This is a genomic window from Sphingobium salicis subsp. salicis, assembly GCF_049472635.1.
Taxonomy (GTDB): Bacteria; Pseudomonadota; Alphaproteobacteria; order Sphingomonadales; family Sphingomonadaceae; genus Sphingobium; species Sphingobium yanoikuyae_A.
Map to the genome: position 1 here is coordinate 3,972,501 of NZ_JAYRCS010000001.1, position 55,273 is coordinate 4,027,773.

Here is a 55,273-nt window from a genome sequence, read left to right on the forward strand (position 1 = left end):
AAAAGCCCTCTAGGCGGGGCATTTGATTCGGTCAACCGCGAAATTCCGCCCTTTTTGAATTTCCCCTCCGAATGTTGAGAATGCGGCCTCTCCCGATCGCGTGAAAAGCCCGGTCTTTCGGGCATTTCGGAGATTTCACGCGCTTGTAATAAAAATGCGTTTCCGGAACCGGATTGGGCGCCGGGTCCCACGCCTCTCCATCCGAATCCCGATCCTGCTGCGGCAAGAATCGGGAATCAGGGGAGAATCGGTGCGAGAATCAGGCCAGCGGCTCGCCTTCCCACAATTCGGTATCGATCTGCGCCTGCGCATCGCGCGGGTAACGCGGCCCCGACACCGCCCTGAAATCGAACAAGCTGTCGACGCGGTCGAGCAGCGGACGCGGCAGATCGAGCCTGGCCGCCGCCAGATCCTCGTCGAGATGGGCCATGTTGGTCGTGCCGGGAATCGGCACGATGAAATCACGACGGGACAGCAGCCAGGCCAGGCAGAGCTGCGCCATGGTGCAGCCCGCTTCGTCGGCGAGCCCGTTGAGCTTCGTTGCCAACACCAGATTATGGGCAAGGTGGGGTGGCTGGAAACGCGGCATGGCGCCGCGAATATCCCCTTCGGGCACGCCTTGTGGGCCGACCCCGCCGGCGAGCAGGCCGCGACCGACCGGCGAAAAGGCGACGAAGCCGATGCCGAGTTCCGCGCAGGCGTCGAGCACGGCGACCTCCGGGTTGCGACTCCAGGGCGAATATTCGGTCTGCACCGCGGTGATCGGATGGACCGCATGGGCGCGGCGAATCGTCGCCGCCGACATTTCCGACAGGCCGATCGCGCCGATCTTGCCATCCTCCACGCCGCGCACCAGCGCGCCGACCGATTCCTCGATCGGCACCTGCGGGTCCAGGCGATGGAGATAATAGAGATCGATATGGTCGGTCCTGAGCCGGCGCAGCGAATCCTCCAGCACGCGGGTGATCGCCTGGGGTGAGCCGTCGAGGCCGCGCTTGCCGTCAATCTCCGCCAGCACGCATTTGCTGGCGAGGGTGAAATCGGCCCGGCGGTCCATGATGGTGCGGCCCAACAATTCCTCATTGGCGCCGAAGCCATAGAGGGCGGCGGTATCGAAGAAGGTCACGCCGGCATCGAGCGCATGGCGCAGCAGCCGTTCGGCCTCGTCCGCAGATGGGCGCGGCAGATAGGCGTGGGAGAGGTTCATGCAGCCAAGGCCGATGGCGGAAACGGTGAGTGCGCCCAGGCGGCGGGTGGGAAGAGCGGTCGTCATGGGGTGGGAAACATCCTGTCGGTTGGGGCCGTGCATGGCGCAAGAGATAGGTCCGCCTCTCCGCTCTGTCATGCCCTTGGTCATGCCTTCACCCAGCAGGACGAAAGAAGATGGGGTTTACCCGGCTTAATAAAGCCAATCTTGCCCGGCGGGCGCAGCGGGGTCATTCCGACGGCACATTATAGACCCTTATGCCGCCCTGCGGCGCGAGCGAGCCCATGACCCGGAACCTTACCCATCTTCAGCGCCTTGAGGCGGAGAGCATACATATATTGCGGGAGGTAGTGTCGGAGGCGGATCGGCCTGTGATGCTGTACTCGGTGGGCAAGGACAGCGCGGTGATGCTGCATCTGGCCAAGAAGGCCTTCTATCCCTCGCCGCCGCCCTTCCCGCTGCTCCATGTCGACACCACCTGGAAGTTCCGGGCGATGTACGACCTGCGCGACAAGGCCGCGCGCGACGCGGGCATGGAACTGCTGGTCCATCATAATCCCGAGGCGCAGGCGCGCGGCATCAACCCGTTCGACCATGGCGCGCTCCATACCGACATGTGGAAGACGGAAGGGTTGAAGCAGGCGCTCGACAAGTTCGGCTTCGACGCGGCATTCGGCGGCGCGCGCCGCGACGAGGAGAAGAGCCGCGCCAAGGAGCGCATCTTCTCCTTCCGCACCGCCTCGCACGGCTGGGACCCCAAGAACCAGCGGCCGGAACTCTGGAACCTCTATAATGCCCGCAAGGCCAAGGGCGAGAGCATCCGCGTCTTCCCGATCAGCAACTGGACCGAGCTCGACATCTGGCAATATATCCAGCTCGAGGGCATCGAGATCGTGCCGCTCTATTTCGCCGCCCCCCGCCCCACCGTCGAGCGCGACGGCATGCTGCTGATGGTCGATGATGACCGCTTCCCGCTCGCGCCCGGCGAAGTGCCGGTCGAGCGATCGATCCGCTTCCGCACGCTGGGCTGCTATCCGCTCACCGGCGCGGTCGAGAGCGAGGCCAGCACCCTGTCGGAGGTGATCCAGGAGATGCTGCTCACCACCACATCCGAGCGCCAGGGTCGCGCCATCGACAAGGATGCCGGCGGCGCCGGCATGGAGAAGAAGAAGCAGGAGGGTTACTTCTGATGTCCGACGTGATCACACAGGACCCCGTCTACCAGACCGATGCGCTGATCGCGCAGGACATCGACGCCTATCTCGACGTCCATCAGCACAAGACCATGCTGCGCTTCATCACCTGCGGCTCGGTCGACGATGGCAAGTCCACCCTGATCGGGCGGCTGCTCTATGATTCGAAGATGATCTTCGAGGATCAGCTCGAGGCGCTGCAGGCGGACAGCAAGCGCGTCGGCACGCAAGGCGGCGAGATCGACTTCGCCCTGCTGGTCGATGGCCTCGCCGCCGAGCGCGAACAGGGCATCACCATCGACGTCGCCTATCGCTTCTTCGCCACCGAGAAGCGCAAGTTCATCGTCGCCGATACGCCCGGCCATGAACAATATACCCGCAACATGGTCACCGGTGCCTCCACCGCCGACCTGGCCGTCATCCTGATCGACGCGCGCAAGGGCATTCTCACCCAGACGCGGCGCCATAGCTACCTCGCCCATCTGATCGGCATCCGCAACATCGTGCTCGCCGTCAACAAGATGGATCTGGTCGGTTACGACCAGGCCGTGTTCGACAAGATCGTCGCCGATTATGCCGCGTTCGCGCAGAGCATCGGCATCAGCGCCTTCACGCCGATCCCCATCTCCGGCTTCAAGGGCGACAATATCACCGCCCGGTCCGACAACACCCCCTGGTATCAGGGGCCAACGCTCATGGCCCATCTCGAAAGCGTCGAGGTCGATGCCACCACTGCGGCGGCCAAGCCGTTCCGCATGCCGGTCCAGTGGGTCAATCGCCCGAACCTCGACTTTCGCGGCTTTGCCGGCCTGATCGCCAGCGGATCGGTCAAGCCGGGTGACGCCGTGCGCGTGCTGCCCTCGGGCAAGACATCGGCCATCTCGCGTATCGTGACGCTCGATGGCGATCTCGACGAAGCGATCGCCGGCCAGTCGGTCACGCTCTGCTTTGCCGACGAGATCGACTGTTCGCGCGGCGACGTCATCGCCGTGGCCGACAATCCGCCCGAGGTCTCCAGCCAGTTCGAGGCGACCATCGTGTGGATGGATGACGAGGCGATGCTGCCGGGCCGGCCCTATTGGCTCAAGATCGGCACGCAGAGCGTCTCGGCCACCGTCCAGGCGCCCAAATATGTCGTCAACGTCAACACGATGGAGCATCTGGCCGCCAAGACGCTGGACTTGAATGCCATTGGCGTTGCCGAACTGGCGACCGACAAGCCGATCACGTTCGAGCCCTATGCCGATAACCGGACCTTGGGCGGCTTCATTCTGATCGACAAGATCAGCAACCGCACCGTGGCGGCGGGCATGCTCCACTTCTCGCTGCGCCGCGCCCAGAATGTCCATTGGCAGGCGACCGACATCGGCCGCGAGGCCCATGCTCAGCTCAAGAACCAGCTTCCCCGCATCCTCTGGTTCACCGGCCTCTCGGGCTCGGGCAAGTCGACCATCGCCAATGAGGTGGAAAAGCGGCTCGCGCTGATGAACCGCCACACCTTCCTCTTGGATGGCGACAATATCCGCCATGGCCTCAACAAGGATCTGGGCTTTACCGAGGCCGACCGGATCGAGAATATCCGCCGCGTCGGCGAGGTCGCCAAGCTGATGGCGGATGCGGGGCTGATCGTGCTGACCGCCTTCATCTCCCCCTTCCGCGCCGAGCGCGAGATGGTGCGCGAGATGCTGCCCGACGGCGAGTTCATCGAGATCTTCGTCGACACGCCGCTGGAGGTCGCCGAGGCGCGCGACGTCAAGGGCCTCTACAAGAAGGCCCGCTCGGGTGCCCTCAAGAACTTCACCGGCATCGACAGTCCCTATGAGGCGCCCACCAGCCCCGAGATACGGGTCAACACCGTCGAGATGACGCCGGAAGAGGCCGCCGAGCATATCATCCGCAAGATCATGCCGCTCAAATGAGCAACGCAGCCATGACCGACGCGGACCTGGCCGCCCATCTCGCCGAAACCGCCGGCCGCCTGCTGCTGGAGGTCCGCGCCTCGGGCCTGTTCAGCGCCAAGGCGCTCGGCAAGGCCGGCGACCAGACCGCCAACCAGTTCCTCGTCCATGCGCTGCGGGAGCAGCGGGCACAAGATGGGCTGCTCTCCGAGGAGATGGCCTGTGATGGGGCCAGACTTACCCACAGCCGCGTGTGGATCGTCGATCCGGTCGACGGCACCCGCGAATATGGCGAGGCGCGCGCCGACTGGGCCGTCCATGTCGGCCTCGCCATCGACGGCGTGCCGACCATCGGTGCGGTTGCGCTGCCGGGGCATGAGGATGGCATCGTCCTGCGCACCGACCAGCCGCGCGCCATCCCGCCCGCGCCCGAAAAGCTCCGCATGGTCGTCTCCCGCACCCGCCCCGCCCCCCAGGCGGTCGCGGTCGCCGAAGCACTCGGCGCCGAACTGGTGCCCATGGGCTCCGCTGGCGCCAAGGCCATGGCGGTGATCCTGGGACAGGCCGACATCTATCTCCATGCCGGCGGCCAATATGAATGGGACAGCTGCGCGCCCGCCGCCGTCGCACTCGCCCACGGCCTCCACGCCTCCCGCATCGACGGATCGCCGCTCATCTACAACCAAGAAGACACATATATGCCTGACCTCCTCATCTGTCGGCATGAACATGCCCAGATGGTGCTGGGGGCACTGAAGGGCTAGGGGCGATCGACATTCAGATGATGACGTGACGAAAATGGTGGTTTTCCGTGACCCGGAGCGCAGCGTACTTAAAGTACGTGAGCACCGGAAGCGCGGAGAACCGCCATTTGCAGGCCGTCAGGGTTGAATGTCGATTGCCCCTAGGCGCGGGTCGCCAGTCCGGTGCCGACATCGGCGCCCGCCCAGGCGCGCCAACGATCGCCGTCGGGATCGACCGCCACCCGGTCCGCCAGGTCGAAGATCTTCACCGCCGGTCGATCGACATGATAGGCCGGCCAGTCCGGCTCAGGCGCACCATGGCGGACGAAATGGGCGATATGATCGGTCATCCGCCGACCGAGCGCAGCCCGGCGCCCGCGCATCGGCCCGCCCCGCGCAAAGGCGGCGCGCAGGCCGCGCATCGGCCAGGTCAGGGTCAGATCGAGGCCATGGGCGGCGCCGGCGATCGGATGGCGATAGTCGAAGCGATAGAACCAGGTCGGCGCCTGCCCCGACTGGCGATCCGCGAAATGGCGCGTCGGCATCAGGAAGGTGAGATCGGTGGCGAGCGCGCGGCGCCCCGCCTTGTCGCGCGGATAGGTAGCGAGGATGCGCGCGGCATGATCGGCCGGCAATTGCGCATGGAGCAAGGCTTCGAGCGCGGGCCAGCCGGTCGGCAGGATATCGCCGGGCATCAGTTCGAACAGGCGGATTTCCTCACGCGTGGCGCCGGCGAGCAACGGCACCGGCGCGGCCGGCTCGGCCACCGCATCCGCCAGCGAGGCGGGCAGCAGGTCGCCGTCGAACCAGGGGGCGGCAGGAATAGTGCCGGGATTGGCGGCACCGGCCGCGCCCTGCGCCTCGAACAGGCGGATGAGGTCCATGCCGCGCAGCGCGGCGAGATCGGGGTTGCCGAGCGCCACCATATAATCGCGCGCCACCTGTTCGCTGCGGTCGCGGCCATGGATCAGGCTGACGGCCCCGCTCTGCATGATCGCCCCGGCAAAGAGGCCGCGGGCAGCCGGGGCATGGAGCAGCAGCGAGACCGACATGGAGCCGGCCGACTGGCCGCCGACCGTCACCCGCGCCGGATCGCCGCCGAAGGCCGCGACATTGTCGCGCACCCAGGCGAGCGCCGCGATCTGGTCGCGCAGGCCGAGATTGGAAGGGATGCCCGGCACGACCACGCCGAAATTGACGAAGCCCAGCACGCCCAGCCGATAGTTGATGGTGACGACGATGATGTCACCGTCGCGTGCCAGTTCGCTGCCGTCATAGCTATGGCCGCCACCCGCGACGAAGGCGCCGCCGTGAATCCAGACATAGACCGGCAGCGGGCCGGTCGCGTCGTCGGGCACATGGATGTTGAGCGACAGGCAATCCTCGGCAAAGTCGGGCATCGACAGCCGTGCCCGTTTCGCCTGATTGCCATACATTTGCGGACATTGTGGACCGGGACGCGCAGCATCGCGCACATCATTCCACGCGACCGGCGCCTCCGGGGCAGCAAAGCGGTCGGCCCGTGCATAGGGAATGCCGCGCCAGCATCGCACGCCGTTGGCCCGGATGCCGCGGACCGGCCCGGCCGTCGTCGTCACCGTCAATCCGTCCATGCCGCCCCTCCCGTCTTGCGGCGAAGATGCTAGGCGGCGCCGGATGAGGCGCCAACGCACGGGGCGCAGATAGCGGCGGGGCGATGCCCCTGCCCGATCAGGGCTGCATCGACGGGGTGACGACCAGCCGGTCGAGAATTTCCGCCATGCGATCGAGCGGATAATCGGGTTCCTGCTGCAGCCACCAGGCGAGAATCTCGACCGTGGCGCTGACCGCGAAGACGATGCGCAGTTCATCGGGCAGCCAGCCGGCATCATGCGGCCTCTGCTGCGCCAGCTGGCGCGCCTGATCGGTAAATTCCTGCTTGAGCATGGTCGCCGCGCCGCCGGTCAGGAAGGCCGACCAGAGCGCGCGCCGTTCGGCGACATAAGCGAACAGGGTCATGCAGGACTGGCGGGCATCGTCGGCGAACAGGATCGGCAGCGCGCGCTGCAGCAGATCGGCGATCTGTCCCGCCGCCAGATCGTGCAGCAGCGCATCCTTGGACGGATAATGGCGGAAGAAGGTGGCGTAGCCGACCTCCGCCTCGCGCGCGACCTCGCGGATCGTCACCTGATCATAGGGGCGGGTTTCCAGCAGGTGGAGCATCGCGTCGAGCAGCTGGCGGCGGGAGCGCAGCTGGCGCGCGTCGGTCGGCAGATTATCCATCGGGGCCATGGCTTAGGGCCTTCGCACCCGCCTGAACAGAGGGGAGGATCGCCCGGCCGATGATCCGTCCCCGCCCCATTGCCCGGCGCCCCTGCCCGACTAGGGTCCGGCCCGACAGGAGAGGAAGCACGCCATGGACAACCGGATCGAGACGCTGATCGCCAGGGAAGAGATCAGGGAACTGGCCCAGCTCTATTCACGCGGGGTCGACCGGCAGGATTTCGCGCTGATCCGATCGCTCTATACCGACGACGCGACCGACAGCCATGGCGCCTATTATGACGGGCCGATCGACGGCTATGTCGCCTTTCTCGAAGCGTCGCTGCCGCACATGCATATCGGCAATCATTTCGTCTGCAACCATCTGGTCAGTGTCGATGGCGATACCGGCGAAGGCGAGGTTTATGCCATTGCCTGGCACCTGATCCCCGACGGCAAGGGCGGGCTGCTGCACGATATCCAGGGGGTGCGCTATATCGACAGCTATCGCCGCGTCGATGGCCAGTGGCGCTTTGCCAAGCGGGTGGTGAGCTTCGACATGAAGCTGCTGCAACCCGCCGCCGACCATGGCGACACGCCGGTGCCGGTGAATGATCCCAGCTATGCGCTGCGGGCGCCGCTGTTTGCGCGCGGGGCCGGTCGGTAACGGCTTCGCCGCAGCGATGTCGCCGCCGCTTCCTTGACAGTCAAATCAACAATCCTGTTGATGATAGCCAAGAAGAGCGGCGCGACAGGCGCCCGCTGGAGCGGATGATGGCCTTTTCGACGATCGACCTGACCGCGCGCATCGGCACCGAGATCCGGACCGACGCGGCAACCCTGGTGTCGGGCAAGCATGCCCACACGATCCTGGCGCTGTTGCAGCAGCGCGGCGTACTGATCGTGCGCGGGCTGCACATGAGTCGCGAAGATCAGCTGGCCTTTTCCCACACGCTGGGTCGGGTCCAGCCGCAGGGCGAAGGCGGCATCTTCAAAGTCACGATCGACCCGAAGGAAAATCCGGGCGCCGAATATATCAAGGGCGCCTTCTTCTGGCATATCGACGGAGCGAGCGACGACGTACCCAATTTCGCCGCGACGCTGAACGCCAAGTCACTGTCCAGGACCGGCGGCAGCACCTATTTCGCCAACACCTATGCCGCCTGGGACGATTTGCTCGACGAAGAGAAGGCCGCCTATGACGGGTTGCGCGTGGTCCACAGCTTCGAGACGTCGCAGCGCTATGTGAACCCCGAACCCACCGTGGCGGAACTGAATTTCTGGCAGATGCGCACGCCCAAGGTCCATCCCTTGGTCTGGACCCATGAAACCGGCCGCAAGTCGCTGGTGCTGGGGTCGACCGCTGACCATATCGAAGGGATGGATCCGGCGCAGGGCCGCGTGCTGCTGTCCAGGCTGCGCGAATGGGCGATCCAGCCGCAATTCGTCTATCGCCATGACTGGACGGAGGGCGACCTGCTGATCTGGGACAATAGCGGCACGATGCACCGGGTCGATCCCTATCCGCTGGAAGAGAATCGCATGATGCACCGCACGACGATCGAGGCGATCGAGCAACTGGTCGGCGCCTGAAAGCGACACCGAAATTGACATATAGGAAGGAATTGCGATGACGAGGTCTCTCAACGGCCGCACGGCCGTGGTCACGGGTGCGGGTTCGGGCATTGGCCGCGCGATCGCGCTGCGCCTGGCCGAAGATACGGCGAAGATCGCGGTGTGGGACATTAATGGCGAGGGCGCAGCCGAGACCGTCAGGCTGATCGAGGCGGCCGGTGGCACTGCCATCGCCATCACCGCCGACTGTTCGGACAAGGCGGCGATCCATGCGGCGGCGGAAGAGACACGCGCCAAGCTGGGGCCGATCGCCATCCTGGTGAACAATGCCGGCATCGCCCCCTTCACCCCGTTCATGGACATTGACGACGACCTGTTCGACAAGGTGATCCACATCAACCTGCGCGGCCCCTATCTGCTGACCAAGGAAGTGCTGCCCGACATGCTGGCCGCCGGCTGGGGTCGGGTGATCAACATCACCTCCTCCTCGGTCCAGTCGGGCTCCTTCGCCCAGGGCCATTATGTCTCGTCCAAGGGTGGCCTGATGGGCATGACCAAGGCGCTGGCGCTGGAATTCGCGCCGAGCGGCGTGACCTTCAACATGGTGCCGCCCGGCTTCATCGATACGCCGATGCTGCGCGCCGCGCCGATCGACGCCGACGCCTTTGCCCAGACGCTGCCGATGAAGCGGATCGGCAAGCCCGAGGATATCGCCGCCGCCTGCGCCTATCTGGCGTCGGAAGAGGCCAGCTACATCACCGGCCAGACAATCAGCACCAATGGCGGCCGCTATATGGGGTCGCATTAACAGGGCCGCATCTGGCGATGAGAGCCGGGACGCTTGCATGGGCGGCCCGGCCATTTATGCTCCAGCCATGGTCCAGAAACGTCGCGTCGGCGCCGAAAGCTCCGAAACCCGCGCCCGGATCGTGGAGGCCACCGAACAGGTGATCCGCGACGAAGGCTATGCCGCCGCCAGTTCGCGCCGGGTGGCGCTGCGCGCCGAACTGCCGCCCTCGCTGGTCCATTATTATTTCCCGACCACCGACGACCTGCTGCTGGCGGTGTTCCGCCGCGGCGCCGAACAGAGCGACGCGATGATCGAGGCGGCGCTGACCAGCGCCGATCCGGTGCGGGCACTGTGGCGCTTCTTCTCCGACCCCAGCCGCAACGCGCTGGCGATGGAATTTGTCGCCATGGCCAATCACCGCAAGGCGATCCGCGCCGAGATCGCCCGCCACAGCGAAGCGATGCGAGATCGCCAGGCGCAGTTGATGGAGCAGTTGCTGGGCGATCGACTCGCCGATCACAAGGTGACGGCGGCGGGCCTCAGCCTGTTGCTGGCCGCCGTCGGCCGCACCCTGGTGATGGAAGCCGACATGGGGGTCGCGAGCGGGCATGGTGACGCGCGCGCTTCGGTCGAGGCGCTATTGGACGAATTGCTGCCGCCCGAAAAATGAGAGGCATTGACTTTTCCATGCAAGCATGTTGAACATGTGTTCAAACGCGCAGGGATGCATAGGAGAGCAAGGCATGTCCGCCACCACCATTACCCGTTTCGTGCATGAAGATATCAAGCCGAGCATCGGCAGCCGCATCCTCAACAGCAAGGAGGAGCTGCTGGCCGGCGAGCTGGCGCCGCAGATTCGCGAGTTGCTGGAGCAGCGCGGCGTGCTGGTCTTCCCGAAGATCGACTTCACCGACGAGGAACAGATCGCCTTCACCAAGACGCTGGGCGCCTTTGCCCCCGAGCATCGCGGTGGCGAGGAAATCCACAAGATCACCCTCGACGTGAAGGAAAATCCGCAGAGCGCCGAATATCTCAAGGGCTCGCTCTACTGGCATATCGACGGCACGATGAACGATGTGCCGATCCTCGCCTCCTTGCTGTCGTGCAAGGTGCCCGCGACCTGGGGCGGCAATACCGGCTTCTGCAACACCTATGCCGCCTATGAGGCGCTGACCGACGAGCAGAAGGCGGAGTATGAGAAGCTGCGCGTGATCCACTCGGTCTGGGCGACGGTCTTCTATTATGAGCCCGAGCCCAGCCTCGCCAAGCTGAAGGGCATGCGCCAGGTCGGCGAGAATGAGCTGCCCCTGGTGTGGAACCACAAGTCGGGCCGCAAGTCGCTGGTGCTGGGCTGCACCGCCCAGCGGGTCAAGGATCTCGATCCCTATGACAGCGCCGAAATCCTGGTCGGGCTGCGCGAATGGGCGACCCGCGAGGAATTCAGCTACAGCCATGAATGGAGCGTCGGTGACCTGGTCATCTGGGACAATACCGGCACCATGCACCGGGCCGAGAAATATGATCCCGACTGCAACCGCATGATGCACCGCACCAAGCTGCAGGGCGAAGAACCCTTCGAATAAGGATCGGCCCCACGGCCTTTCCACGCCCGCCGCCCAACCGGGTTGGCGGGCGTTTTGCCCTGCCCTCGGAGCATCGTCATGAGCACCCCGCTGACCTTCGGCTATCTCTATGATTTCCGGAACCCGCCCCAATGGGAACGGCGCCCGGCCGATCTCTATGCCGAGATACTGGACTTCGTCGCCTGGAGCGAGACGGCGGGCTTTGCCGGTGCCTGGGTGCCCGAACATCATGGCGCGCAGGATGGTTACATGCCCGCGCCCAATGTCGCGCTGGCGGCGATCGCGGCGCGCACCAGCCGGATCAGGCTGGGATCGGCGATCGCGCTCGCCCCGCTCTATCATCCGGTCCGCTTTGCCGAGGAATGCGCGGTGCTGGATATCCTGTCCGACGGCCGGCTGGAGATGGCACTGGCGATCGGCTATCGCCGCCGCGAGACCCAGGCCTATGGCGTCGATTTCGGCAAGCGCGGCGCGCGCTTCGACGAGTTTCTGGAAATCGTCCAGCGGTTATGGGCGGGCGAGACGGTCGATTTTACCGGGCAATATTACAGCATCGCCGGCGCAACCCTGCGCCCGGCCGCGCCGCGCGGCCGCATCCCCCTCTATATTGGCGGCTTTGCCGAAAAGGCGCTGGCGCGGGTGGCCAGATATGCCGACGGCTATTTCGGCAATGAGGAGGTGTGCGGCCTCTATGCCGACAAGCTGCGCGCCGAGGGGAAAGACCCGGCCGCCGCGCGAATCCGCATCCAGAGCCTGTTCACCCTGGTCGCCGAAGACCCCGAGGCGGCGATGGCGGAGATGGCCCCCTATTTCCACCATGTGAACGAGACTTACGGCGCATGGCTGGCCGAGGATCAGGCGTCCGGCATCGACAAGGTGGCGCTGAAACCCATGTCGCTCGACGCCTTCAAGCGCAGCGGCATCCTGCAGATCCTGGCCCCCGACGCGGCGATCGACCATTTCCGCGCGATGCAGCAACGCATCAATGTCGAGCATATCATGATGATGCTGCCGCCCGGCCTGCCGCCGGCAAAATTCCAACCCTATGCCCAGTTGTTCGCCGACAGGGTGATGCCCGCTTTCTGAAGGGCGGCGTCAGTTCCCCTGCAAGGCGCGGCGCAGCGCCGCGAGGCGCATCGCCTGGAGCGCCTGCATCTGCGGCGTATCGGCGCCGGCCAGGCCGAAGCCATGATAGGCGCCGGGCGTGACATGGAGTTCGACTGCGATGCCGAGCGTCATAAGCCGGCGGGCGAAGTCGATATCCTCCTCCAGAAACAGGTCGAGCGCGCCGACGCTGATGAAGGCGGGCGGCAGGCCGGACAGGTCGGGGCAGCGGGCCGGCACGGCGTCGGTCGGGACATGATCGGTTCCCGCTTCCTGCCCGAGCAGCGCGCCCCAGCCATAGCGGTTCTGCGCCGGGGTCCAGACGAACCGGCCGGTGACGGGGTGGAGCGGTGCGCTGCTGCCGGTGCGATCGTCCAGCATCGGCGCGTCGAGCAGCATGAAGCAGATCGGATAGGCGCCAAGGTCGCGGGCATGGATCGCCAGCGCCACGGCATGGCCGCCGCCCGCGCTCTCACCGCCGACCGCGATGCGGGTCGGATCGATGCCCAGCGCGTCGGCCTGTTCATGCAGCCAGCCGAGCGCGGCGTAGCAATCGTCGCGCGCACCGGGGAACGGGGTTTCGGGCGCCAGCCGATAATCGACCGACAGGACGACACAGCCCAGCTGCGCCGCCCACGCCCGGTTGGACAGATCGCTCATATCGGCCATGCCGAGCACGAAGCCGCCGCCATGGATATGGAGATAGGCCGACCGCCGCGCATCGCCTTCCCCCTCAGCCGGGCGATAGAGCAGGCAGCGCACATCGGGCGATCCGGGCGCGCCGGGCAGGAAGACTTCTTCCCGCTGCACGGCGGCCAGCGCTTCGGGCATCGGTTCGGCCGGGCGGGTGGCGAAGGGCTGGCGGAAGGCGGCGATCGTCTGATCGCTGAGGTCGAGCGGCGGGAAGAGGTCGAGCGCCGCGCGCAATTCGGGGGCCACCAGTTGCCGCGCCTCGTCCATCGTCCCGTTTCCTCTATTGAGCGTCGCGCGGCCGGTCATAGGCGGCGCCATCGAAATGGTCGAGCGGCACCAGGGGTTCGGCGGTGAAGTCGATCACCCGGCCGACGCGGATCGCATGGACCGCATTTTCCGGCTGGAAGGTGAAGCAGTTGGGCGGCACGCGGGTCGCGGTCGATTGCCGCTCCATCGGTATCAGCCGGCCATTGGCGAGGATCGTGCCCCATTGCAGCAGCCGGGCCGCCTCGCGCCGGGGTTCTTCCAGCGCATCGATCCACGGCCGCAGCTTCATCAGCGACTGGCCGGCAATGTCGGCTGGCGCGGTCATGACATGGCTGCGATGGGCGACCTGCAGCAGCGGTACGCCGTCGCGGCGGATTTCCGCCACGGCCTCGCCCTCTATCGGGTCGCAGGCCAATATCTCGTAGCGGGTCGGCGCTGCGTCACCAGCGTGCGCCGCAGCCAGCACGGCCAAGTCGTGCAAATGGGTGCAGTTCGCCTTCTTCTCGCCGCGCGCGGCCGCCTCAGCCAGCACGACACCGGTGAAGGTCGCCTGCAGCACCGTCGGCGCGCCCGGACAGGTGGTCCAGGGCACCCGCTCCATGATCGCGTCGACGCCGCTGATGCGCGCGCCGTCATGGTGCAGGATGACGGCCATGCTGTGATAATCATCCTCGACCGCGGCGGTCACCCGGCCCGGCAGCGGCGTCACCAGAAAGCGACGGCGAAAGCCGGGCAGCATGTCCAGCATGCCGCTGTCCATCGCGATCAGTCCTTCGCCAGCAGCAGCGCCGCCGCCATGGGGCCGCCACCCGATGTCGCCACAGCCACCTTCGGGTCGCCGGCGATCTGCCGTTCGCCGCCCTCGCCGCGCAACTGCACCACCGATTCATAGGCGAATCCAAAGCCGTGCAGCCGTCCCCAGCCAAGCTGGCCGCCGCCGGTGTTCATCGGCAGTTCGCCGTCGAGCGCGATGCGCTTGCCCTCTTCGAGGAACTGGCCGCCCTCGCCAACATCGCAGAAGCCCAGCCCTTCGAGCCAGGTGATCGGCTGGAAGGCGAAGCCGTCATAAAATTGGACGGTATCGACATCCTTGGCGGTGTAGTCCGTGTTCTTCCACAGGTCGCGCCCGGTCGGATAGGCGCTCGCCCATTCGGCCTGGTCCCAGCTGTAGCGTTCGACCGATCCGGCGCTGGCGGCGATGCGGATCGGGGTCGTCTTCACCTCGTCCAGCGCATCGCCCGCCGACACGATCAGCACGGTCGAGGCATCGGTGAAACGATCGCAATCATAGAGGCAGAAAGGCGAACTGATCATCCGCGCCGCCATATACTCGTCCATGGTCAGCGGCTTCCTGACGATCGCGCGCGGATTGCGCGCGGCATTGGCATGATCGTTCAGCGCCACCTGGGCGAGCTGTTCGCGGGTCAGGCCATAGCGCTTCATGTGGCGCATCGCGAAGTGCGCGGTCCAGTTGGCGGCCGAGAAGGCGCCGAAGGGCGAGACCCATTGCGAATTGCCCGACACATCCTTGCGCCGTTCCATCGGCGGAAATTCGTCGGGGCGGGCCAGCGCCGCCGCTTCATAGACGGTGCGGAAGCACAGGACATGGCGGGCAAGGCCGGCCTTCACCGCCATTGCCGCCTCGGCGATCGCGCCCAGCTGCGCCGTCGCCTCCGCCGCGCCGATATGCCAGCGGGTGTTGAGCCCCAATATCTCGATCACATCGTCGGCACTGACCGGCGAGAAGCCGAGAAAGGTCGACATCTTGCCGGGATAGGTGGCGACGCCATCGATCTGGTCGAGCGTCAGGCCGGCATCGGCGATCGCCTCGCGCACGGCGTCCAGCGTCAGGCCCAGCGGCGACCGGGTCAGCCGCACGCCAACCTCCGACATGCCGATGCCGGTGATATAGGCTTCGCGCGCCATGCTCATGCGACCTTCTCGAACAGGGGGAACCAGATGCCGTCCTGCTCCTCGAAGGTGACGCGGACGCGGTCATCCATGTCGACGGCATCGACCGGGCAATTGACGATATTGGTGGTCAGATAGACGCCCGGCACGTCGTCGAGCCGGACACGGGCGATGACGAAGGGCACCTCCATATCCTTGGCCCAGGCCTGATAGTTGATCGTATAGGTATCGACCGTGCCGGTGCCGGCGACCGCATGGGGGCCGACATTTTCCGACTGGCAATGGCGGCAGATCTCGCGCGGCGGATGGGTGAACTGGCCGCAATCGTCGCAGCGGGTGATGTTGAGCTTCCCCTCCGCCCCGCCGGTCCAGAAGGCGCGATTTTCCCGATCGAGGCGCGGGCGCGAACGTTGCCAGACCATCAGACGTCCCAGACCAGGTTCAGGCTTTCGATGCCGATCACATGGCCGCCATGGAAGACCGTGGGCTTGGCCGGATCGAGCCGGAATTCGGGGAGACGCGCCAGCATCTCCTCATAGAGAACCTGCAATTCGACGCGCGCCAGGTGGGAGCCCAGGCAGCGATGCGGGCCGACGCCGAAGGCGATGTGAACATTGTTCTCGCGATCAAGATCATAGCTGTCGGGCTGCGGGAATTCCTTCGCATCCAGATCGGCTGCGGGCAGGAACAGCTTGAGCATATCGCCGGGCATCAGCTTGGCCCCGGCCAGTTCGGCGGGCTTCTTGATGACCCGCATCGGGACTGTGAAGGTATAGCGGCGCAGCATTTCCTCGGCCGCCTCGGCCACCAGCTTGGGCTCGGCCCGCAACTTGGCCTGCAATGGCAGATCGAGCGCCAGGCCGCGCATGGCCAGGCCCATGCCGTTCATCACCGTGTCGAGGCCGGCGATGAACAGCAGCACACCATAATTCTCCATGTCGGCAAGCGTGCTCGGCTGGCCGTCCACCTCCAGCTTCCACAGCATGGAGATGATGTCGTCCTTCGGATTATCCCTGCGCTCCAGCACGGTATCGCGCATCGCTGCGGCAATGCGTTGCAAGCGGCGCATGGAGCCTTCGCGATCGGTATCGATCGCCTCCATATGCTCCTTCACGATCTGGCGATATTCCGGCAGCCGTTCGAGCGGCAGGCCCAGCATCTTGAGAAAGACCTGCACCGGCAGCGGCTCGGCCACCGTGCTCATGAATTCGCATTGGCCCTCGGCCTTGATCGCGTCGATCAGCTCACCCGCCAGTTCGCGGATGCTGTCCTTCAGGGCCGCGATCGTCTTGGGCGAGAAGACCTTCTGCAGCGGCTGGCGATATTTGGTATGCTCGGGCGGATCGAGCGTGATCGGGATCGGCTGCGGAATATGCGGCGCGCCCGGCGGCAGCGAGGCGAGCAGCGCCTTCATCTTGTCGGCCGGCACGAATTCGCTGGAATAGGTCTCAGTGTCGCGCGACGCCTCATAATTGGCGGCATGGGTCAGCGCGACCCAGCCGCCGCCATTGCGCGGCGTCCAGAAGACCGGCGGCGCCGTCTTCAACAGGTCGAGGATGCGCGCATGCGGATCAGCCAGCAGGCCCGGATCGGCATGGACATCGAAATCATAGACGAGCGCGTCGGGCACATGGGCCGGCTGTGGCGCGGCGGGGCTCAAGGTGGCGTGGGCCATGATTCTCTCCGTCTTCCCTGCTGGGGCGGGCGCGTGCAGGACGCGTCCCTTCTTGTCGGACCCGTTTTGCCCGGCGGCCCGGCAAAGGCAAAGGGGCTGGGTGCGGTGATGCCAGATAACGCACCGACGATCCGCGCCGCGGCTCCGTATCGCGATGGCGATTGTGCCCGGCGCCACGTTGATCGGGGCCGTAATCTCCTTTCTAAGGAAGGTCAGAATAGCCGGAGAGGGCAGATGAGAATCCGCATCGAAAAGTCAGGCTGCGTGGGCAATGCCCGCTGCGCCGCCGTGTCCGAGGACATGTATCCGCTGGATGAGGACGGCTATATCGCGACCGAGGGTTTCGATGTGGCAGATGGCCAGCAGCAGACCGCCAAGCGCGGCGCGCGCGCCTGCCCCGAACGCATCATCGTCGTCGAGGAAGATGATGGCAGCATCAGCTGGCCGCCCAAGGCCAAGGCATAATCAGAGAATCCGGGAGAGCGAGATGAGCGACATTTTGGGCTATAAGGGCAAGCGCGTGATCGTGAGCGGCTGCTTCTCCGGCATGGGGGAGGCGACCGCCAAGCTGCTGCTGGAGCTGGGCGCCGAGGTTCATGGCCTCGACTTCAGGGACAGCAGCCTGCCGCTCGCCTCCTTCACCAATGTCGACCTGCGCGATCCCGCCTCGATCGAGGCGGCGGTCGCCGGCATCGGCGGCAAGGTGGATGCGCTGTTCAACTGCGCCGGCCTGCCCCAGTCTTTCCCGCCGCTCGACGTCATGAAGGTGAACTTCATCGGCCTGCGCCACCTGACCGAACAGGTGCTGCCGCTGATGGGACCGGGCGGCGCGATCGCCAGCATCGCCTCCACCGGCGGCCTGGGCTGGAGCCGCCGCATCCCGACCAACATGGAATTCGTCACCACCAAGGGCTATGACGCCGCCGTCGCCTGGTGCGAGGCGCATCTCGAGGACGTGGTCAAGGAAGGCTACAGCTTCTCCAAGGAGAATGTGATCGTCTGGACCCAGTTTATGGGCGCGCATCTCATCAAGAAGGGCATCCGCATCAACTGCACCCTGCCCTCGCCCACCCAGACGCCAATGATGGCGACGTTCGAGGCCGCGTCCGGCAAGGATGTGGTCGCCGCCGCCGCCGAACCGATGGGCCGTTACTCGACCCCGGCCGAACAGGCGGGCGGCATCGTCCTGCTGAACAGCGATCTGGCCGGCATCGTCAATGGCGTGGTCTTCCCGGTCGATGGCGGCTTCATGGGCGGCGTCGCCACCGGCCAGGTGGACCTCAGCGTCATGATGCGGCGTTCGGCGCCCGCCGAGGCCTGACCCCCATGAATTTCGACCTGACCGACGATCAGGAGATGATGCGCGACATGTTCGCGCGCTTCCTGGACGAACATAGCAGCATGGCGCAGGTCCGCGCCGCCGCGCCGACCGGCTTCGACCCCGCTTTGTGGCAGGGGCTGGCGGAGCTGGGCGCGCTGTCGATCCGCGTGCCCGAAGAGGCCGGCGGGCTGGGCCTCGGCCTGTTCGACGCGACCATCCTGATGGAGGAAGCGGGCCGGACGCTGGCATCGGGGCCGCTGGCCGAAGCGCTGGTGGCGGCGCGCTTGCTGGCCCAGCTGGGCGGCGAGGCGACGGCCGACCTGCTCGGCCGGGTGCTGGCGGGCGATGCGGTCGCCAGCTTCGCCTTCGAGGATGTCGCGGACACGCCCGTCCAGTGGATCGGCGGTGGCCTGGTGGCCGAAGCCGTGCTGGCCCGGTCGGGCGAAGACATCATCCTCGTCACCGTGCCCGCAGAGGCACGCAAGGCGGAGGATAATCTTGCCTCCACCCCGATCGCGCAGATCGACCTGTCGGCGCATCCGCGCACGGTGCTGGCATCGGGTGCCGAGGCGCTGGCGACCTTCGCCGCCGGGATCGAGGAATGGAAGCTGCTGATCGCCGCCGGGCTGGCCGGCATCGGTCGCGAGGCATTGAAGCTTGCCGCTGCCTATGCCTGCGAGCGCAAGCAGTTCGACCAATATATCGGCCAGTTCCAGGCCATTTCCCATCCGCTGGCCGACATATTGTGCGAAATCGACGGCGGCAAGTTCCTGGTGTGGAAGGCGATCCGCGATCTGGCCGACGGCGCGCCCGAAGCCGGCGGTGCCATCTCGATCGCCGCCTGGTGGAATGCGCAGAGCGCGGCCAAGGCAGTGGCGCAATCGCTCCACACCTTCGGCGGCTATGGCCTCACCACCGAATATGACATCTTTCTCTATAATCTGCGCGCCAAGGCCTGGCCGCTGATCGGCGGCGATCCGCAACGCTGGCTCGACGAGGCCGGCCGCCGGCTCTACGCCGCTGAAGCCGCCGCCCTGCCCGACGCCGGGCCGATGCCGGTCGATTTCGACCTGGGCGAAGCCGCGCAGACGATCAAGGACGAGATCGACGCCTTCTTCGCCGCCAATGTGACGCCGGATATGCGGGCAACCTTCCACTATAGTTGGGAGGGCTATAACCCCGAACTCAACCGCAAGCTGGCGGCGCAGAATCTCCTCTATCTCGGCCTGCCCAAAGATGTCGGCGGTCGTGGCCTGTCCGCCTATGAGAAGACGGCGGCGATGGATGCGTTCGAGGAGCAGGGATATAACAACCCTGCCGCCAATGTGACGCAGATGGTGTCGCTCATCATCCACCGCTTCGGCACCGAGGAGCTGAAGCAGGCGGTGCTGCCGGAAATCATGCGCGGCGAGGTGATCTGCTCGCTCGGCTATTCCGAACCCGGATCGGGCTCCGACGTGTTCGCCGCGCAATGCCGCGCGACGCAGGAGGGCGATGGCAGCTGGCGGATCGACGGCACCAAGATGTTCACGTCGGGCGCCAACCTGTCCACCTATGTGCTGATGCTCTGCCGCACCAATCCGGATGTGGCCAAGCATAAGGGGCTCACCATGTTCATCGTGCCGCTGAAGGCCGATGGCGTCACGGTGCAGCCGGTCCACACCTTCCAGGACGAGCGCACCAACATCACCTTCTATGATGGAGTGCGCATCCCCGACAGCTGGCGGCTGGGCGAGATCGACGGCGGCGTGCGCACCATGAGCGCCAGCCTGGAGCTGGAACATGGCGGCGGCTTTGCCAAATATCAGCGCAAGATGCTGCAGGCCGGCGAAGCGCTTTGTCGCGAACTTATCCACAGGGGCAAGCCGCTGATCGAGGATGGTGGCGCGCAGGCGCGGCTGGCCCGCACCGCCGCCAATCTGTGGGCGTCGGAGCTGATCACCTATCGCGCCCAATGGGTGATGTCGGAAAAGAAGCCGAACCATGCCTATGGTCCGATGGCCAAGATGTTCAGTTCGGAGAAGTTCCTGAGCGACGCGCGCGACCTGCTCGATCTCACCGCCCCGGCCTCGCTGTCCAAGCGCAAAGGGCCGGCGGAGGAGATCAACATGTTCTATCGCCACGCCCAGGGATCGACCATCTATGGCGGCACCAGCGAGGTGCATCGCAGCATGATCGCGGAAAAGGGCCTGGGCCTGCCGCGCACCCGCGCCTGAGGAAGATCGCATGACGGACGACGCCCCCCATCTGCTGACGCAGGAACAGGATGGCATCCTCATCGCCACGCTGAACCGGCCGGACAAGCTCAATGCGCTATCGGCGGAGACGATGGCGCTGTTCGAGGCGGCGCTGATCCGCTTTCGCGACACGCCGGACCTGAAGGTGATGCTGATCCGATCGACCGGCCGCTATTTCTGTTCCGGCGCGGACATGAAGAGCGGCGGGTCGCCCAGGGAATATCCCCGCACGCCCAGCGGCATCCGCGAAAACCACCGGCTCCAGCTCAACGGGATGCAGCGCATCTATGACGAGATGGAGCATGTGGAAAAGCCGATCGTCTGCGCCATCCACGCCACCTGCGTCGGCGGGGGGCTGGAAATGGCGCTGTCCTGCGACTTCCGCCTGGCGGCCAAGTCGGCCGCCTTCTCCTTCCCCGAAGGACTGTTTGGCGTGCTGCCGGCCTCCAACGGGGTCAGCCGCCTGACCCGCATCTGCGGTCCGCACTGGGCGCGCTGGCTGATCATGGGCAACCAGAAGGCCGATGCCGACCGTGCGCTCATCATGGGCCTGGTGCATGACGTGATGCCCGACGAGGGCTTCGAGGACGTGGCGCTCGCCTTCTGCCGTCACCTCACCAAGCAGAATGGCGAGCAGATGGGTGCCGCCAAGATCGCGATCGAGCTGGCCGCCGAAGTCGGCCCGTCCATGGGGCGCCATGTCGAACGCATGGCCAACAGCGCACTGATGCTGAACCCGGCCTATCTGGAGGGGATGGAACGCTATCTGAAGGGCATTGGCGGCAAGAAGGATTGAGCGCCTTCATCTGTCCACACACTTATCCACAGCTTTTCCCACAGATAGGCGTGGGAAAAGCTGTGGATAACTTCTGTCGATAAGCCTGTGGATAAGTCGAACGCGCGCCGCTCTCAGGCGCGCGCGTCGCGCAGCATCGCGCGATAGTCGCGGATGCCCAGTTCCATCAGCCGCGCCTCGGCCCGCAGCAAATGGGTGCGCGCCAGCGGATGGGGCGAATGGAGGATATTCTGCAGCGCCATGTCGGTGGTGACGGTGACGACACGCTCCAGCCCGGTCATCAGCGCAGTGCCCATGCTGAACACCGGCGATCCGGCCTCTTCGCTGCCGCCATCCATCTGGTCGACCAGCAGCCGCATAACCGGCTGGGCGGCATGGACGCGATGCAGCATCATCCGCTCATTCTGGCGATCGGCCATATTGTTGCGCAGGTGGAGCAGGCGCGAGTGCTTGACCCAGAAGCCATGATAGGCGGTGACGAAGGCCAGCGCCTTCTCGCCCAGTTCCTCCTCGCTCCATCGGGTCCGCAGCAGGCCGACATAGTCGGCCTCGGCCGTGGCCATCACCGGCTCCAGCACGGCGAGCAGCAATTCGGTGAGGTCGGAGAAATAATTATAGAGCGACGTCATGCCGAGCGAGGCCTGGCGCGCGACCGCGCTCAGCGAGATTTCGACATCCACCGGCCCGGCCAGCAATTCATTGGTCGCCGCCAGGATGCGCTCGCGCGTGTCGCGCCCCTTGCGACCCAGGCGCTGGCCATTGAGATTATGGCTCAGCGCCTTGGTGGCCCGTCCCCGGCCCTTGGGTTCCGACGGCCCGTCCGCCGCAATCGATGCCTTTGCCGTCAAAACCCGTCCTATCCATGCCCCGTCGCGCGCCTCAGGCGGCGCGCCAGGCGATCAGCTTGGTTTCCAGGAACTCCTCGATCCCTTCGAGGCCCCATTCGCGGCCTACACCACTGGCCTTGTAGCCACCGAAAGGCAAGTCGCCGGCGATGCACATGCCGCCATTGACGCTGATCGATCCGCTGCGGATCTGCTTGGCGACATTGATCGCCCGGTCAAGATTGCCCGAACTGACGCCGCCCGACAGGCCATAGCTGCTTTCATTGGCGATGCGCACGGCATCGGCATCATCCTCGAACGGGATGACCACTAGCACCGGTCCGAAAATCTCTTCCTGGGCGATGCGCATGTCGTTGGTGACGTCGACGAAGCAGGTCGGCTCGATGAAATAACCGCCGCCCTTGTCCGGCCGCGCCTTGCCGCCGGCCAGCAGGGTCGCGCCCTCGGCCTGGCCGATATCGACATAGGACAGCACCCGCTCCATCTGCCGCTTGGAAATGACCGGCCCCATGATGTGCTGGGGATTGTCGAAATCGCCCCAATTGTCGCCGAAGCTGGCATAGGCATGCTTGAGGATCGCCTTCGCCTCCTCATAGCGGCTGCGCGGCACCAGCAGGCGCGAATGGACGGCACAGCCCTGGCCGGCATGGAAGACCAGCATGGTCTGGGCGACGTCCATCGCGAAATTGGCGGAATCGTCGAGCACGATCTTCGCCGACTTGCCGCCCAGTTCCAGGAAGACGCGCTTCAGCGTGGCGGCGCCCTGTTCCATGATGCGCTTGCCAACGCCCGTCGATCCGGTGAAGGAGACAAGGTCGACACGCGGATCGGTGACCAGCATCTCGCCGGCCAGTGCCGGGTCGCTGCCGAACACGACATTGATGACGCCGGCGGGGAAACCCGCCTCCGCCGCCAGTTCGCCGAAGATCGCGCCCATGCCCGGCGTGTTGGGTGCGGGCTTCAGGATCACGGTGCAGCCCGCCAGCAGCGCGGCCACGACCTTGCCGACATTCACATAGAGCGGCACGTTCCAGGGCGTGATCGCCGCAACCACGCCGACCGGCTCATAGACCGCCTTGCGCAGGCTTTCGAAGCCATAGCCGGTGCGGCCGCCATAATCCTTTTCCCATTTGAGCTGGGGAAAGACGGCGAGATAATCGTCCCAGCCGTCGAGTGCCATGTCGACATGGGCACGGCTGACCGCGCCCATGGCGGCGCCGGCCTCATGCCGGGCCAGATCCGACAGCCGTTCCTTGTTCGCCTGGAACAGGTCGCGCAGCTTCGTCACCAGCGCGACGCGCAGGTCGACATTGGTCGACCAGTCGGTGGTGTCGAAGGCGCGGCGGGCAGCGACGATCGCGGCCTCGACATCGGCGGGTGAGGCATCGGCGGCGGTGCCGACCGGCTCGCCGGTCCAGGGGCCGATCACGTCAAAGGTCTTGCCGCCTTCGGCACCGCGCAGCACGCCGTCGATATAGAGCTTGGCTTCGGGAAGAGTGGCCATGATCGCCTTCCTGTGGATAACTTCTGTGGATGTTGTGGATAAGTCGCCCGGTCAGCGCTTGCGCGCGCTCAGGGCGACCGATCCGATGTGCAGGTCCGCCGGCATGTCGAGCACGGCGCGGAAGACGTCGGTGACCGAATTATAATGGCTGATGCCGCGCTCGCGCAGGTTGAGGCCGACCTTGGCATTTTCCTGGGCGAAGCGGATCGCGACATCCATCGGCCAGCTGCTGCCGGTCTTGGTCTCGTCCATCATCATGCCAGCCTGGACCACGGTGACGCGCACGCCCTCGGGCTCCAGTTCGCGCGCCCACATGTCCGACATCAGTTCCAACCCCGCCTTGCCGCCGGCATAAAGCCACAGCATCGGCATTTTCAGCGGCACGGATTCGCTGGTGACATTGATGATATGGCCGCCCCCGCGCAGCAGCGGCAGCGCCTCCCGCGCGCAATGGATCGGGCCGGCGACATTGGTGGCGAGCGATGCTGCGATCTGCTCGTCGCGCACTTCGGCCAGGGTGAAGGGTTCGTAGATCGCGGCATTGTTGATCAGCACGTCGATCCTGGAATGACGCTGCGCGATCGTGGCAAAGGCGGCGCGGACGGAATCGGGATTGCCGACATCGCATGCCAACGCGAAATGGGGTTCGCCCAGTTCCTGCGCGACCGCCTCGACCTTCGACAGGGTGCGGCCCAGCAGGATGACGGTTTCGCCATCGCGCGCGAACCGCCGCGCCAATGCGCGTCCCAGCCCGTCGCCCGCACCGGTAATGACGATGACCTTGCTCACCTCTCGCTCCACCTGTTCTTGTGCTGTTGGCATTTACTTGCGCATGTCGTCCGCGGCGCGGCAAGATGGCGCCGCATCGCGCGCGCGATAGTTGGGAAATTCAGCCCGCCGGCCGCGCGAAATCGGCCGGATAGACGGACAGGTCGCCATCATAGGCGATGCCGCCGGGCCAGAAGCGGGCGCCGCTGACCCTGGCGAAATAATGGACCGTGCGGGCGAAGGAGCCGGCCGAGGAGCGCGGCTGGAAGGCGACGCCGCTGGGGCTGACGCCGCGCGCGCGGGCGCTGAAATCCTTGACCGTGAACAGCAGGTCGTCGGTCTGCTGGGCGCAGAAGACCAGGTCGCTGCCGGGGCAATAGCGCCGTGGCTCGACCTGCAGCGGCGACAGGCGGCCGCGCTTCATAGCCACCTTGCCCGGCACGCGGGTCACTTCGGGGCCATGGACCGTGTCATACCAGTGATGATATTCCGCCTCCCGCCCGGCGACGAAATTGGCGAGGATGATCGAGACCCCGGAAAAGGGCTGGTCGGGCTGGTGATTGGGGCTGGCGACCCAGTCCGAATACATCGCATAGCTGTGGATGCGCTCGCTCTCGTCGCTGTCGTCGATCAGCCCCGCGTCGCGCACATCGGCCAGCAGCGGCGCGAGCGCGGGCAGGTCGATCTCCGGCGCGGCATAGTCGAACTCATAGACCGACAGGAAGCGCCAGGGCTGGGGAATGTCGGGCATGATCTGCTGCGGCGTGACTTCATAGCGATCGGCCGACCGAAAGCCGCGCAGCCGGGCCAGATCCTGCTGATGCGCGCCGTCGAACCAGCGGGCATAATCCTCCGCCCGGCCGGCCGCGACATTGTGCAGATGGATGGTGGTGTACAGGCTCATTCCTCGTCCCCGGCTGCCCGGCCGGCTGGTCCCGACCCTGTGTGCGGCGGCAATCCAGCATGGATGCCCCGCACATGCCAGAGCCGCCGGCCAATGATCGCCGGGGCATTGAGAGGCGGGCGCGAATTGACCCTGTCGGCAGCGCTCCCCATCCTGGCGCGGCAATCATGCCGGAAGGACGCGTGATGACCGACCCCGTAGCCGCGCCCCGCTTCGCCCTGTTCCGCGCGAAGGACGCGACCGATTTCGAGGAAAGCGGCCTGATGGCGACGGTGCCGCCGACGCCGATCGAGATGGCAGGATCGATCGCCGCGGTCGAGGCCGGCATGCTGGAAGGCACGCGAGTGAAGCTGCTCTTTTCCATGCCGGGCCTCAGCCTCACCCATGCCTGGTTCCGCAGCGGCTTCCCGCTGCCCCGCCACAGCCATGATGTCGACTGCCTCTATTTCATCCTCGCCGGATCATTGCGCATCGGCACGGAGGAACTGGGCGCGGGCGACGGCTTCTTCGTCGGCGCCAACGTCCCCTACACCTATGTGCCCGGCGACCAGGGCGTCGAGGTGCTGGAATTTCGCGGTTCCGACAGCTTCGACATCAAAATGCTCGCCAACAACCGCGCCTATTGGGACCGGGCGGTGGCGCAGGTCACGGCGCAGCGCGCCCATTGGACAGGCGAGACGCCGCCGTCGGGCCTGTCCTTCGGACCCGAAGCCGGCGGCGGATAGCGGCGATCAGCCCCGGCCGTTTGCCGCCTCATGCGCGGCCAGGCGTCGCCCGGTCACCAGCGTCTGGCCGACGAACAGGATGATCAGGATCACCCCGACCGTGCCGACGAAGATGTCGAAGCCGGACCAGCGCCCGAACAGGCCGGGCTTGTCGCCCAGCACCATCATCATCACCGTCAGCGCGATCAGCATCAGCCGCAATTCGGTCGGGCCGGCCGACAGATAGGAGAGCTTGAACTCCCCCAGCACGCGGGCGGAGAGATAGGCGTGGATCGACAGCAGCAGATAGCCGGCGAGCGCCACCAGGGCGACATCCATGGTGACATAGGGGCTGAGGCCGATGCCGGCGAGGATCAGCAAGGTCACCAGTCCATCGCAGCTATGGTCGATGAAATAGCCATAGGAGGGCCGTTCGATCCGGCGGTAGCGCGCCAGGCTGCCATCCATGGAATCGCCGAACCACTGGATGACATAGCCCAGGATCGCGAGCAGCAGCCAGGATGCACCGACATTGCTGGCGGTATAACCGATGAAGGTCATCAGCGCGCCGATCAGCCCCAGCAGGGTCAAAAGGTCCGGCGTGACCTGTCGCGGCATATGCGCGCACAGCCAGGTGAGAAGCTGGCGTTCGGAGCGTGCCAGGAAATTTTGCTGGATGCGGTCCAGCGTCGTGGCCGCATCATGTCTTTGATCTGTCATGATCCCTTATCGAGGAGATATGTGGCGCGGACAAGGCAACGTCCCCCACGCATGACGACAGGGTGCCCGCCTTCCCGTTCAGGCCGGTGGCGCCTTCATGTCGATCGCCAGTCGGGTGAGGCGGGATCGGGCGATCCGCCATTGGCCCTCTTCCCGGCGATATTGTTCATGATAATGGCCATGGCCGATCAGGCTGCGGCCATCGGGCCAGACCAGATGGTCCTGCATCGCCCAGATGGCGGTCGCGTCATCGCCGTCTATGGCGATTTCGGGCGAATGGACATGGTGGACGGTGCGCGCCGCGTCGATCGAGCCGCGGACGCTGGCGATCGCGACATCGCGCCCCTCCAGCAACGGCCCGCCCGATCCGGTCGCGTCGAGCCGGAAGTCAGGCGTGAACAGCGCGGCGAATCCATCCCAATCCTTGGTATCGAGCAGGCGGCAATAGCGCGCCTTCACATTGGCGATGGCCAGCCAGTCGGCGAAATCGGGCGCGGCCATCAGAAACGGAAACCGCGCATCTGGTTGCCGCCGTCGCACAATATCACCTGATTGTTGATGAAGCTGCCCTCGTCGGAGGCGAGGAACAGGCCGAGATTGGCGATATCCTCGGCCGTGCCCTGGCGCTTGACCGACTGCATGCCCTTCAGCCGTTCCCAATTGTCGGCAGCGACGCCGTCCTGCGCCGCCTCGGTCGCCATCAGGCCCGGCGCGATGCCGACGCAGCGTATCTCGTCCTGGCCGAACTGCATCGCCATCGCATGGGTGAAGATGTTGAGCGCGGCCTTGGTGATGCCATAGGCGGTGGCCGGGTTATAGCTGGCCATCGACGACTTGTTGATGATGACGCCCTTCGCCTTCGCCAATGCCGGCCGCAATGCTTCGGCCAGCAGCAGCGGGCCGATGGTGTTGACCGCGAAATAATGCTGCCACTTGGCCTGGCCCAGGCCGAAGAAGCCGCGCGCAATCTCGCCCAGATGCAGGCCGGCATTGTTGATCAGCACGTCGAGCCGGTCATGGGCGACCAGCACATCGGCGGCGAAGGCCTGGATATCGGCTTCATCGCTCATGTCGACGCGATGGACGGTGGCAGTCGCGCCAAGCTGTTCGACCAGCGCCTTGCTCTCGGCCAGCCCCGCTTCGTTGATGTCGGCCAGGATCAGATGCGCGCCCTCGCCGCCAAAGGCGAGCGCATAAGCGCGCCCCAGCCCCGCCGCGCCGCCCGTCACCAGCACGGTCTTGCCCGCGAAACGTCCCGCCATCCTCTGCCTCCTATTCTGGTTGAAACCCTATCGCCCGCGCAGACAGGCCATGGCGGCGCGTGCCGCCGCCAGCCCATCCTCGGGATTGTCGACCTCGACATAGCCGGTCGCGCGGGTCAGCCGGGCGATCCGCGGCATCAGCGCGGCATAGTCCATCTCGCCACTGCCGGGCGTGACCGCATGGTCGGTGATCGCCGTACCATGGTTCCGGTCGATGTCCTTGAGATGCATCGACACCACGCGCGGTCCCAGCGCCGCCAGCAGATCGAGCGGCGCCACGCCAGCATACCAGGCCCAGGCCAGATCGACTTCGAACGAGAGCAGGTCCGGCGCGATCCGGCTGGCCATCAGGTCGAGCGGCCGGTCGCCGTCGATCGGCATCAGATCATACCAGTGATTATGATAGGCGAGCGTCAGGCCGGCCGCCTTCGCCTTTTCCCCCAGCGCCGCAAGCTGCGGGATATAGGCGTCGAGCGCGGCGCGGGTCGTCTGGCCCAGGGTGCGGCTGGCGATGAAGATCGGCGCAGTGGTCAGCGCAACGATGCGTGCGCCGATCGCCGCCGCCTGATCAAGCTGCCGGTCATAGTCCGCGCCGCGCACGCCGAGCCGGACCACGCCCATCGTCATGCCGGCATCGCGCACCATGCGGGCCTTGTCCTGTGGCGTGGGTTCGGACGGGTCATTGGCGACATAGGAAGCGAGGCGGAAGCCGAACCAGCCATAGCCCATTGCCGCCACGGCGCGCAGCGTGCCGGCATAGTCGCGCGCCAGTTCCTTGCGCACGGTCGTGTCGGCCAGGCCCAGCGTCGATGCGCCGCGTCTCGCCGCCGCCTGGCGCGGCAGCACCAAGGCCGCGCCACCGCCCAGCAGCAGCGACCGGCGACCAAGGCATTGCGGCGCCCGCAAGTGCCCGGCCGGATCGGTCACGCCGCCTCGACCTCCAGCCGCTTAACCACCAGCGCCTTGAGGTCCGCAGTCTTGATCTTGGCGCTGCCGGTCAGCTCCAGATCGCTTTCGGCAAAGAAGAGGACGCGGCGAGGCACCTTGAAGCTGGCCAGTTGCTCCTTGGCGAAGCCGCGAATGCGCTCCTCGTCCAGCGTCGCATCCGCATGCGGGACGATGCAGGTGACCACCAGTTCGCCCAGCGTCTCATGCGGGACGCCCACGGTCTGGGTCACCTTCACCCCCGGACAGGTCTTGATGACGCTGTCGATCTCGATCGGCGAGACGTTGGCGCCGCCGGTCTTGATGATGTCGTTGAGCCGCCCTTCCCAGTGCAGCCGCCCTTCCGTGTCGAACCAGCCGCCGTCGCCGGTGCGGAAGAACCCCTCGCCATCGACCGAATCATCGAGCGGGATGCCGACATAGCCCAGCATCAAGGTCGGTCCCTTGACCGCGATCTCGCCCCGTTCACCGAGCGGCACGACCGCGCCGGTCAGCGGATCGACGATCTTGAAGATATTGCCGGGCAGCGGCGCGCCATGGCTACCGGCGATCCGTTCCTCGGGCGTGCCGGACGGAAAGATCGAGCTGATCGTGAAGGTTTCGGTATTGCCATAGGCAGCCATCGGCTCCTGCCAGTCGGTGCTGACGGTCGGATGGCGGCCGAGCGGATTGGCCGGATTGACATAATAGAGCGAAGACAGGTCGACATCACCCCAATTGGGTGCGGCTTCCAGCTGCGCCCATTGATGCGGCCAGGCAAAGGCCATGGTCGCCTTTTCCGCTTCCATCAGGCTCAGGGCTTCCGCCGGCTGGAAGGTCTGTTGCAGGATCAGGCTGCCGCCGCCGGTCAGCGCGCCGCCGATCGCCATGCAGAAATTGCCCGACCAGAAAAAGCCATTGGCCGACCAGGCGCGGGCATCGGGCTTGGCTTGCAGGAAGCGTTTCCAGCGCCAGAGCTGCAGGGTCGGGCCGCGATGGGCGCTGATGATGCCCTTGGGCTTGGCGGTGGAGCCGGAGGAGAAGAAGAGCACGCCCGGATCGGCCGGCATGACGGTGGCGGCAGCGGCATCGACCAGCGCCTGATCGACCGCGTCACCGCGCGCGAGGAAGTCGCTCCAGCCCTCGATCCGGCCCATCGCCCCGTCGACGGCGGCAAGATGGCGCAGGAAGGGGAAGCGGGTGGAGACGAGCCGGCCGTCGCCCGCGACGCCGATCGCCGGTTCCAGATCGGCGAGGATCGCCCCGAAATCCTTCTTCAGCACCGCGCGTTCGAGCAATAGCACGGAGCAGGCCGAGGACTGGACCAGATGGTCGAGTTCGGCCGGGGTCGAGAAGGTGCTGAGCGTGGCGGCGACGCCACCGGCGAGTGCCACGCCGAACACGGCCGAGAGAAATTCCGGCCGGTTGGTCATCAGCACGCCGACGCGCGTGCCCTTGCCCACGCCACAGGCGACGAGCGACCGGGCGACCGCATTGGCCTGCGCCCACAGATCGTCATGGCTCCAGCGGACCACGCCATCGGGCCCGTGGAAGACCAGCGCCTCCCGCCCGGCATGGGCCTGCGTGACCTCACGCAGCCAGCCGCCGAGCGTCAGCGTGCCAAGGCCCTCCTCTTCCGACAGAGGCGGGCCGGCGACGATCGAGAGCGCAGCCATCGGCTTAGCGGTTGACGTCGACGATGACGCGGCCGCGCACCTTGCCGGCGAGCAGGTCGGCGGCGACGCCGATCGCATCGCCGAGCGAGATTTCTTGCGCGATCACCTCCAGCAGCGCCGGATCGAGATCCCGCGCCAGCCGCGCCCAGGCGGCGAGGCGCACGGGCTTGGGCGCCATCACGCTGTCGACGCCGAGCAGGCGCACGCCGCGCAGGATGAAGGGCATGACGGTCGCCGGGAAATCGGCGCCCTGGGCGAGGCCGCAGGCAGCGACCGCACCGCCATAGCGGGTCTGGGCGCAGGCATTGGCGAGGGTGAAGCTGCCGACCGAGTCGACCACGCCGGCCCAGCGCTCCTTCTGCAGCGGCTTGCCCTTTTCCGACAGTTCGGCGCGGTCGATCACGCCGTCGGCACCCAGCGTCTTGAGATAGTCGCCCTCGGCCGACTTGCCGGTCGAGCCGATCACGGTGAAGCCCGCCTTCTTGAGCAAAGCGACCGCGACGCTGCCGACGCCGCCGGTGGCGCCGGTGACGAGGATTTCGCCCTGATCGGGGGCCACGCCGGCCTTCACCAGCGCCTCGACGCAGAGCGCCGCGGTATAGCCGGCCGTGCCGATCGCCATCGCCTGGCTGGGCGTGAAGGCGCTGGGCAGCGGCACCAGCCAGTCACCCTTCAGCCGGGCGACCTGGGAGAGGCCGCCCCAATGGCCCTCGCCCACGCCCCAGCCGTTCAGCACCACCTTGTCACCGGCCTTCCAGTCGCCATGGTCGGAACTGCGGACGGTGCCGACCAGATCGATGCCGGGCACCATCGGGAATTTGCGCACCACCGGCGAGGCACCGGTGATCGCCAGGCCATCCTTGTAGTTCAGGGTCGAATAATCGACGTCGATGGTCACATCGCCCTCGGGCAGCTGCGCCTCATCGACCTGGGCGAGCGACACGCTCTGCTTGTCGTCGGTCTTTTCGATCAGGATGGCGGAAAACATGCGGTCGGTCCTTCTTGAAGAGAGAAAGGGAAGTCGGGCAGCCTATCCCTGGGCAACCCTGGGGAGCGGCGCGAGCGGACGGCCGAGCCGCTCGGCAATGTCGGGGAATTTGTCGCTGCGCATCGATCCGAACATGCACAGGCGCAGGCATTCCTGGGCGAGGCGACGGCCAAGGGCCCGCCGTTCCCCCTCTTCGCGGGCATGGCTGCGCGCCCAGATCGGCCAGAGAAAGGCACCGGCCAGCATCAGCACCGACAGGACTTCGGCATCGACGCCGTCTTCGGCGAGATCGCTGTTGGCGAAGCGCTGGAGCGAACCTTCATATTCGCGCCAGAAGGGATCCCCCATCGGATCGGGCGAGGCCAGCAATTGCAGCAGCCAGATGCGGCACAGCTCGGGATTGTCCATCGCGAACAAAGCCAGCCGGTCGGTGGTGTCGGCAATGTCGACTTCCTCGACCCGGCGCTCGCCGATCGTCTCGGGATCGCCGAAGACCGAACGGAACATGCGTTCCGACACCCAGTCCGCAGTCGCCTCGATCAGCTTCTCGCGGGTTTCGAAATGCTGATAGGCGGTGCCGCGATTGACGCCGGCAAGATGGGCGACTTCCGACAGGCTGACGCCATCCGGCCCATCCTTGGCCAACAGCGCACGGGCGGCTTCCAATATGGCTTCACGGGTCGCCACGGGATCGCGGGCGCGCCTTTTCCGAATGTCCGTCATGCTGCCTCACCTAGGTTGATCGTTCAGAGCCTATAATGATCAGCCCTGTTGATCGGCTCCATCCCTGCCCGCTCCGGGGCCAGAGTCAATCGCTGCGGCCCGGCGCCCGCGCCCTCATCGCTCCCGCGAAGACCATGGCCCCAAACGCCGATCGGCCGGGCAACCCCTGGGGCTGCCCGGCCGATCGTCTGGCCCTTGGCGCGGATGGATCAGCGCGAACCGAAGGCGAAGCGCAGATTGACGCCGAATTCGCGCGGCGGGGTGACCGTGGCACCGGTATAGGTGCTGGTATAGGTCGCCGCTGCGGTGGTTGCGCCGGTCGCGGTGAAGCCGGTGATCTGCTGATAGCCGGTGAAGAGCGGGGTGGTCCGCGTCAGCACCTTGGTCGTGTCGAACAGATTCTTGGCGAACAGCGAGATTTCCCAGCCGCCATCGGGATCGCGGATACCGGCATAGAGATTGACCAGCGCATAGGCGCTGACATCGTCATAATTATTGCCCGGATCGCCCTTCGACTTGCCGTTATAATTGACGAGGCCACGGATGAAGCCGTCGGTCTTGCCCGAAATGCTGGTGTGGAACTCGCTCTGCAGCGTGGCGGTGATCGGCGGCAGGAAGGCCGCGCGCTGGTTCACCTGACAAGCCGAGAGATTGTCGGCGCCGACCGCACCCTGCAGTTCCGCCAGGCTGGGCGCATTGCCGACCGGATCGGGGATGCCATCGCCGTTCAGGTCGTTGCACGGGATGGTGCCGTTCTTGATCTTGCCGAGCGAATAGCTGCCGGTCAGGTTGACGTTCCAGCTGCGGGTGATGTCGAAGCCCAGTTCGCTTTCCACGCCGTTCACCTCGACCGGGACGGCGCCCACGAAGTTGAACGAGCCGACCTGCTGCGCGGTGCCGGTCACCTGCCCGGCCGCATTGCGGACGGCGACGGTGTTCACATAATAAACGCCGTTGTTGGGCACGCGATAGGGGAAGTTCTTGTACTTCTGGTGATAGGCGGTGACGTTGAAGCGCATCCGCCCGCCCATCAGCGTGCTCTTGAAGCCCAGCTCATAGGATTTGGAGGTTTCGGGCGGCAGGTCGAGGAAGGAGCGCTCCAGCGCCGACGGCGCGATGTTGAAGTCGCCGACCACGTTGATGCCCGGACGGAAGGAGCTGCCGGTGGCGGCATAGACCAGGAAGTCCGGCGTGAAATTATGCTTGATCGACGCGCTGTAGATCAGCTTGTCGGTATCCTGCGAGTCCGCGGCGATGGTGTTGCCGTTGACCGCCAGATAGTTGTTCGACTTGTACTTGATCTGGCGCAGGCCGCCCGACAATTCGGTTGCCTCGCCGAAATGGGCGGTCAGGTTGCCGAAGAAGGACTGTTCGTGCGACTTGCCGGTGCGGTCGATCTCGGTCTGCACGACCGAGGCGATGCCGCCGCCAAAGGCCGCAGGGAGGCGCACGATCGTCGGCGAGGTCAGGTGCGTCGGCGGGTTGAGCCGGTCGTCGAAGAAGCCGATGACATAGTCGAACATGTCGAAGACACGCTCTTCATTCTGCAACCGGATTTCATGCGAGGTTTCCTTGGCCACCGTGTCGGTGACCTGGTTGACGTCGCGGCCGATGAAGAAATTGCCATCGTCGACATTGTCGGTCGAATGGAATTTCTGCTTGGTATACATACCCTGATAGATCAGGCGCTGGCCGGCAAAGGCCAGTTCCGACCGCCAATTGAAGATGTCGAAGCGCTGGTTGATGATGCGCGGCTGTTCCTGGATCGACAGGCGATCCTTGGCCGTGATCAGCACCGGGCTGGGCGTGGCGTCGGGATTGGCTTCGCTGAAGGAAATCGCCTGGTCATAGGTCCGCGCATCGCGGTCCATATATTGATAGGTGCCCTCCAGCTTCAGCCAGTCGGTCGGCTCGATCGTGCCGACGATGCGCGTGCTCTTGGTGCGCGACCAGGGGCTCGGTCCGCCGCTGATCGGGCGAACGCGATCGGCATCATCCTCGTTCCAGACGCCCGACACGCGGATGCCGGCGATCCCTTCGATGATCGGCAGGTTGAGCCCGCCCTTGAAGTTGAGCGTGCCGATATCGTTGCCGGTCCAGTCGATGAAACCGCCAAACTGGTTGAGGTCGGGCTTGCGCGTGGTGATGGTGATCGAACCCGACGGCGAGGCGCGGCCGCGCAGCGTGCCCTGCGGCCCGCGCTGCACTTCGATCTGGCCGATGTCGTACATCTGCTGCAACACGGCGCCCGGCGAGAGCGGCGCGTCGTTGAAGTAGAATTGGATGGTGCCGCTGTTGCCGCTGGCATTGGCGTCGAAATTCACGCCGCGCAGGCGCGCATTGCCGCCGATGCCATTGGCATTGTTGGTCAGTTCAAGGCCCGGCGCCAGCGCCTGGACCTCGTTGAAGGTGCGGATGTTGAGGTTGCCGATCGCCTGTTCGGTGACCGCGTTGACCACGGCAGGCACGTCCTGAATGTCTTCGCCGCGACGACGCGCCTCGACGATGATGATCTGGGCGTCGAAACCAGTGTTGCTGGTTGCAGCCTGCTCCTCGGGCGCCTGGGCAAGAGCTGGCGTCGCGATGGTGAGTGCCGCGACACTCGCGCCGATCAAATAATAGGCCGACATGCGATTCATAAGTGAAGCCTCCCCAAATAAACATCATGTTGACTATTGAGTCACCATTGATGCAGTGATCTTTTTTGCTTTGGTTGATTCTCGTTATGCCTGATATTGGCGGCCCGAGAAGCCCGGCCGCCTTGCAGATGGCGACATATCGCCATCGCGATTCCACCAGATCGTCACTGATCCCCCAGGCGATTTGCGCCTGCCCTTTCCCCCTGCATGATCGCCAGCCGATGGCGCATGAGAGGGGAGAGCGCAATGGACATGCAAATGACAGGCAGGGTCGCGATCGTGACCGGCGCGACCGCCAATATCGGCCGCGCCATCAGCCTGGGGCTGGCGGCCGAAGGGGTGAAGCTGGTCGCGGTGGGGCGCGACCAGGCGGCTGGCGCCCGGCTGGTGGAGCAGGCGATCGCCGCAGGCGCGCAGGACGCCCGTTTCGTGGCGGCCGACCTCAGCGATCCGGCCGCGCCGGGGCAGATAATGGCGGCGGCCTCCGCGCTGGGCGAGGTCGCGAGCCTGGTCAACAATGTCGGCGGCAATATCGGCGCGGGATTTTTCGTCGATTCCGATCCGGCAAGCTGGGCCGGCGACATCGACCTCAACCTCGGCACACTGCTGCGCATGACCCATGCGGCACTGCCCGGCATGATCGCGCGCAAGGCGGGCGCGATCGTCAATATCGGCTCCACCGCGGGCATCGTCGGCGACTATATGCTGCCGGTCTATTCGGCGGCCAAGGCGGCGGTCCACGGCTTTACCAAAGTGCTGGCGAAGGAAGTCGGGCCGCACGGCATCCGCGTCAATTGCGTCGCCCCCTATGGCACGGTCTCGCGCGATCCCGCCGCCTTCTCCAGCGGCAGCCGATTCCACCCCGATCGCAACTTCTTCGGCCGGGCCTTTGCCAGCACCAGCCCGAAGGACATGGAGAAGCGGTCGCGCCAGACGGTGCTGGGCCGCCCGGTCGCCTTTGCCGAGGAAGTCGCCTCGCTCGCCGTCTACCTGGCGTCGGACCAGGCCGGCTTCATCACCGGCCAGGTCTATCCGGTCGACGGCGGCAGCCTGCTGTGAATCAGGCGTCGGGCGGGCCGAAGCGGAAGATCGTCATCTTGTTGCCGTCCAGATCGCGGAAATAGGCACCGTAGAAGCCGTTGGGATCATCACCGCGAATGCCGGGCTTGCCCTCGCACTTGCCGCCCAATTCGAGCGCGCGGGCATGGACCGCATCGACCTGTGCCCGGCTGTCCGCCTGGATGCCGACCTGATTGCCATTGCCCGGCGTTGCATCCCCCTCGAACGGAATGCCGATCAGCAGCATACCGCCCTCGGCCGTCTTGTAGGCGACCAGATCGGGCCGGTCATAGGCGCGCACCGCGCCCAGCAGTCCGGCAATGCCGTCATAGAAACGCTTCGCGCCGTCGAGGTCGCGGGTGCCGAAACGGGCCATGCTGATCATATTCGCTCTCCTTTACAGGCCACCCATGCCGCGCCAGCGGTCCGGCCCCATCCACACATATTCGACATAATGACCAAGCCACGGCCGGGTATCGAGATAGACGAACTCCAACATGCCCGGCGTCCCGCCCTTGAGCACCACCGGATAGGGCTGGTCCTCGACCCGCGCCATGAAGGCCGCCCAGTCATCGACCCGGTTGCAGATATGGTGGAAGACCAGCCGGTCGTCGGCGGGCAGCGCATCGCGATAAAGCGCCAGCACATCGCCCGATATCGGCTGGATCAACTCGAACTGCATGTCGTCGACCCAGACGAAGGCGAGCTTCTGCACCCCCTGCCCCTCCCCCTGCGGCGTCCAGAGCTGCACCGGCACCTCGATTTCGGACAGGGAGCGGACATCCGCCTGGTCGCGGAACTGGGCGACGGCCTTGTCGACATTGCGGGTGACATAGGCGTTCTGGAAATGATGGCCGGTCAGCATGGCTCAGCCCTCCCGCGCGACGTCATAGCGCGCCAGATAGCGCTCGAAATGCGGCGCTAATTGTTCGACCGACAGGCCATATTGGGCGAGCTTATAGTCGTGGCGACCGAACTTGCCCTGCGGATTGTCATCCAGCCAGGACTGCATCGCGGCCTCCGCCTCCGGCGTGAAATCATCGCCCAGCGCGGCATAGAGCCGGCGCATCGTGCCGATGGGATCGCTGGTGAGGTCGGCATAATGGACGTCGACCATGCTGTCTTCGCCGAGCCGGTCGCGCGCGTCCATGATCCGGTCGGCATGGAGCCGCGCCTGATAGGTGCAGTTTTCCGCCAGCCATTCGGGATCGACCCGACCGGTAAAGGCCATCTGCCCCAGGCTGATGATCGAACAGAAGCTGCCCATGGCGGTATAGGGATCGCGATGGGTCCAGATGAAGCGGGCATCGGGATAGATTTTGCGGATCGTCTCGATCCACAGGCTATGGCTCGGCATTTTGAGGTTCCACACGCCCGGCGCATCGGCCTGCAGCAATTGCAGGAAGCGTTTGTGATAGTCATAGGCCGACGTCATGTCGGTCGAGAACAGCCAGTCGCGATAATTGGGCAGCTTCCCCCGCGATTCCAGCGCCAGCGCCTTGAAATCATGCGCCATGAAGAAGATGCATTCATTGGGATAGACGGCCGAATTGCGATAATATTTGCCCATTTCCGGCCGGGCGGCGAGCATCGCCTTTTCCTGTTCCAGCCGGGCGATGGCGCGCGGATCGCTCTTGAGCGTGGCGCTGGTCGCCGGCGGCACCGGTTCGTCAATCTCCCAGGTCAGCGGCGAGCGCCGGGCCGGATCACAGGCCAGCAGATTGCTGAGCAGGGTCGTGCCGGTGCGGGGAATGCCGAAGACGAAGACCGGCCGTTCGACCGGCCGTTCCAGCAGCTCGGGCCGCTGCGCCAGATAATCGGTGGTCCTGAGGCGATTGGACAGGAGGTCGACGACATTGGCCTCCATCCGCGCATGGCCGCTGTCCGACAGGCCAGCCTGGTTCGCGTCGGCCAGCAATATGTCCAGTCCTTCGCGATAGCTGTCCGAATCGAAGCGATCGAGGCCGGTGGCCTTGATCGCGCGGTCGATCAGCGCGTCGGCAACCAAAGCAGCGCCCATGGCATGTCTCTCCTGATGTCTTTTGCCGGCATCATGGGCAGCCGGGCGAGGCGCGCCAATGCTGCCCGATCAGGTGAACGGGACGGACTATCGACATCGGGCCATATCAGAAGCGCGCGGCCAGCCGCTATCGCGGGCGCGATGTCAGATGCTGGCGAAACTGGCGCGGCGTCGCCCCGGTGGCGCGGCGAAAGGCGAAGGCGAAGCTGGAGGGCGAAGCGAATCCAAGCGCGAAGGCGATCTCCTTGATGCTCTCGCTCGACCCCAGATAGCGTTTGGCGACATCGATCCGGCACTGGACGATATAGTCGCCGATCGAACAGCCCCGGCTGGCACGAAAGCCGCGCGTCAGCTGCCGCACCGACAGGTTGCACAGGGTCGCCAGCTCCTCCAGCGAGGGTGCCGCGCCGCCCAGTTGCAGCCGCTCGTCGATCCGCCGCAGCCGCCAGGTGGCAAGCCCCCCGGTCGCCGGTCCCTCGGCGATCGCCTGGCAGTAGCGCGCCACCTCGATCGCCAATTGCCCGGCGATCAGCTCGGTCAACACGATGCTGCCCGGCCCCGGCCGGTTCACCTCCTCCGCCAGGCGGAACAGGCAGGCGCGCATATGCGGATGGGCGATGTCGAGACAGGCGGCGAGCCGACTGTCGGTCCATTCGATCGGCCCGTCGAGCCAGCGGTCGATCGCCTCCGCCTTGATCTCGCACACGACCGAAGACTGGCTGCCCTGCCCTTCGGTCCGCAACCGCAAGGCCTGCCCCGGCGGCACCAGGAAAATCTCGCCCAGCCGCTCATAGCGATGCGGCCCCCAATGCTCGGCATAGCAGCCGCGCACCCGCTCGGGCCGGGGGGTCAGGCACATGTCGAGCCAATAATGGCGCTCGCGCCGGAAAATGCGGTCGGTCGGCCCCGCCAGGTCGAGCCGCATGATCCGCGCCTGCGCCTGCGGCACCGCAATCTCGGCCTCGAAAACCGACCTGGCATAGGATTCCGCCATCGCTCCCCCGCTCTCTGGCCATGTTTGGCCCTATCGCTGCACTATGGCTCATTCTCGATAGTCTGGTCAATTGCGTCGGCGCCGGAGTCGCCCCCATCCTTGGGCCATCAGGCAAGCCGCCAACGATGCGGCACCCTATGGAGAGAGATGGATGGCTAAGGGTCTTTTCGACTGCACGGGCAAGGTCACGCTGGTCACCGGCGGCAATGGCGGCATTGGCCTGGGCTTCGCCATGGGCGTCGCCAAGATGGGCGGCGACATCGCCATCTGGGCGCGCAATGCGGACAAGAACGAAGCCGCCGCCGCCGCCCTGCGCGAAGCTGGCGCCGGCCGGGTCGAAACCTATCAGGTCGATGTCGCGTCGGAAGAGGCGATCGTCGATGGCTATGCCAAATTGCTCGCCGATTTCGGCCGCATCGACTGCGTCTTCGCCAATTCGGGCCGCGCCTCGCGCTCGCGCTCGGTGCTGACGCTGGATTCGGCGGAATGGCATGATCTGCTGGCGGTCAACCTGCACGGCGCCTTCTTCACCCTGCGCGAAGGGGCCAAGGCGATGGTCGCCCGCGCCGAGGCCGGCGAGCCGGGCGGCAGCCTGGTCTATTGCGGCAGCCTGTCGATGTTCCATGGCATTGCCGGGATCAACAATTATGCCGCGTCCAAGGGCGGCATGGGCGCAGCCGTGCGCGGCATGGCGGCTGAACTGGGCAAGTACGAGATCCGCGCCAACAGCATCGCGCCCGGCTATATCAAGACCGGCATCGGCGGGGACAGCGAGATGAGCGAGGAGATGAAGGCCCGCATGGCCGCCGTCGACGCCCATTTCTCGGCCAAGACGCCGATCCATCGCCCCGGCGCGATCGAAGATTTCGAAGGCATCGGCGCCTATCTCGCCTCCGACGCGTCGCGCTATCATAGCGGCGACACGATCGTCATCGACGGCGGCAGTCTCGTCTATCCGCCCTACGCCTTCTGAGCCGATCGACGGAGCGCCCCGATGCACCTGCTCAACATCCATGATGTGAACGATGTCCGGCTCGACGCCTATCAGCGGCCCGAGCCCGGCCCGAAAGACGTCGTCGTGAAGATGAAGGCCTGCGGCATTTGCGGCAGCGACCTCAGCTATATCAAGAATGGCGGCATTCCCGGCCCCGGCAAGCTGACCGCGCTCGGCCATGAGGGCGCGGGCGAGATCATGATCGTGGGTGACGAGGTCACGGGCGTCAGCGTCGGCCAGAGCGTCATCATCAACCCGATGATGACCCCCAGCTTCATCGGCAGCGGCGGACCGGAGGGCGCCTTTACCGAGGAATTGCTCGTCCGCGACGCGCGGCTGGGCGACAGCCTGCTGCCGATCCCGGACGGCATATCCTATGATGTCGCCGCCATGTGCGAACCGCTGTCGGTGGCGATGCATGGCGTCAACCGGGCGCAGGCCAGGGCGGGCGACAAGGTCGTCATCTTCGGTTGCGGCCCGATCGGCCTTGGCATGGTGCTCTGGGCGATCGACCGGGGCTGCCAGGATGTGATCGCGCTCGACCTGGCCGAGGAACGGCTGGAGCGCGCCCGCGCGCTCGGCGCCCACACCATCAATCCGGCGAAGGAAGATGTGATCGCCCGGATCAAGGCGATCCATGGCACCACCACCGTGTTCGGCCGCGAAAAGGCGCAGACCGACGCCTATATCGACGCGGCCGGCGCGCCCTCCATCCTCTCCGACGTGATCGCCATGGCCAAGACCCATGCCCGCCACGTCATCACCGCCGCCTATATGAAGCCGATCGAGCTGCCCGCCGGCCCGATGCTGACGACCGAAATGACGATCACCACGGCGGTCGGCTATCCGACCGAAATGCCCGACGTGATCGCCGCCATGCCGCGCCTGAAGGACAAGATCGCGGCGCTGATCAGCCATAAATTGCCCTTCGCGCAGGTGATCGAGGGGCTGGAAATCGCCGCCCGTCCGCAATCCGCCAAGGTCATGATCGAGTTCGAGGGAGCCGACGCATGAGCACGCCATCGACCGCCGAGAAACCGCAGACGCCTTTGGGTGCCCTCGTCATGGCCGGACAGGGTCAGACCGACGCAGAGGCGATCACCGAGAGCATCTTCATGGTGAAAGATATTTCCAACGCCTATCTGGTGACGACGGCCGATGGCGACCTGCTGGTCAATACCGGCTTCCTGGGCAATGGCGCGCGCAACAAGGGGCTGTTCGCCCCGCACCGCACCGGCGCGCTGAAACGCATCATCGTCACCCAGGCGCATCCCGACCATTATGGCGCCCTGCCCGACCAGCAGGAGCCGGGTACGGAGGTGATCACGGGTGTCAATTTCGTTGACACCGAAGACTATTTCGACCGGCTCGGCCCGTTCCTCGGCATCCGATCGGGCAAGCTCTGGGCGTCGATGACCCGGCGCGACGGCCCACCGCCCAAGCCGCCCCGCATCGTCCCCGACCGCATGGTCGAGACCGTCCATGCCTTTGAACAGGGCGGCCGCAAGTTCGAGGTGGTGAAGACGCCGGGCGGCGAGACGCTCTGCTCGGTGTTCGTCTGGATGCCCGAGGAAAAGATCATTGTCACCGGCAATCTGTTCGGCCCGGTGTGGTGCTCCATGCCCAATCTGGTGACGATGCGCGGCGACCGCCCCCGGCTGGTGCGCGCCTATCTTCAGTCGCTGGAGCATGTCCGGTCGCTGGCGCCCGAACTGGTGATCACCGGCCATGGCGATCCGATCCGCGGCGCGGCAACGATCCGCGCCGATCTCGACCGGATGCACGCCGCCGTCACCTATATCGAGCGCGAGACGATCGCCGGCATGAATGCCGGTCGTCCTGTGCAGGATCTGATGCGCGAGATCGTCCTGCCCGAGGATATCCGCATCGGCGAATTCCATGGCAAGACCAGCTGGGTCGTCCGCGCCATCTGGGAGGAAAATGCCGGCTGGTTCCATTATGAGGATGGCACCACCGCCCTTTACGGCGTGCCGCGCCCGACCGTCTATCCCGACCTGGTCGAACTGGCCGGCGGCGCCGGGGCACTCGCCGCCCGCGCCCATGTCCATGCCGCCGCTGGGCGCCCGCTCGAAGCCCTACACCTGCTCGACATCGCGCTGGGCGTCGCGCCCGACCATGAGGCGGCGCTGACCGTCAAGAAGGCCGCCCTCGAACAATTGCTCGCCCGCAGCGGCGGCACCAACCTGTCCGAAACCATGTGGCTGAAGGCGGAAATCGCCGACGCCGAAAAGCGGCTCCCGGCCGCCTGACTCTCTTCAGGAACCAAGATCATGGCACGTAATCTCACCCATCTTCAGCGCCTTGAGGCGGAGAGCATACATATATTGCGGGAGGTTGTGTCGGAGGCGGATCGGCCTGTGATGCTGTATTCGGTGGGCAAGGATTCGGCGGTGATGCTGCATCTGGCGAAGAAGGCCTTCTATCCCTCGCCGCCGCCCTTCCCGCTGCTGCATGTCGACACCACCTGGAAGTTCCGGGCGATGTACGACCTGCGCGACAAGGCCGCGCGCGACGCGGGCATGGAACTGCTGGTCCATCATAATCCCGAGGCGCAGGCCCGCGGCATCAACCCGTTCGACCATGGCGCGCTCCATACCGACATGTGGAAGACGGAAGGGTTGAAGCAGGCGCTCGACAAGTTCGGCTTCGACGCAGCCTTTGGCGGCGCACGCCGCGACGAGGAGAAGAGCCGCGCCAAGGAGCGCATCTTCTCCTTCCGCACCGCCTCGCACGGCTGGGACCCCAAGAACCAGCGGCCGGAACTCTGGAACCTCTATAATGCCCGCAAGGCCAAGGGCGAGAGCATCCGCGTCTTTCCCATCTCCAACTGGACCGAGCTCGACATCTGGCAATATATCCAGCTTGAGGGCATCGAGATCGTGCCGCTCTATTTCGCCGCCCCCCGCCCCACCGTCGAGCGCGATGGCATGCTGCTGATGGTCGATGATGACCGCTTCCCGCTCGCGCCCGGCGAAGTGCCGGTCGAGCGATCGATCCGCTTCCGCACGCTGGGCTGCTATCCGCTCACCGGCGCGGTCGAGAGCGAGGCCAGCACCCTGTCGGAGGTGATCCAGGAGATGCTGCTCACCACCACATCCGAGCGCCAGGGTCGCGCCATCGACAAGGATGCCGGCGGCGCCGGCATGGAGAAGAAGAAGCAGGAGGGTTACTTCTGATGTCCGACGTGATCACACAGGACCCCGTCTACCAGACCGATGCCCTCATCGCGCAGGACATCGACGCCTATCTCGACGTCCATCAGCACAAGACCATGCTGCGCTTCATCACCTGCGGCTCGGTCGATGACGGCAAGTCCACCCTGATCGGGCGGCTGCTCTATGATTCGAAGATGATCTTCGAGGATCAGCTCGAAGCGCTGCAGGCCGATAGCAAGCGCGTCGGCACGCAGGGGCAGGAGATCGACTTCGCCCTGCTGGTCGATGGGCTCGCCGCCGAGCGCGAACAGGGCATCACCATCGACGTCGCCTATCGCTTCTTCGCCACCGAGAAGCGCAAGTTCATCGTCGCCGATACGCCCGGCCATGAACAATATACCCGCAACATGGTCACCGGCGCCTCCACCGCCGACCTGGCCGTCATCCTGATCGACGCGCGCAAGGGCATATTGACCCAGACGCGGCGCCACTCCTACCTCGCCCACCTGATCGGCATCCGCAACATCGTGCTGGCCGTCAACAAGATGGACCTGGTCGGCTATGACCAGGCCGTGTTCGACGGCATCGTCAAGGATTATGCCGAGTTCGCCCACTCGATCGGCATCAGCGCCTTCACCCCCATCCCCATTTCCGGCTTCAAGGGCGACAATATCACCGCCCGGTCCGACAACACCCCCTGGTATCAGGGGCCAACGCTCATGGCCCATCTCGAAAGCGTCGAGGTCGATGCCACCACTGCGGCGGCCAAGCCGTTCCGCATGCCGGTCCAGTGGGTCAATCGCCCGAACCTCGACTTTCGCGGCTTTGCCGGCCTGATCGCCAGCGGATCGGTCAAGCCGGGTGACGCCGTGCGCGTGCTGCCCTCGGGCAAGACATCGGCCATCTCGCGTATCGTGACGCTCGATGGCGATCTCGACGAAGCGATCGCCGGCCAGTCGGTCACGCTCTGCTTTGCCGACGAGATCGACTGTTCGCGCGGCGACGTCATCGCCGTGGCCGACAATCCGCCCGAGGTCTCCAGCCAGTTCGAGGCGACCATCGTGTGGATGGATGACGAGGCGATGCTGCCGGGCCGGCCCTATTGGCTCAAGATCGGCACGCAGAGCGTCTCGGCCACCGTCCAGGCGCCCAAATATGTCGTCAACGTCAACACGATGGAGCATCTGGCCGCCAAGACGCTGGACTTGAATGCCATTGGCGTTGCCGAACTGGCGACCGACAAGCCGATCACGTTCGAGCCCTATGCCGATAACCGGACCTTGGGCGGCTTCATTCTGATCGACAAGATCAGCAACCGCACCGTGGCGGCGGGCATGCTCCACTTCTCGCTGCGCCGCGCCCAGAATGTCCATTGGCAGGCGACCGACATCGGCCGCGAGGCCCATGCTCAGCTCAAGAACCAGCTTCCCCGCATCCTCTGGTTCACCGGCCTCTCGGGCTCGGGCAAGTCGACCATCGCCAATGAGGTGGAAAAGCGGCTCGCGCTGATGAACCGCCACACCTTCCTCTTGGATGGCGACAATATCCGCCATGGCCTCAACAAGGATCTGGGCTTTACCGAGGCCGACCGGATCGAGAATATCCGCCGCGTCGGCGAGGTCGCCAAGCTGATGGCGGATGCGGGGCTGATCGTGCTGACCGCCTTCATCTCCCCCTTCCGCGCCGAGCGCGAGATGGTGCGCGAGATGCTGCCCGACGGCGAGTTCATCGAGATCTTCGTCGACACGCCGCTGGAGGTCGCCGAGGCGCGCGACGTCAAGGGCCTCTACAAGAAGGCCCGCTCGGGTGCCCTCAAGAACTTCACCGGCATCGACAGTCCCTATGAGGCGCCCACCAGCCCCGAGATACGGGTCAACACCGTCGAGATGACGCCGGAAGAGGCCGCCGAGCATATCATCCGCAAGATCATGCCGCTCAAATGAGCAACGCAGCCATGACCGACGCGGACCTGGCCGCCCATCTCGCCGAAACCGCCGGCCGCCTGCTGCTGGAGGTCCGCGCCTCGGGCCTGTTCAGCGCCAAGGCGCTCGGCAAGGCCGGCGACCAGACCGCCAACCAGTTCCTCGTCCATGCGCTGCGGGAGCAGCGGGCACAAGATGGGCTGCTCTCCGAGGAGATGGCCTGTGATGGGGCCAGACTTACCCACAGCCGCGTGTGGATCGTCGATCCGGTCGACGGCACCCGCGAATATGGCGAGGCGCGCGCCGACTGGGCCGTCCATGTCGGCCTCGCCATCGACGGCGTGCCGACCATCGGTGCGGTTGCGCTGCCGGGGCATGAGGATGGCATCGTCCTGCGCACCGACCAGCCGCGCGCCATCCCGCCCGCGCCCGAAAAGCTCCGCATGGTCGTCTCCCGCACCCGCCCCGCCCCCCAGGCGGTCGCGGTCGCCGAAGCACTCGGCGCCGAACTGGTGCCCATGGGCTCCGCTGGCGCCAAGGCCATGGCGGTGATCCTGGGACAGGCCGACATCTATCTCCATGCCGGCGGCCAATATGAATGGGACAGCTGCGCGCCCGCCGCCGTCGCACTCGCCCACGGCCTCCACGCCTCCCGCATCGACGGATCGCCGCTCATCTACAACCAAGAAGACACATATATGCCTGACCTCCTCATCTGTCGACATGAGCATGCCGACAGCGTGCTGGGGGCATTGGCCGAGATCGCGGCGCAGGCCGCCTGAAAAACGGAAGGGAAGAGGATCATGACCACCGACACCATCGGCCTCGACGCCGACGCCCTGGTCGCCGCCGCGCGCGAACAGACCGGCCTTTCCGACCTGGGCGACGACGCCATATTGGAAGGGCTGGACGTGCTCGTCGATGCGATCAATCGCGAGGCCAACCTCACCGAAGCCGCGCAAGGCCGTTGGGCGCAGCAACTGACCGCGACGCTCGCCAACCGCTTGCAGGTCGAGGACTGGCTCGCCCGCCATCCCGAATTGCTCGACGCGCCGGTCGAGAAACCGATGTTCGTCTTCGGCCTGCCGCGCACCGGCACAACCTTGACGATCAACCTGCTGAACGCAGATCCGGCTCGCCGGTCCTTCCTGCGCTGGGAAGCATTCAATTCGGCGCCGCCCGCTGCGGCCGGCACGCTCAGCAGCGACCCGCGCTATGTCGCGGAACAGGCGCGGCTGGACATGTCGCTCAAATATGCGCCGCATATTTCGGCCATCCATCATGAGGATGCCGACAGCCCGACCGAGTGCCAGTTCGCCATGGCGCCGTCCTTCTGCGCCCAATATTATGACTCGGTTCTGCATGTGCCGAGCTATCAGAAATGGCTGTTCGCCACGAGCTACCTGCCCGCCTTCCGCTATCACAAGCGGCTGCTGCAATTGCTGCAGGCAGAAAATGGCGGCCGCTGGACACTGAAGAATCCCTGGCATCCGCTGTTCCTGGACGACCTCACCACCGTCTATCCCGATGCCCAGCTGGTCATGACCCATCGCGATCCGGCCGACGTCGTCGGCTCTGCCTGCAGCCTCGTCTATCAGGTGCGCAAGATGTTCAGCGCCGATGTCGACCCTGTCGAGGTCGGCCGCTCGCAACTGCGCACCTTCGACCTGATGATCGAGCGGATGCTGGCCTATCGCGAAAAGCATGGCCAGGATGCGATCCACGACATCCAGTATGACGACCAGCTACGCGACCCGATCGGCGAGATGCGCAAGCTCTATGCTCGCTTCGACGAACCGTTCACGGCGGAAGCGGAAGCCGGCATGACCGCGATGCTGGCCGCCAATCCGCAGGGCAAGCATGGCAAGCACAGCTATGACCTGGCCGATTATGGCCTCGATCGGGCGCAGATCCACGCCCATTTCAAGGCCTATACCGACCGCTTCTCGATCCCCGTGAAGGCCTGATCCGATGACGCAGGCACATCACCACCTCGCCCGCCGCTTCTTCGCCGCCCTGTCGGCGGCGGCACTGCCGGACGAATTGCTGACCGACGACATGACCGCCTGGACGACGACGTCGGGCGTCGATGCACCGCGCGCATCCTATCAGCGCGGCGTGGCGATGCTGGGGTCGCTGTTCCAGGACGGGCTGAGCTTCACCGTCGATTCATTGACGACGGAAGAGGACCGGGTCGCGGCCGAGGTGCGGTCGGCCGGCACGCTGGTGAATGGCGAGCCCTTCGCCAATCGCTATGTTTTCCTGCTGCGCATCCGCGACGGCCGGATCGCCTCGGTCGCCGAGCATTTCAACCCGGCGCCGGTGGAAGCCCAGATCAAGCCGCTGATCCAGGCGATGATGGCGGCGAAACAGGGCTGAGCAATCAGCCCTGCTTGGCGCCCTGACTGGCCATTGCGAAACTGTAGCGCAGATGGTCAAGATGGCCGGTGGGGACTGGTGGAAACAGCAGCGCGTCCTGCGTGTCGCGTATCCCCTCCAGCCGATCGGCAATCTGCTCGATCGTCCAGTCGGGCTGGAACACGCCGACCGTTTCCATCGTGTAGGCCCGCGCGACGCGGCCAGCCATGGCGATCAGCATCTCACCGCTGACGGCGCAATCCTGATGCGCGAGATAGCCGACGGCGGGTGCGACCAGCTCCGGATCCATCGGCGGATAGGCGCTGGTGTCGAGACCCTCGGCCATGCGGGTGACGGCGCCGGGCAGGATGATGTTGCTCTTCACCCCATGGGCCGCGCCCTCTATCGCGGCGACGTTGGACAGGCCGATCATCCCCGCCTTGGCCACGCTGTAATTGACCACGCCGGCATTGCCATAAAGGCCGTTGATCGATCCGGTGAGGACGATGCGGCCATAAGTCGCCGCACACATATGCGGGAAGGCGGCGCGCACGACATGGAAGGCGCCGCGCAGATGAACGTCGAGCACCGTCTCGAAATCGGCATAGCTGAGTTCCGCCAGACCGCCGCGCCGGACGATGCCGGCATTGTGGATAAGGATGTCGATGCTACCGAAATGGTCGCGGGCGAGGTCGATCATCGCCTGTCCGCCTTCGGGGGTGGCGACGCTGTCGGTCGAGGCGATCGCCTGGCCGCCGGCGGCGCGGATTTCGTCCACCACGGACTGGGCCGGGCCGGCATCGGTCCCTTCGCCCTGCATGCTGACGCCGGGATCATTGACCACCACCTTCGCGCCGCGCGCCGCCAGCAGCAGTGCATAGGCCCGGCCGAGGCCACGCCCGGCGCCGGTGATCAGGGCGACGCGGTCGTCAAATCGCAGCATGATAGTCTCTCTCCCGGATGATGGTTGGCGGGGAGCTTAGCGGTGCGTGCCCCCTCCCCCCAAGCGGGCGGGCAATTGATCGCTCAGGCGACGATGCCCGCGCCGCGCAACCGGGCGATGGTCTGCGCATCCATCCCCAGAAGGTCTGCCAGCACCGCATCGCTATGCTCGCCCAGCACCGGCGGGGCGCTCGGCACAGGCTGCTCGGCGCCGGGGAAGCGGAAGGGACGGTTGACGATCGGGATCATGCCCAGCGTCCTGTGCTCGGTCTCCACCACCATGTTGCGGGCAAGCGTCTGCGGCTGGGCCAGCGCCTCGCTGATGGTCAGGATCGGCGCATGGGGCACCTGATGCGCGGCGAACAGATCGGCGAGGTCAGCCACGGTGTGGGTCTGGGTCACCGCCGACAGCAGGGCGTTCACCTCCGCCCGCCGCTCGCGCCTCTTGTCCAGCATGTCGTATCGCGGATCGTCGGCCAGCGCCTCCAGGCCCAGCGCGGCGCAGATCTTGCCCCAGAAATGATTGGTGAGACAGGCGATCACGATCGACCCGTCGCTGGCCGGGAAGACGCCATAAGGGACGAGATTGGGGTGCTGCGATCCCTGCGGCACCGGATCCTGCCCGGTGAAGAAGCTGAGTTGCGCCAGATAGCCGAGCAGGCCAATCATCCCGTCCATCAGGCTGATGTCGATCAGCCGGCCGCGTCCGGTGGCATGGCGCTCATGCAGGGCGGCGAGGATAGCGATCGGCCCGTTGATGCCGCCGACCAGATCGCCCAGCGGAATGCCGAGCTTGGTCGGCAGCCCGCCCGGCTCGCCATTGACGCTGAGCGCGCCGGACATGGCCTGCAAGACGACGTCGAAGGACGGACGATCCTTGAGTGGCCCGGTCATGCCGAAGCCGGAAATGGCGCAATAGATGAGGCCGGGGTTGAGCGCCGACAGCGCCTCATAGCCAAGGCCCAGCCGGTCCATCACGCCGGGCCGGTAATTTTCGATGACGATGTCGGACTTCGCCGCCAGATCGCGGGCGATCGCCAGCCCCTCGGGGGCCTTGAGGTCGAGCACGATGCTCTTCTTGCCGCGATTGACGCTGAGGAAATAATGGCTCTCGCCTTCGCGCAGCGGCGGGAAGCTGCGGGTATCATCCCCGCTGCCCGGCGGCTCCACCTTGATCACCTCCGCGCCCAGATCGGCGAGCGCCAATGCAGCCGAGGGGCCGGCCAGGACGCGGGTGAAATCCAGCACCCGCACCCCGGCCAGCGGCCCTGCCCATATACTCTTGTCGTGGCTGTCCATCATGCATCTTTCGGTGGGCCGTCCCATCCCAAATCCTCCCCAGGGGGAAGGAACGGCCCGCCGCGCCCGGATCAGGCCGGGCGGCTGGGCAGTTCGGCAATCGAGGTGCCGAAGGCCGAGACTTCGCCGCGATGGGTTTCCGCGCGCTGCTGGATCTCGACATATTTCTTGCCGTTCTCCTCGAACTTGCGGATCACGCTGCCGTCGATGAAGATCACGTCGCCATCGGGATTGTGGCGGCGGATCTGGCACTTGCTCTTGTGCAGGAAGCCGTCGTCGCCGATCCAGTTGGTGACCTGATGGGTCAGCCAGCTGCAGCGTTCCGGACCATAGTCATAGGCGCCCGGCGCGCCGACTTCGAGCGCGAACGCCTCGTCCCAATGGACGCGTTCCGGGCAGTCGGGCACGTTGAAGCGGTTCTTGATGCCGGTGCCGGGATGCTTCTGCTGCATCTTCCACGCCAGCTTGTTGGCGCGGATATAGAGGCCGCCCCAGCCCTGCGCGTAGCAGATGAAGCCGGTGACGGTCATCGGCCCCTTCATCATGCGCGGCAGCTCGTCGCCGACCTGCACATCCTCCCAATAACGGGGCGTGGCGCCGCGAATTTCTTCCTTCTCGTACAGCTTGTACATTTCGGCGAGCTGTTCGTCGGTGAAGGGCTCCACCCGGCCACGGGCTTCGGTGTATTTGGTGCCGCGTTCACGCGCTTCGTCGCGATCGGTACGGAACACCCAGCTATCGCCTTCGGCGACCTTGTCGCCCGACTGGTTGAAGAAATCGACATGGTAGATCTGCTGGAAGCTGCGGCCGGCAAACTTGGTCTGATGCTCGACCAGATCCTTCAAATAGGCCTCGGTGCGGATCGTGTCGTTGCGCAGCACCGGCTTGTGCCAGGTCCAGTCGGCGCCCGCCCACATCGCATGGACGCCCGACAGGCCACCGCAATAGCCCGAGATGATACGGCTGGTGGTGAACAGGAAGCTCGGCAGCGCAACCAGCGAACCATGCTTGGTCTTTTCGGCATAGGCCGGGTCGCACCACAGCGGATTATCGTCGCCGATACCGTGCGCATAGTGGCGGATCGCGTCGCGCGTGGCTTCGTAATTCCACGGTTCGACCGTATTCTCGATCTTGACGCCGATGCGCTTGCGCAGGTCGTCCAGCCCCTCCTCGGTGATCTTGGGGAATTTGTTCACGGGCGCGTCGGCCAATGTTGCCATCTCTCTTCTCCTGACTTCAGTTGGCGAGTTCGACCGCCTTGGCGGCCTCACGATCTCTCAATATCTTGCGGTGGACCTTGCCGGCCGGCGTCTTGGGCAGGTCGGTCACGAATTCGACGATGCGGGGAAATTCATGCTGGGCGAGCTTTTCGCGGGTGAAGTCCTGCAATTCGCGGACCAGCGCGTCGCTGCCGTCGCGATTGAGGATGATGAAGGCCTTCACCACCTGGCCACGCTTGTCGTCGGGCACGCCGATCACCGCGCATTCCAGCACCGCCTCATGCTTGAGCAGCGTATTCTCGATCTCGACCGCGCTCATCGTCCAGCCGGCCGAAATGATGACGTCGTCGGCGCGGCCGCAATGGTAGAAATAGCCGTCACCGTCGATCTTCGCCCGGTCCTTGGTGGTTTCCCACCGGTCGCGGCGCCACAGCATCAGCTCGCCAATCTCGCCGGGATCGCAGGCGCTGCCATCGGGACGCTGCACTTCCAGCCTCTGGCCCGGCACCGCCTTGCCCAGCGAACCCGGCTTCACCATGAAATCCCGCGCGCCGGGATAGTTGACCAGCACCACGCCAATCTCGGTCGTGCCGTACATGGAACAGGCCGGCACCTTGAAATGGGCGTCGATGAACTCCAGCGTCGCCGGGTCGATCGGCTCGCCGGTGTAGGACAGCTTGTCGAAATGGAAGGCGAAGTCGGCGGCCCGGCCGCTATTCTTCATCATGCGATAATGGGTCGCGGCGGCCGACATGTTGGTGATGCCATAAGCGTCCAGCGCCTGCATCAGCCGCACCGGATCGAACCGGCCGGCAAAGGTGCCCGTCGTCACGCCCAGCCCCAGCGGCGCCAGCGTGCCATGCCACAGGCCATGGCCCCAGGCCGGCGAGGAGGGGCAGAAAAACTCGTCGCCCGGCCGAATGCCGGTGCCGTAGAGGGCGGCGAACATCAACGTCACCAGCGCGCGGTGGCTGTGCTTGACCGCCTCCGGCAGTTCGCGCGTGGTGCCCGATGTATATTGGAAGACGGCCAGGTCATTGGCCTTGGTCCTGGGGCTGTAGGTCGCCGGGAAGCGGGCGAGATCGGCCAGCAGCGCGTCGTCGGCGACGATCACGCGCGGCCCGTCCATGCTGCGCGCCAGCTCCGCCTTTTCTGCGTTGGTGATGAGGATGGTCGGCTTGCAGTCATCGACCCGCAGCCGCAGCGCATCCGGGCCGAACAGGGTGAAGAGCGGCACCGAGATCGCGCCGGTCTGCATCGCCCCGAACAGGCAGACATAGAAGGGCAGCGAAGGCTCCAGCATGAAGGCGATGCGTTCGCCCGGCTGAATGCCCTCGGCATCGAGCCAATGGGCGAAGCGCGCGGCGCCTGCCGCGATCGCGTCGAAGCTCAATATCTCGTCCCGGCCATCCGCATGAGCGATGCGCACGGCAGCACGACCCGATCCATCGGCATGGCGGGTGATACATTCATGAGCAATGTTCAGTTCGTCGCGGTCGCCGTCGAACAAATCCCACAGCGCCGCTGAGGTCGCATGTGCCTGTGCATCGGCATAGCTGCGATAGTCGGTTAGCTTCGCCATCATCCCATCCCATCGGTCCGGCATTCAACCGGGCGAACGGGTCAAAACCCCGTCGCTGCTTGCAACAAGCGATGTCACAGCGACTCATTTGTTGTAAATGGTGAATGATGTTCTATATTTCGAATGACAGGCCATCGGCGGCGCGATAGGATGGTGCCATGACCGACAGCCGCACGACGCCCCGCCCGCCCTCCACCGTCCGCAAGGTCGCCAAGGCCGTGCAGGAGAGCAAGGCGCCCGCCATCGCCCGCGCCGCCGCGATCCTGCGCCTGCTGGGCAAGAGCGACCGGCCGCTCGGCGTGCAGGCGATCGCCAAGGAACTGGGGCTGGTGCCCAGCACCTGCCTCTATGTGCTGCGTGCGCTGGTGGAGGAGGAACTGGTCGCCTTCGATCCCGACACCAAACGCTATGCGCTGCAGGCCGGCGTGCTGACGCTGGCGCGCAACTGGCTGCGCCGCGACGCCTTCAATGACCTTGCCCAGCCGGTGCTCGACCGGCTGGCCCAGCGCTTCGGCCTCACCATGCTGGGGGTGCAGGCGGTGGGCCTCGATCATATGATCGTCGTCGCCATGGCGCAGTCGGGCAGCGGCTTTCAGTTGAGCGCCCAAGTCGGCAGCCGCTTTCCTGCCCTCATCAGCGCCACCGGCCGCTGCATCGCCGCCTTTGGCGATTATGGCGAGAAGGAACTGAAGGCGCGGTTCGACACATTGCGCTGGGACGATCCGCCGCCCTTCGCCGACTGGATGGAGCAATTGCGCCAGACCCGCGCGCAGGGCTTCGCGGTGGACGAGGGCCAATATATTGCTGGCGTCACCGTCGTCTCCGCGCCGGTGTGGAAGGGCGCGGGCCGCCCGGTCCATGCGCTGGTGGCGATCGGCATCGGCGCCGCTCTGCAACGCGAGGGGCTGGGCGCATTGCAACAGGCGCTGGTCGAGGCGGCGGACGCGCTCAGCGAGCAGCTCAGCGGCGACCGTCCCTTACCGGCGGCGTAGCGCCAGCACGCTGCCTTCGGCGTCGCCCGACACATAGAGCGTGCCGTCCGGTCCCGCCGTCACATCGGCGAAATTGATCATCGGCCCGGCCATGTCGCCGATCGGGCCGAGGAATTTGGGCGTGACGCCGGCGGGCGCGCCGACCGGCAGGGCGCTGGCGATCGTCTCACGCGCGCCGCCCGACAGGTTGGTGGCGACCAATGTCTTGGCCCGCGTATCGACGACGAACAGCTTCCCATCATGGATCGCCAGCCCTTCCGGTCGGCCGAGACCATCGATGATCGTCTCGCTGCGGCCGCCCGCGATGCGCAGCACGCGCCCTGCCCCGGCCTCGGCGACATAGGCTGTCCCATCCGGCGCCAGCGCCATGCCCATCGGCTTGTCGAGTCCGGTCGCGAGTTCGCTGACCGCGCCATTCTCGATCGAGAGCAGCCGGCCGGTGCCATATTCGGCAACCACCACCGCGCCGCCCGGCGCGACCGCCACCCCCATCAACTGGTCGAGGCCGGTGGCCAGGAAATCGCTTTCCCCCTGCCCCGGCCGATAGCGCGCCACCGCGCCCAGGCCGGTGCTGATGATCCATTCGCCCGCCTGCGCGCCGGCGGCAACGCCGCGCATATAGCCGGGGCAGCCGGGGTAGAAGATCATGCCGGCCAGGGTCAGAGCCTCGCCGGGTTGCAGCGTGTAACCGAAGGTGCCGTCGGCAACGAACAGCGCGCCGTCCGCGCCCATGGCCAGGCCCAGCGGCCATTGCAGTGCGCGCGGCACGACGGAGCGGACCTTGCCGTCGCCCAGCAATTCGGTGATTTCGCCCGGAATGCTCGACACGAAGATGCGGTCACCGATGAAGCTGACATTGTCGAGGCCGGGGCCAAGATCGGCCAGCACCTCGCGCGTGCCGCTCACCAGATCAAGCCGCAGCACCTGCCCGCTGGCGACCTGGGTCGTGACGATCCGCCCCTTGCTGTCGAACTTCACCGAATCCGGCACGCCCAGATCGCCGGCCACCACTTCGGGCGCGCCACCATTCAGGTCCACCCGCCAGATCTCGTTGGCGCCCATCACCGGGAAGTAGAGCTTGCCGTCCGGCCCGACCTGAAAGGCGTTGGCCATCGGTATATTGTCGAGGATGACGCGCGGTTCGCCGCCATCCAGGTCCAGTTCCATGATCCGCGCGCCGATGCGGCATTCGCCCGCGATCAGCCGGCCCTGATGCCAGGTGATCGGGTTGGCGACCGGAATGTCGCCGCGCACCACCCGCACGTCGCCCGATGGCGTGCGCATCGCGACCCGGCCCTCGGTAATCTCGGTCAGATAGAGGTTGCCGGCATCGTCGAACACCAGATCGTCGGGCGCGACGATGGCGCCGCCCATCGCGCTGATCGTCTCGATCGCGCCGCTGTCGACATCGATCGCGCTGACCTGGCTGCCACCGACCTGTGCGACATAGAGGCGGCCGTCCGGCCCGGTTGCCAGCCCATTGGCGCCGTGCAGCCGACTGGGCGGGGTCAGCCGCGCGAGGGTCCAGCCCTCGGCAGCGACCGCACCATTCGCAGCGCCATAGCGCCCGGACTGGACCGCCATCTCAGGCGTAGCCCAGCAGCGATTTCACTTCGAGATATTCGAGGAAGCCATGCTCGCCCCATTCGCGGCCATTGCCGCTGCGCTTGTAGCCGCCAAAGGGGGCGTGGAAATCGAAGCCGCCATTGATGCTGATCCAGCCGGTGCGCATCCGCCGGGCAACGGCGCGGCACTGGTCGACATCGGTGCCGCTGACATAGCCGGCAAGGCCGAAATTGCTGTCATTGGCGATCTCGACCGCAT

54 protein-coding genes (1 of these 54 running past the window's edge) are annotated in these 55,273 nt (G+C 65.7%); 24 read left to right on the forward strand and 30 right to left on the reverse strand.

Annotated features, from left to right (window positions below):
- Positions 1-259: 259 nt before the first annotated feature.
- Positions 260-1,273: an aldo/keto reductase gene (locus tag VHN57_RS19240; protein WP_423284922.1), complete on the reverse strand. Its 1,014-nt coding sequence runs from the start codon at positions 1,271-1,273 to the stop codon at positions 260-262.
- A 191-nt stretch (positions 1,274-1,464) separates the two neighbouring features.
- Between VHN57_RS19240 and cysD (VHN57_RS19245) the strand changes: the two genes are divergently transcribed.
- Genes cysD (VHN57_RS19245) through VHN57_RS19255 form a run of 3 tightly spaced genes read left to right on the forward strand, consistent with a single transcriptional unit; the run spans position 1,465 to position 5,062 of the window.
- Positions 1,465-2,397: a sulfate adenylyltransferase subunit CysD gene (cysD, locus tag VHN57_RS19245; RefSeq protein WP_423284924.1), complete on the forward strand. Its 933-nt coding sequence runs from the start codon at positions 1,465-1,467 to the stop codon at positions 2,395-2,397.
- Positions 2,397-4,319, forward strand: coding sequence for a sulfate adenylyltransferase subunit CysN (gene cysN, locus VHN57_RS19250; protein ID WP_423284926.1), 1,923 nt, complete (start codon positions 2,397-2,399; stop codon positions 4,317-4,319). Before cysD (VHN57_RS19245) ends, cysN (VHN57_RS19250) begins: the two co-directional genes overlap by 1 nt.
- A gap of 11 nt (positions 4,320-4,330) precedes the next feature.
- A complete protein-coding gene (locus VHN57_RS19255; protein ID WP_423284928.1) occupies positions 4,331-5,062 on the forward strand; it encodes a 3'(2'),5'-bisphosphate nucleotidase CysQ in 732 nt (243 codons plus the stop codon).
- 140 nt (positions 5,063-5,202) lie between these two features.
- Here VHN57_RS19255 and VHN57_RS19260 read toward each other — a convergent pair whose 3' ends face one another.
- Together VHN57_RS19260 and VHN57_RS19265 are read right to left on the reverse strand one after the other, a co-directional pair.
- On the reverse strand, positions 5,203-6,654 hold the full coding sequence (locus VHN57_RS19260; RefSeq protein ID WP_278988055.1) for a carboxylesterase/lipase family protein: 1,452 nt from the start codon (positions 6,652-6,654) through the stop codon (positions 5,203-5,205).
- 97 nt (positions 6,655-6,751) lie between these two features.
- Complete coding sequence (locus tag VHN57_RS19265; RefSeq protein ID WP_037512969.1) at positions 6,752-7,312, reverse strand: TetR/AcrR family transcriptional regulator; 561 nt, start codon at positions 7,310-7,312, stop codon at positions 6,752-6,754.
- Between the two features lie 124 nt (positions 7,313-7,436).
- Here VHN57_RS19265 and VHN57_RS19270 point away from each other — a divergent pair, with 124 nt between their 5' ends.
- From VHN57_RS19270 to VHN57_RS19295, 6 genes are all read left to right on the forward strand, one after another.
- The gene (locus VHN57_RS19270; protein ID WP_423284930.1) at positions 7,437-7,949 is read left to right on the forward strand and encodes a nuclear transport factor 2 family protein; all 513 of its coding nucleotides are present in this window, start codon (positions 7,437-7,439) and stop codon (positions 7,947-7,949) included.
- 104 nt (positions 7,950-8,053) lie between these two features.
- The gene (locus VHN57_RS19275; protein WP_278988051.1) at positions 8,054-8,875 is read left to right on the forward strand and encodes a TauD/TfdA dioxygenase family protein; all 822 of its coding nucleotides are present in this window, start codon (positions 8,054-8,056) and stop codon (positions 8,873-8,875) included.
- A 37-nt stretch (positions 8,876-8,912) separates the two neighbouring features.
- Positions 8,913-9,665 (forward strand): SDR family NAD(P)-dependent oxidoreductase, encoded by a 753-nt coding sequence (locus VHN57_RS19280; RefSeq protein ID WP_423284932.1) that lies wholly within the window; start codon positions 8,913-8,915, stop codon positions 9,663-9,665.
- 67 nt (positions 9,666-9,732) lie between these two features.
- On the forward strand, positions 9,733-10,317 hold the full coding sequence (locus tag VHN57_RS19285; RefSeq protein ID WP_017501865.1) for a TetR/AcrR family transcriptional regulator: 585 nt from the start codon (positions 9,733-9,735) through the stop codon (positions 10,315-10,317).
- A 73-nt stretch (positions 10,318-10,390) separates the two neighbouring features.
- A complete protein-coding gene (locus VHN57_RS19290) occupies positions 10,391-11,230 on the forward strand; it encodes a TauD/TfdA dioxygenase family protein (RefSeq protein ID WP_017501864.1) in 840 nt (279 codons plus the stop codon).
- A 78-nt stretch (positions 11,231-11,308) separates the two neighbouring features.
- A complete protein-coding gene (locus tag VHN57_RS19295; RefSeq protein ID WP_423284935.1) occupies positions 11,309-12,316 on the forward strand; it encodes an LLM class flavin-dependent oxidoreductase in 1,008 nt (335 codons plus the stop codon).
- Positions 12,317-12,325: 9 nt separating this feature from the next.
- Here the strand turns inward: VHN57_RS19295 and VHN57_RS19300 are convergent, their stop codons facing one another.
- Genes VHN57_RS19300 through VHN57_RS19320 form a run of 5 tightly spaced genes read right to left on the reverse strand, consistent with a single transcriptional unit; the run spans position 12,326 to position 16,880 of the window.
- Positions 12,326-13,294 carry an alpha/beta hydrolase gene (locus VHN57_RS19300; protein ID WP_423286064.1) on the reverse strand — a complete coding sequence of 323 codons (969 nt, stop codon included), beginning with the start codon at positions 13,292-13,294 and terminating at the stop codon, positions 12,326-12,328.
- 13 nt (positions 13,295-13,307) lie between these two features.
- On the reverse strand, positions 13,308-14,054 hold the full coding sequence (locus VHN57_RS19305) for a DUF2889 domain-containing protein (protein ID WP_017501861.1): 747 nt from the start codon (positions 14,052-14,054) through the stop codon (positions 13,308-13,310).
- Between the two features lie 5 nt (positions 14,055-14,059).
- Positions 14,060-15,226 (reverse strand): thiolase family protein, encoded by a 1,167-nt coding sequence (locus VHN57_RS19310; protein ID WP_278986133.1) that lies wholly within the window; start codon positions 15,224-15,226, stop codon positions 14,060-14,062.
- Entirely contained in the window at positions 15,223-15,627 is a 405-nt protein-coding gene (locus VHN57_RS19315; RefSeq protein ID WP_278986131.1) for a Zn-ribbon domain-containing OB-fold protein, read from the reverse strand. Before VHN57_RS19315 ends, VHN57_RS19310 begins: the two co-directional genes overlap by 4 nt.
- Positions 15,627-16,880, reverse strand: a complete 1,254-nt coding sequence (locus VHN57_RS19320; protein ID WP_278986130.1) for a cytochrome P450 — start codon at positions 16,878-16,880, stop codon at positions 15,627-15,629. Before VHN57_RS19320 ends, VHN57_RS19315 begins: the two co-directional genes overlap by 1 nt.
- Before the next feature lie 234 nt (positions 16,881-17,114).
- On the opposite strand from VHN57_RS19320, the gene VHN57_RS19325 reads away from it, so the two are divergent.
- From VHN57_RS19325 to VHN57_RS19340, 4 genes are read left to right on the forward strand one after another with little or no spacing between them, the layout of a single operon-like run.
- On the forward strand, positions 17,115-17,345 hold the full coding sequence (locus VHN57_RS19325; protein WP_017501857.1) for a ferredoxin: 231 nt from the start codon (positions 17,115-17,117) through the stop codon (positions 17,343-17,345).
- A 22-nt stretch (positions 17,346-17,367) separates the two neighbouring features.
- Positions 17,368-18,201 (forward strand): coniferyl-alcohol dehydrogenase, encoded by an 834-nt coding sequence (locus tag VHN57_RS19330; protein WP_214868872.1) that lies wholly within the window; start codon positions 17,368-17,370, stop codon positions 18,199-18,201.
- Positions 18,202-18,206: 5 nt separating this feature from the next.
- Positions 18,207-20,417, forward strand: coding sequence for an acyl-CoA dehydrogenase (locus tag VHN57_RS19335; RefSeq protein WP_278986128.1), 2,211 nt, complete (start codon positions 18,207-18,209; stop codon positions 20,415-20,417).
- A 10-nt stretch (positions 20,418-20,427) separates the two neighbouring features.
- Positions 20,428-21,234 carry an enoyl-CoA hydratase/isomerase family protein gene (locus tag VHN57_RS19340; RefSeq protein WP_278986126.1) on the forward strand — a complete coding sequence of 269 codons (807 nt, stop codon included), beginning with the start codon at positions 20,428-20,430 and terminating at the stop codon, positions 21,232-21,234.
- 113 nt (positions 21,235-21,347) lie between these two features.
- Here VHN57_RS19340 and VHN57_RS19345 read toward each other — a convergent pair whose 3' ends face one another.
- The 4 genes from VHN57_RS19345 to VHN57_RS19360 form a co-directional block, all read right to left on the reverse strand.
- Positions 21,348-22,082, reverse strand: a complete 735-nt coding sequence (locus tag VHN57_RS19345) for a TetR/AcrR family transcriptional regulator (RefSeq protein ID WP_010336464.1) — start codon at positions 22,080-22,082, stop codon at positions 21,348-21,350.
- Positions 22,083-22,113: 31 nt separating this feature from the next.
- Positions 22,114-23,583 carry an aldehyde dehydrogenase family protein gene (locus VHN57_RS19350; RefSeq protein WP_423284940.1) on the reverse strand — a complete coding sequence of 490 codons (1,470 nt, stop codon included), beginning with the start codon at positions 23,581-23,583 and terminating at the stop codon, positions 22,114-22,116.
- Positions 23,584-23,634: 51 nt separating this feature from the next.
- Positions 23,635-24,372: an SDR family oxidoreductase gene (locus VHN57_RS19355; protein WP_423284942.1), complete on the reverse strand. Its 738-nt coding sequence runs from the start codon at positions 24,370-24,372 to the stop codon at positions 23,635-23,637.
- A 100-nt stretch (positions 24,373-24,472) separates the two neighbouring features.
- The gene (locus tag VHN57_RS19360; protein WP_214868883.1) at positions 24,473-25,255 is read right to left on the reverse strand and encodes a hypothetical protein; all 783 of its coding nucleotides are present in this window, start codon (positions 25,253-25,255) and stop codon (positions 24,473-24,475) included.
- A gap of 185 nt (positions 25,256-25,440) precedes the next feature.
- Here VHN57_RS19360 and VHN57_RS19365 point away from each other — a divergent pair, with 185 nt between their 5' ends.
- A complete protein-coding gene (locus tag VHN57_RS19365) occupies positions 25,441-25,980 on the forward strand; it encodes a cupin domain-containing protein (protein WP_278986122.1) in 540 nt (179 codons plus the stop codon).
- A 6-nt stretch (positions 25,981-25,986) separates the two neighbouring features.
- On the opposite strand, the gene VHN57_RS19370 is transcribed toward VHN57_RS19365, so the two are convergent.
- The 8 genes from VHN57_RS19370 to VHN57_RS19405 all read right to left on the reverse strand — a co-directional run bounded on the left by VHN57_RS19370 (position 25,987) and on the right by VHN57_RS19405 (position 34,891).
- Positions 25,987-26,679: a CDP-alcohol phosphatidyltransferase family protein gene (locus tag VHN57_RS19370; RefSeq protein WP_017501849.1), complete on the reverse strand. Its 693-nt coding sequence runs from the start codon at positions 26,677-26,679 to the stop codon at positions 25,987-25,989.
- Positions 26,680-26,757: 78 nt separating this feature from the next.
- Positions 26,758-27,180 (reverse strand): nuclear transport factor 2 family protein, encoded by a 423-nt coding sequence (locus VHN57_RS19375; protein ID WP_278986153.1) that lies wholly within the window; start codon positions 27,178-27,180, stop codon positions 26,758-26,760.
- On the reverse strand, positions 27,180-27,941 hold the full coding sequence (locus tag VHN57_RS19380) for an SDR family NAD(P)-dependent oxidoreductase (RefSeq protein WP_214868890.1): 762 nt from the start codon (positions 27,939-27,941) through the stop codon (positions 27,180-27,182). Before VHN57_RS19380 ends, VHN57_RS19375 begins: the two co-directional genes overlap by 1 nt.
- Positions 27,942-27,968: 27 nt before the next feature.
- Complete coding sequence (locus VHN57_RS19385; RefSeq protein WP_278986152.1) at positions 27,969-28,868, reverse strand: sugar phosphate isomerase/epimerase family protein; 900 nt, start codon at positions 28,866-28,868, stop codon at positions 27,969-27,971.
- Positions 28,865-30,541: a class I adenylate-forming enzyme family protein gene (locus VHN57_RS19390; protein ID WP_423284946.1), complete on the reverse strand. Its 1,677-nt coding sequence runs from the start codon at positions 30,539-30,541 to the stop codon at positions 28,865-28,867. The genes VHN57_RS19385 and VHN57_RS19390 overlap by 4 nt, the downstream gene beginning before the upstream one ends.
- A 4-nt stretch (positions 30,542-30,545) precedes the next feature.
- The gene (gene acuI / locus VHN57_RS19395; RefSeq protein WP_278986150.1) at positions 30,546-31,529 is read right to left on the reverse strand and encodes an acrylyl-CoA reductase (NADPH); all 984 of its coding nucleotides are present in this window, start codon (positions 31,527-31,529) and stop codon (positions 30,546-30,548) included.
- A gap of 42 nt (positions 31,530-31,571) precedes the next feature.
- Positions 31,572-32,252 carry a TetR/AcrR family transcriptional regulator gene (locus VHN57_RS19400; protein WP_279731456.1) on the reverse strand — a complete coding sequence of 227 codons (681 nt, stop codon included), beginning with the start codon at positions 32,250-32,252 and terminating at the stop codon, positions 31,572-31,574.
- 209 nt (positions 32,253-32,461) lie between these two features.
- A complete protein-coding gene (locus VHN57_RS19405) occupies positions 32,462-34,891 on the reverse strand; it encodes a TonB-dependent receptor (protein WP_278986148.1) in 2,430 nt (809 codons plus the stop codon).
- A 258-nt stretch (positions 34,892-35,149) separates the two neighbouring features.
- Here VHN57_RS19405 and VHN57_RS19410 point away from each other — a divergent pair, with 258 nt between their 5' ends.
- Complete coding sequence (locus tag VHN57_RS19410; protein WP_278986147.1) at positions 35,150-35,950, forward strand: SDR family NAD(P)-dependent oxidoreductase; 801 nt, start codon at positions 35,150-35,152, stop codon at positions 35,948-35,950.
- 1 nt (position 35,951) lies between these two features.
- On the opposite strand, the gene VHN57_RS19415 is transcribed toward VHN57_RS19410, so the two are convergent.
- The 4 genes from VHN57_RS19415 to VHN57_RS19430 all read right to left on the reverse strand — a co-directional run bounded on the left by VHN57_RS19415 (position 35,952) and on the right by VHN57_RS19430 (position 38,964).
- A complete protein-coding gene (locus VHN57_RS19415) occupies positions 35,952-36,335 on the reverse strand; it encodes a VOC family protein (protein ID WP_010336478.1) in 384 nt (127 codons plus the stop codon).
- Between the two features lie 12 nt (positions 36,336-36,347).
- Positions 36,348-36,815 (reverse strand): VOC family protein, encoded by a 468-nt coding sequence (locus tag VHN57_RS19420; protein WP_278986145.1) that lies wholly within the window; start codon positions 36,813-36,815, stop codon positions 36,348-36,350.
- Positions 36,816-36,818: 3 nt separating this feature from the next.
- The gene (locus tag VHN57_RS19425; RefSeq protein ID WP_278986144.1) at positions 36,819-37,970 is read right to left on the reverse strand and encodes a sulfotransferase family protein; all 1,152 of its coding nucleotides are present in this window, start codon (positions 37,968-37,970) and stop codon (positions 36,819-36,821) included.
- Between the two features lie 127 nt (positions 37,971-38,097).
- Positions 38,098-38,964: a helix-turn-helix domain-containing protein gene (locus VHN57_RS19430; RefSeq protein ID WP_037512917.1), complete on the reverse strand. Its 867-nt coding sequence runs from the start codon at positions 38,962-38,964 to the stop codon at positions 38,098-38,100.
- Positions 38,965-39,115: 151 nt separating this feature from the next.
- On the opposite strand from VHN57_RS19430, the gene VHN57_RS19435 reads away from it, so the two are divergent.
- Genes VHN57_RS19435 through VHN57_RS19470 form a run of 8 tightly spaced genes read left to right on the forward strand, consistent with a single transcriptional unit; the run spans position 39,116 to position 47,435 of the window.
- On the forward strand, positions 39,116-39,937 hold the full coding sequence (locus VHN57_RS19435) for an SDR family oxidoreductase (RefSeq protein ID WP_278986141.1): 822 nt from the start codon (positions 39,116-39,118) through the stop codon (positions 39,935-39,937).
- Between the two features lie 21 nt (positions 39,938-39,958).
- Entirely contained in the window at positions 39,959-40,972 is a 1,014-nt protein-coding gene (locus VHN57_RS19440; protein ID WP_069338588.1) for a zinc-dependent alcohol dehydrogenase, read from the forward strand.
- Positions 40,969-42,228: an alkyl sulfatase dimerization domain-containing protein gene (locus VHN57_RS19445; RefSeq protein WP_278986139.1), complete on the forward strand. Its 1,260-nt coding sequence runs from the start codon at positions 40,969-40,971 to the stop codon at positions 42,226-42,228. Before VHN57_RS19440 ends, VHN57_RS19445 begins: the two co-directional genes overlap by 4 nt.
- Before the next feature lie 21 nt (positions 42,229-42,249).
- On the forward strand, positions 42,250-43,155 hold the full coding sequence (cysD, locus tag VHN57_RS19450) for a sulfate adenylyltransferase subunit CysD (RefSeq protein WP_423284952.1): 906 nt from the start codon (positions 42,250-42,252) through the stop codon (positions 43,153-43,155).
- Positions 43,155-45,077, forward strand: coding sequence for a sulfate adenylyltransferase subunit CysN (gene cysN, locus VHN57_RS19455; RefSeq protein WP_423284954.1), 1,923 nt, complete (start codon positions 43,155-43,157; stop codon positions 45,075-45,077). Before cysD (VHN57_RS19450) ends, cysN (VHN57_RS19455) begins: the two co-directional genes overlap by 1 nt.
- Positions 45,078-45,088: 11 nt before the next feature.
- Positions 45,089-45,838, forward strand: a complete 750-nt coding sequence (locus tag VHN57_RS19460) for a 3'(2'),5'-bisphosphate nucleotidase CysQ (protein ID WP_423284956.1) — start codon at positions 45,089-45,091, stop codon at positions 45,836-45,838.
- A 21-nt stretch (positions 45,839-45,859) separates the two neighbouring features.
- Positions 45,860-47,023 (forward strand): sulfotransferase family protein, encoded by a 1,164-nt coding sequence (locus tag VHN57_RS19465; RefSeq protein WP_423284958.1) that lies wholly within the window; start codon positions 45,860-45,862, stop codon positions 47,021-47,023.
- Between the two features lie 4 nt (positions 47,024-47,027).
- Positions 47,028-47,435: a nuclear transport factor 2 family protein gene (locus tag VHN57_RS19470; protein WP_278986883.1), complete on the forward strand. Its 408-nt coding sequence runs from the start codon at positions 47,028-47,030 to the stop codon at positions 47,433-47,435.
- 4 nt (positions 47,436-47,439) lie between these two features.
- Here the strand turns inward: VHN57_RS19470 and VHN57_RS19475 are convergent, their stop codons facing one another.
- From VHN57_RS19475 to VHN57_RS19490, 4 genes are all read right to left on the reverse strand, one after another.
- On the reverse strand, positions 47,440-48,357 hold the full coding sequence (locus tag VHN57_RS19475; protein ID WP_278986881.1) for an SDR family NAD(P)-dependent oxidoreductase: 918 nt from the start codon (positions 48,355-48,357) through the stop codon (positions 47,440-47,442).
- Between the two features lie 83 nt (positions 48,358-48,440).
- Complete coding sequence (locus VHN57_RS19480; RefSeq protein WP_278986880.1) at positions 48,441-49,658, reverse strand: CaiB/BaiF CoA transferase family protein; 1,218 nt, start codon at positions 49,656-49,658, stop codon at positions 48,441-48,443.
- A gap of 68 nt (positions 49,659-49,726) precedes the next feature.
- The gene (locus tag VHN57_RS19485; protein ID WP_004209068.1) at positions 49,727-50,875 is read right to left on the reverse strand and encodes an FAS1-like dehydratase domain-containing protein; all 1,149 of its coding nucleotides are present in this window, start codon (positions 50,873-50,875) and stop codon (positions 49,727-49,729) included.
- Between the two features lie 16 nt (positions 50,876-50,891).
- Positions 50,892-52,460, reverse strand: a complete 1,569-nt coding sequence (locus tag VHN57_RS19490; RefSeq protein ID WP_423284962.1) for an acyl-CoA synthetase — start codon at positions 52,458-52,460, stop codon at positions 50,892-50,894.
- Between the two features lie 155 nt (positions 52,461-52,615).
- Between VHN57_RS19490 and VHN57_RS19495 the strand changes: the two genes are divergently transcribed.
- Positions 52,616-53,449: an IclR family transcriptional regulator gene (locus VHN57_RS19495; protein WP_037521968.1), complete on the forward strand. Its 834-nt coding sequence runs from the start codon at positions 52,616-52,618 to the stop codon at positions 53,447-53,449.
- Here VHN57_RS19495 and VHN57_RS19500 read toward each other — a convergent pair.
- Both VHN57_RS19500 and VHN57_RS19505 read right to left on the reverse strand, forming a co-directional pair.
- Positions 53,435-55,033 carry an SMP-30/gluconolactonase/LRE family protein gene (locus VHN57_RS19500; protein ID WP_278986878.1) on the reverse strand — a complete coding sequence of 533 codons (1,599 nt, stop codon included), beginning with the start codon at positions 55,031-55,033 and terminating at the stop codon, positions 53,435-53,437. The two genes, VHN57_RS19495 and VHN57_RS19500, sit on opposite strands and share 15 nt — an antisense overlap.
- A 1-nt stretch (position 55,034) precedes the next feature.
- Positions 55,035-55,273, reverse strand: partial view of an aldehyde dehydrogenase family protein gene (locus VHN57_RS19505; protein WP_278986877.1) — the 3' portion only. 1,177 nt of this gene lie beyond the right edge of the window; only the last 239 of its 1,416 coding nucleotides appear in the window; its start codon lies off the right edge, out of view; the stop codon is at positions 55,035-55,037.

What these genes read in the sequence shown, in the direction of transcription:
- VHN57_RS19240 (WP_423284922.1), bottom strand. Translation starts at nt 1,273, where the DNA reads ATGACGACCGCTCTTCCCACCCGCCGCCTGGGCGCACTCACCGTTTCC.
- cysD (WP_423284924.1), top strand. Translation starts at nt 1,465, where the DNA reads ATGCCGCCCTGCGGCGCGAGCGAGCCCATGACCCGGAACCTTACCCAT.
- cysN (WP_423284926.1), top strand. Translation starts at nt 2,397, where the DNA reads ATGTCCGACGTGATCACACAGGACCCCGTCTACCAGACCGATGCGCTG.
- VHN57_RS19255 (WP_423284928.1), top strand. Translation starts at nt 4,331, where the DNA reads ATGACCGACGCGGACCTGGCCGCCCATCTCGCCGAAACCGCCGGCCGC.
- VHN57_RS19260 (WP_278988055.1), bottom strand. Translation starts at nt 6,654, where the DNA reads ATGGACGGATTGACGGTGACGACGACGGCCGGGCCGGTCCGCGGCATC.
- VHN57_RS19265 (WP_037512969.1), bottom strand. Translation starts at nt 7,312, where the DNA reads ATGGCCCCGATGGATAATCTGCCGACCGACGCGCGCCAGCTGCGCTCC.
- VHN57_RS19270 (WP_423284930.1), top strand. Translation starts at nt 7,437, where the DNA reads ATGGACAACCGGATCGAGACGCTGATCGCCAGGGAAGAGATCAGGGAA.
- VHN57_RS19275 (WP_278988051.1), top strand. Translation starts at nt 8,054, where the DNA reads ATGATGGCCTTTTCGACGATCGACCTGACCGCGCGCATCGGCACCGAG.
- VHN57_RS19280 (WP_423284932.1), top strand. Translation starts at nt 8,913, where the DNA reads ATGACGAGGTCTCTCAACGGCCGCACGGCCGTGGTCACGGGTGCGGGT.
- VHN57_RS19285 (WP_017501865.1), top strand. Translation starts at nt 9,733, where the DNA reads ATGGTCCAGAAACGTCGCGTCGGCGCCGAAAGCTCCGAAACCCGCGCC.
- VHN57_RS19290 (WP_017501864.1), top strand. Translation starts at nt 10,391, where the DNA reads ATGTCCGCCACCACCATTACCCGTTTCGTGCATGAAGATATCAAGCCG.
- VHN57_RS19295 (WP_423284935.1), top strand. Translation starts at nt 11,309, where the DNA reads ATGAGCACCCCGCTGACCTTCGGCTATCTCTATGATTTCCGGAACCCG.
- VHN57_RS19300 (WP_423286064.1), bottom strand. Translation starts at nt 13,294, where the DNA reads ATGGACGAGGCGCGGCAACTGGTGGCCCCCGAATTGCGCGCGGCGCTC.
- VHN57_RS19305 (WP_017501861.1), bottom strand. Translation starts at nt 14,054, where the DNA reads ATGGACAGCGGCATGCTGGACATGCTGCCCGGCTTTCGCCGTCGCTTT.
- VHN57_RS19310 (WP_278986133.1), bottom strand. Translation starts at nt 15,226, where the DNA reads ATGAGCATGGCGCGCGAAGCCTATATCACCGGCATCGGCATGTCGGAG.
- VHN57_RS19315 (WP_278986131.1), bottom strand. Translation starts at nt 15,627, where the DNA reads ATGGTCTGGCAACGTTCGCGCCCGCGCCTCGATCGGGAAAATCGCGCC.
- VHN57_RS19320 (WP_278986130.1), bottom strand. Translation starts at nt 16,880, where the DNA reads ATGGCCCACGCCACCTTGAGCCCCGCCGCGCCACAGCCGGCCCATGTG.
- VHN57_RS19325 (WP_017501857.1), top strand. Translation starts at nt 17,115, where the DNA reads ATGAGAATCCGCATCGAAAAGTCAGGCTGCGTGGGCAATGCCCGCTGC.
- VHN57_RS19330 (WP_214868872.1), top strand. Translation starts at nt 17,368, where the DNA reads ATGAGCGACATTTTGGGCTATAAGGGCAAGCGCGTGATCGTGAGCGGC.
- VHN57_RS19335 (WP_278986128.1), top strand. Translation starts at nt 18,207, where the DNA reads ATGAATTTCGACCTGACCGACGATCAGGAGATGATGCGCGACATGTTC.
- VHN57_RS19340 (WP_278986126.1), top strand. Translation starts at nt 20,428, where the DNA reads ATGACGGACGACGCCCCCCATCTGCTGACGCAGGAACAGGATGGCATC.
- VHN57_RS19350 (WP_423284940.1), bottom strand. Translation starts at nt 23,583, where the DNA reads ATGGCCACTCTTCCCGAAGCCAAGCTCTATATCGACGGCGTGCTGCGC.
- VHN57_RS19360 (WP_214868883.1), bottom strand. Translation starts at nt 25,255, where the DNA reads ATGAGCCTGTACACCACCATCCATCTGCACAATGTCGCGGCCGGCCGG.
- VHN57_RS19365 (WP_278986122.1), top strand. Translation starts at nt 25,441, where the DNA reads ATGACCGACCCCGTAGCCGCGCCCCGCTTCGCCCTGTTCCGCGCGAAG.
- VHN57_RS19370 (WP_017501849.1), bottom strand. Translation starts at nt 26,679, where the DNA reads ATGACAGATCAAAGACATGATGCGGCCACGACGCTGGACCGCATCCAG.
- VHN57_RS19375 (WP_278986153.1), bottom strand. Translation starts at nt 27,180, where the DNA reads ATGGCCGCGCCCGATTTCGCCGACTGGCTGGCCATCGCCAATGTGAAG.
- VHN57_RS19380 (WP_214868890.1), bottom strand. Translation starts at nt 27,941, where the DNA reads ATGGCGGGACGTTTCGCGGGCAAGACCGTGCTGGTGACGGGCGGCGCG.
- VHN57_RS19390 (WP_423284946.1), bottom strand. Translation starts at nt 30,541, where the DNA reads ATGGCTGCGCTCTCGATCGTCGCCGGCCCGCCTCTGTCGGAAGAGGAG.
- acuI (WP_278986150.1), bottom strand. Translation starts at nt 31,529, where the DNA reads ATGTTTTCCGCCATCCTGATCGAAAAGACCGACGACAAGCAGAGCGTG.
- VHN57_RS19400 (WP_279731456.1), bottom strand. Translation starts at nt 32,252, where the DNA reads ATGACGGACATTCGGAAAAGGCGCGCCCGCGATCCCGTGGCGACCCGT.
- VHN57_RS19405 (WP_278986148.1), bottom strand. Translation starts at nt 34,891, where the DNA reads ATGAATCGCATGTCGGCCTATTATTTGATCGGCGCGAGTGTCGCGGCA.
- VHN57_RS19410 (WP_278986147.1), top strand. Translation starts at nt 35,150, where the DNA reads ATGACAGGCAGGGTCGCGATCGTGACCGGCGCGACCGCCAATATCGGC.
- VHN57_RS19415 (WP_010336478.1), bottom strand. Translation starts at nt 36,335, where the DNA reads ATGATCAGCATGGCCCGTTTCGGCACCCGCGACCTCGACGGCGCGAAG.
- VHN57_RS19420 (WP_278986145.1), bottom strand. Translation starts at nt 36,815, where the DNA reads ATGCTGACCGGCCATCATTTCCAGAACGCCTATGTCACCCGCAATGTC.
- VHN57_RS19425 (WP_278986144.1), bottom strand. Translation starts at nt 37,970, where the DNA reads ATGGGCGCTGCTTTGGTTGCCGACGCGCTGATCGACCGCGCGATCAAG.
- VHN57_RS19430 (WP_037512917.1), bottom strand. Translation starts at nt 38,964, where the DNA reads ATGGCGGAATCCTATGCCAGGTCGGTTTTCGAGGCCGAGATTGCGGTG.
- VHN57_RS19435 (WP_278986141.1), top strand. Translation starts at nt 39,116, where the DNA reads ATGGCTAAGGGTCTTTTCGACTGCACGGGCAAGGTCACGCTGGTCACC.
- VHN57_RS19440 (WP_069338588.1), top strand. Translation starts at nt 39,959, where the DNA reads ATGCACCTGCTCAACATCCATGATGTGAACGATGTCCGGCTCGACGCC.
- VHN57_RS19445 (WP_278986139.1), top strand. Translation starts at nt 40,969, where the DNA reads ATGAGCACGCCATCGACCGCCGAGAAACCGCAGACGCCTTTGGGTGCC.
- cysD (WP_423284952.1), top strand. Translation starts at nt 42,250, where the DNA reads ATGGCACGTAATCTCACCCATCTTCAGCGCCTTGAGGCGGAGAGCATA.
- cysN (WP_423284954.1), top strand. Translation starts at nt 43,155, where the DNA reads ATGTCCGACGTGATCACACAGGACCCCGTCTACCAGACCGATGCCCTC.
- VHN57_RS19460 (WP_423284956.1), top strand. Translation starts at nt 45,089, where the DNA reads ATGACCGACGCGGACCTGGCCGCCCATCTCGCCGAAACCGCCGGCCGC.
- VHN57_RS19465 (WP_423284958.1), top strand. Translation starts at nt 45,860, where the DNA reads ATGACCACCGACACCATCGGCCTCGACGCCGACGCCCTGGTCGCCGCC.
- VHN57_RS19470 (WP_278986883.1), top strand. Translation starts at nt 47,028, where the DNA reads ATGACGCAGGCACATCACCACCTCGCCCGCCGCTTCTTCGCCGCCCTG.
- VHN57_RS19475 (WP_278986881.1), bottom strand. Translation starts at nt 48,357, where the DNA reads ATGCTGCGATTTGACGACCGCGTCGCCCTGATCACCGGCGCCGGGCGT.
- VHN57_RS19480 (WP_278986880.1), bottom strand. Translation starts at nt 49,658, where the DNA reads ATGATGGACAGCCACGACAAGAGTATATGGGCAGGGCCGCTGGCCGGG.
- VHN57_RS19485 (WP_004209068.1), bottom strand. Translation starts at nt 50,875, where the DNA reads ATGGCAACATTGGCCGACGCGCCCGTGAACAAATTCCCCAAGATCACC.
- VHN57_RS19490 (WP_423284962.1), bottom strand. Translation starts at nt 52,460, where the DNA reads ATGATGGCGAAGCTAACCGACTATCGCAGCTATGCCGATGCACAGGCA.
- VHN57_RS19495 (WP_037521968.1), top strand. Translation starts at nt 52,616, where the DNA reads ATGACCGACAGCCGCACGACGCCCCGCCCGCCCTCCACCGTCCGCAAG.
- VHN57_RS19500 (WP_278986878.1), bottom strand. Translation starts at nt 55,033, where the DNA reads ATGGCGGTCCAGTCCGGGCGCTATGGCGCTGCGAATGGTGCGGTCGCT.